Annotated in this window: 57 protein-coding genes and 1 riboswitch (2 of these 58 cut by a window edge); of the genes, 43 read left to right on the top strand and 14 right to left on the bottom strand. The window is 42.2% G+C overall.

What is annotated here, in order from left to right:
• The 7 genes from recG to ABS301_RS21880 all read left to right on the top strand — a co-directional run.
• Window positions 1–1,676, top strand: partial view of an ATP-dependent DNA helicase RecG gene (recG, locus tag ABS301_RS21910; protein WP_349674229.1) — the 3' portion only. The gene continues 376 nt to the left of window position 1, outside the view; the window shows 1,676 of its 2,052 coding nt (coding positions 377–2,052); its start codon lies off the left edge, out of view; it ends in the stop codon at window positions 1,674–1,676.
• A gap of 35 nt (window positions 1,677–1,711) precedes the next feature.
• Window positions 1,712–2,365 carry a DUF975 family protein gene (locus ABS301_RS21905; protein ID WP_349674228.1) on the top strand — a complete coding sequence of 218 codons (654 nt, stop codon included), beginning with the start codon at window positions 1,712–1,714 and terminating at the stop codon, window positions 2,363–2,365.
• A gap of 97 nt (window positions 2,366–2,462) precedes the next feature.
• A complete protein-coding gene (gene udk / locus ABS301_RS21900) occupies window positions 2,463–3,077 on the top strand; it encodes a uridine kinase (protein WP_349674227.1) in 615 nt (204 codons plus the stop codon).
• A gap of 180 nt (window positions 3,078–3,257) precedes the next feature.
• Entirely contained in the window at window positions 3,258–3,461 is a 204-nt protein-coding gene (locus tag ABS301_RS21895) for an alpha/beta-type small acid-soluble spore protein (RefSeq protein ID WP_104436182.1), read from the top strand.
• Between the two features lie 142 nt (window positions 3,462–3,603).
• The gene (rsmD, locus tag ABS301_RS21890; RefSeq protein WP_349674226.1) at window positions 3,604–4,167 is read left to right on the top strand and encodes a 16S rRNA (guanine(966)-N(2))-methyltransferase RsmD; all 564 of its coding nucleotides are present in this window, start codon (window positions 3,604–3,606) and stop codon (window positions 4,165–4,167) included.
• Window positions 4,168–4,185: 18 nt separating this feature from the next.
• The gene (coaD, locus tag ABS301_RS21885) at window positions 4,186–4,674 is read left to right on the top strand and encodes a pantetheine-phosphate adenylyltransferase (RefSeq protein ID WP_349667817.1); all 489 of its coding nucleotides are present in this window, start codon (window positions 4,186–4,188) and stop codon (window positions 4,672–4,674) included.
• Between the two features lie 19 nt (window positions 4,675–4,693).
• Window positions 4,694–5,275, top strand: a complete 582-nt coding sequence (locus ABS301_RS21880) for an HrpE/YscL family type III secretion apparatus protein (RefSeq protein WP_349674225.1) — start codon at window positions 4,694–4,696, stop codon at window positions 5,273–5,275.
• Here the strand turns inward: ABS301_RS21880 and ABS301_RS21875 are convergent.
• Window positions 5,232–6,158, bottom strand: coding sequence for a nucleoside recognition protein (locus ABS301_RS21875; RefSeq protein ID WP_349674224.1), 927 nt, complete (start codon window positions 6,156–6,158; stop codon window positions 5,232–5,234). The two genes, ABS301_RS21880 and ABS301_RS21875, sit on opposite strands and share 44 nt — an antisense overlap.
• A gap of 52 nt (window positions 6,159–6,210) precedes the next feature.
• Here ABS301_RS21875 and ABS301_RS21870 point away from each other — a divergent pair, with 52 nt between their 5' ends.
• The 15 genes from ABS301_RS21870 (at window position 6,211) to hisIE (ending at window position 20,681) form a co-directional block, all read left to right on the top strand.
• Window positions 6,211–7,020, top strand: coding sequence for a M23 family metallopeptidase (locus ABS301_RS21870; protein ID WP_502877995.1), 810 nt, complete (start codon window positions 6,211–6,213; stop codon window positions 7,018–7,020).
• A gap of 43 nt (window positions 7,021–7,063) precedes the next feature.
• The gene (locus ABS301_RS21865) at window positions 7,064–8,428 is read left to right on the top strand and encodes an RsmB/NOP family class I SAM-dependent RNA methyltransferase (RefSeq protein WP_349674223.1); all 1,365 of its coding nucleotides are present in this window, start codon (window positions 7,064–7,066) and stop codon (window positions 8,426–8,428) included.
• Window positions 8,428–9,174: a pseudouridine synthase gene (locus ABS301_RS21860; RefSeq protein ID WP_349674222.1), complete on the top strand. Its 747-nt coding sequence runs from the start codon at window positions 8,428–8,430 to the stop codon at window positions 9,172–9,174. Before ABS301_RS21865 ends, ABS301_RS21860 begins: the two co-directional genes overlap by 1 nt.
• Entirely contained in the window at window positions 9,164–9,829 is a 666-nt protein-coding gene (locus tag ABS301_RS21855; protein ID WP_349674221.1) for an HAD family hydrolase, read from the top strand. The genes ABS301_RS21860 and ABS301_RS21855 overlap by 11 nt, the downstream gene beginning before the upstream one ends.
• The gene (locus ABS301_RS21850) at window positions 9,826–11,763 is read left to right on the top strand and encodes a YgiQ family radical SAM protein (protein ID WP_349674220.1); all 1,938 of its coding nucleotides are present in this window, start codon (window positions 9,826–9,828) and stop codon (window positions 11,761–11,763) included. The genes ABS301_RS21855 and ABS301_RS21850 overlap by 4 nt, the downstream gene beginning before the upstream one ends.
• A 31-nt stretch (window positions 11,764–11,794) precedes the next feature.
• Window positions 11,795–12,577 carry an SDR family NAD(P)-dependent oxidoreductase gene (locus ABS301_RS21845; RefSeq protein WP_349674240.1) on the top strand — a complete coding sequence of 261 codons (783 nt, stop codon included), beginning with the start codon at window positions 11,795–11,797 and terminating at the stop codon, window positions 12,575–12,577.
• An 18-nt stretch (window positions 12,578–12,595) separates the two neighbouring features.
• Window positions 12,596–13,165, top strand: a complete 570-nt coding sequence (locus ABS301_RS21840; RefSeq protein WP_349674219.1) for an O-linked GlcNAc transferase-like protein — start codon at window positions 12,596–12,598, stop codon at window positions 13,163–13,165.
• Window positions 13,166–13,189: 24 nt separating this feature from the next.
• Window positions 13,190–14,158 (top strand): RluA family pseudouridine synthase, encoded by a 969-nt coding sequence (locus ABS301_RS21835; protein ID WP_349674218.1) that lies wholly within the window; start codon window positions 13,190–13,192, stop codon window positions 14,156–14,158.
• Between the two features lie 2 nt (window positions 14,159–14,160).
• On the top strand, window positions 14,161–14,694 hold the full coding sequence (locus ABS301_RS21830) for a Holliday junction resolvase RecU (RefSeq protein ID WP_104436195.1): 534 nt from the start codon (window positions 14,161–14,163) through the stop codon (window positions 14,692–14,694).
• Window positions 14,695–14,813: 119 nt separating this feature from the next.
• Window positions 14,814–16,076 (top strand): ATP phosphoribosyltransferase regulatory subunit, encoded by a 1,263-nt coding sequence (hisZ, locus tag ABS301_RS21825; RefSeq protein ID WP_349674217.1) that lies wholly within the window; start codon window positions 14,814–14,816, stop codon window positions 16,074–16,076.
• A gap of 11 nt (window positions 16,077–16,087) precedes the next feature.
• Window positions 16,088–16,738, top strand: coding sequence for an ATP phosphoribosyltransferase (hisG, locus tag ABS301_RS21820; protein ID WP_314461044.1), 651 nt, complete (start codon window positions 16,088–16,090; stop codon window positions 16,736–16,738).
• A complete protein-coding gene (gene hisD, locus ABS301_RS21815; protein ID WP_349674216.1) occupies window positions 16,735–18,042 on the top strand; it encodes a histidinol dehydrogenase in 1,308 nt (435 codons plus the stop codon). Before hisG ends, hisD begins: the two co-directional genes overlap by 4 nt.
• Before the next feature lie 10 nt (window positions 18,043–18,052).
• Window positions 18,053–18,640 (top strand): imidazoleglycerol-phosphate dehydratase HisB, encoded by a 588-nt coding sequence (hisB, locus tag ABS301_RS21810; RefSeq protein WP_349674215.1) that lies wholly within the window; start codon window positions 18,053–18,055, stop codon window positions 18,638–18,640.
• Between the two features lie 11 nt (window positions 18,641–18,651).
• Window positions 18,652–19,371, top strand: a complete 720-nt coding sequence (gene hisA / locus ABS301_RS21805) for a 1-(5-phosphoribosyl)-5-[(5-phosphoribosylamino)methylideneamino]imidazole-4-carboxamide isomerase (protein ID WP_349674214.1) — start codon at window positions 18,652–18,654, stop codon at window positions 19,369–19,371.
• A gap of 20 nt (window positions 19,372–19,391) precedes the next feature.
• Window positions 19,392–20,681: a bifunctional phosphoribosyl-AMP cyclohydrolase/phosphoribosyl-ATP diphosphatase HisIE gene (gene hisIE, locus ABS301_RS21800; RefSeq protein WP_349674213.1), complete on the top strand. Its 1,290-nt coding sequence runs from the start codon at window positions 19,392–19,394 to the stop codon at window positions 20,679–20,681.
• A gap of 64 nt (window positions 20,682–20,745) precedes the next feature.
• On the opposite strand, the gene ABS301_RS21795 is transcribed toward hisIE, so the two are convergent.
• Window positions 20,746–21,651 (bottom strand): AraC family transcriptional regulator, encoded by a 906-nt coding sequence (locus ABS301_RS21795; RefSeq protein WP_349674212.1) that lies wholly within the window; start codon window positions 21,649–21,651, stop codon window positions 20,746–20,748.
• Window positions 21,652–21,988: 337 nt separating this feature from the next.
• On the opposite strand from ABS301_RS21795, the gene ABS301_RS21790 reads away from it, so the two are divergent.
• The 6 genes from ABS301_RS21790 to pepT all read left to right on the top strand — a co-directional run bounded on the left by ABS301_RS21790 (window position 21,989) and on the right by pepT (window position 28,885).
• On the top strand, window positions 21,989–23,500 hold the full coding sequence (locus ABS301_RS21790) for a S8 family peptidase (protein ID WP_349674211.1): 1,512 nt from the start codon (window positions 21,989–21,991) through the stop codon (window positions 23,498–23,500).
• A 360-nt stretch (window positions 23,501–23,860) separates the two neighbouring features.
• Window positions 23,861–24,178, top strand: a complete 318-nt coding sequence (locus ABS301_RS21785) for a hypothetical protein (protein ID WP_349674210.1) — start codon at window positions 23,861–23,863, stop codon at window positions 24,176–24,178.
• A gap of 8 nt (window positions 24,179–24,186) precedes the next feature.
• Entirely contained in the window at window positions 24,187–25,269 is a 1,083-nt protein-coding gene (locus tag ABS301_RS21780; RefSeq protein WP_349674209.1) for a hypothetical protein, read from the top strand.
• Between the two features lie 91 nt (window positions 25,270–25,360).
• Window positions 25,361–26,572, top strand: a complete 1,212-nt coding sequence (locus tag ABS301_RS21775; RefSeq protein WP_349674208.1) for a tetratricopeptide repeat protein — start codon at window positions 25,361–25,363, stop codon at window positions 26,570–26,572.
• 265 nt (window positions 26,573–26,837) lie between these two features.
• The gene (locus tag ABS301_RS21770) at window positions 26,838–27,440 is read left to right on the top strand and encodes a hypothetical protein (protein ID WP_349674207.1); all 603 of its coding nucleotides are present in this window, start codon (window positions 26,838–26,840) and stop codon (window positions 27,438–27,440) included.
• A 218-nt stretch (window positions 27,441–27,658) separates the two neighbouring features.
• Window positions 27,659–28,885: a peptidase T gene (gene pepT, locus ABS301_RS21765; RefSeq protein ID WP_349674206.1), complete on the top strand. Its 1,227-nt coding sequence runs from the start codon at window positions 27,659–27,661 to the stop codon at window positions 28,883–28,885.
• A gap of 128 nt (window positions 28,886–29,013) precedes the next feature.
• Here the strand turns inward: pepT and sufU are convergent, their stop codons facing one another.
• The 5 genes from sufU to sufC are packed head-to-tail and all read right to left on the bottom strand — an operon-like array spanning window position 29,014 to window position 33,922.
• Complete coding sequence (gene sufU, locus ABS301_RS21760) at window positions 29,014–29,457, bottom strand: Fe-S cluster assembly sulfur transfer protein SufU (protein WP_349674205.1); 444 nt, start codon at window positions 29,455–29,457, stop codon at window positions 29,014–29,016.
• Window positions 29,447–30,673, bottom strand: a complete 1,227-nt coding sequence (locus tag ABS301_RS21755) for a cysteine desulfurase (protein ID WP_502877994.1) — start codon at window positions 30,671–30,673, stop codon at window positions 29,447–29,449. Before ABS301_RS21755 ends, sufU begins: the two co-directional genes overlap by 11 nt.
• Window positions 30,651–31,736, bottom strand: a complete 1,086-nt coding sequence (locus tag ABS301_RS21750; protein ID WP_349674203.1) for a SufB/SufD family protein — start codon at window positions 31,734–31,736, stop codon at window positions 30,651–30,653. Before ABS301_RS21750 ends, ABS301_RS21755 begins: the two co-directional genes overlap by 23 nt.
• 16 nt (window positions 31,737–31,752) lie before the next feature.
• Entirely contained in the window at window positions 31,753–33,171 is a 1,419-nt protein-coding gene (gene sufB / locus ABS301_RS21745) for a Fe-S cluster assembly protein SufB (protein ID WP_349674202.1), read from the bottom strand.
• Window positions 33,158–33,922: a Fe-S cluster assembly ATPase SufC gene (sufC, locus tag ABS301_RS21740; RefSeq protein ID WP_349674201.1), complete on the bottom strand. Its 765-nt coding sequence runs from the start codon at window positions 33,920–33,922 to the stop codon at window positions 33,158–33,160. The genes sufB and sufC overlap by 14 nt, the downstream gene beginning before the upstream one ends.
• Window positions 33,923–34,170: 248 nt before the next feature.
• Window positions 34,171–34,285: riboswitch (FMN riboswitch) on the top strand.
• 165 nt (window positions 34,286–34,450) lie between these two features.
• Here sufC and ribD point away from each other — a divergent pair.
• Genes ribD through ribH form a run of 4 tightly spaced genes read left to right on the top strand, consistent with a single transcriptional unit; the run spans window position 34,451 to window position 37,882 of the window.
• Window positions 34,451–35,557, top strand: a complete 1,107-nt coding sequence (ribD, locus tag ABS301_RS21735) for a bifunctional diaminohydroxyphosphoribosylaminopyrimidine deaminase/5-amino-6-(5-phosphoribosylamino)uracil reductase RibD (RefSeq protein ID WP_349674200.1) — start codon at window positions 34,451–34,453, stop codon at window positions 35,555–35,557.
• On the top strand, window positions 35,538–36,185 hold the full coding sequence (ribE, locus tag ABS301_RS21730) for a riboflavin synthase (protein ID WP_349674199.1): 648 nt from the start codon (window positions 35,538–35,540) through the stop codon (window positions 36,183–36,185). Before ribD ends, ribE begins: the two co-directional genes overlap by 20 nt.
• A 10-nt stretch (window positions 36,186–36,195) precedes the next feature.
• Entirely contained in the window at window positions 36,196–37,395 is a 1,200-nt protein-coding gene (locus ABS301_RS21725) for a bifunctional 3,4-dihydroxy-2-butanone-4-phosphate synthase/GTP cyclohydrolase II (RefSeq protein WP_349674198.1), read from the top strand.
• A 19-nt stretch (window positions 37,396–37,414) separates the two neighbouring features.
• Complete coding sequence (ribH, locus tag ABS301_RS21720) at window positions 37,415–37,882, top strand: 6,7-dimethyl-8-ribityllumazine synthase (protein WP_349674197.1); 468 nt, start codon at window positions 37,415–37,417, stop codon at window positions 37,880–37,882.
• A 61-nt stretch (window positions 37,883–37,943) separates the two neighbouring features.
• Here ribH and ABS301_RS21715 read toward each other — a convergent pair whose 3' ends face one another.
• The 3 genes from ABS301_RS21715 to ABS301_RS21705 are packed head-to-tail and all read right to left on the bottom strand — an operon-like array spanning window position 37,944 to window position 40,899.
• Entirely contained in the window at window positions 37,944–38,951 is a 1,008-nt protein-coding gene (locus ABS301_RS21715) for an ATP-binding cassette domain-containing protein (protein ID WP_349674196.1), read from the bottom strand.
• Window positions 38,948–39,649: a GTP-binding protein gene (locus ABS301_RS21710; protein WP_349674195.1), complete on the bottom strand. Its 702-nt coding sequence runs from the start codon at window positions 39,647–39,649 to the stop codon at window positions 38,948–38,950. The genes ABS301_RS21715 and ABS301_RS21710 overlap by 4 nt, the downstream gene beginning before the upstream one ends.
• Window positions 39,646–40,899, bottom strand: a complete 1,254-nt coding sequence (locus ABS301_RS21705; RefSeq protein WP_349674194.1) for an ABC transporter substrate-binding protein — start codon at window positions 40,897–40,899, stop codon at window positions 39,646–39,648. The genes ABS301_RS21710 and ABS301_RS21705 overlap by 4 nt, the downstream gene beginning before the upstream one ends.
• 200 nt (window positions 40,900–41,099) lie before the next feature.
• Here ABS301_RS21705 and ABS301_RS21700 point away from each other — a divergent pair, with 200 nt between their 5' ends.
• Window positions 41,100–41,966, top strand: coding sequence for an EFR1 family ferrodoxin (locus tag ABS301_RS21700; RefSeq protein WP_349674193.1), 867 nt, complete (start codon window positions 41,100–41,102; stop codon window positions 41,964–41,966).
• A 61-nt stretch (window positions 41,967–42,027) separates the two neighbouring features.
• Here ABS301_RS21700 and eutC read toward each other — a convergent pair whose 3' ends face one another.
• The 4 genes from eutC to ABS301_RS21680 are packed head-to-tail and all read right to left on the bottom strand — an operon-like array spanning window position 42,028 to window position 46,927.
• Entirely contained in the window at window positions 42,028–42,798 is a 771-nt protein-coding gene (gene eutC / locus ABS301_RS21695) for an ethanolamine ammonia-lyase subunit EutC (protein WP_349674192.1), read from the bottom strand.
• Window positions 42,799–44,166: an ethanolamine ammonia-lyase subunit EutB gene (locus ABS301_RS21690; protein ID WP_349674191.1), complete on the bottom strand. Its 1,368-nt coding sequence runs from the start codon at window positions 44,164–44,166 to the stop codon at window positions 42,799–42,801.
• Between the two features lie 12 nt (window positions 44,167–44,178).
• Complete coding sequence (eat, locus tag ABS301_RS21685; RefSeq protein WP_349674190.1) at window positions 44,179–45,507, bottom strand: ethanolamine permease; 1,329 nt, start codon at window positions 45,505–45,507, stop codon at window positions 44,179–44,181.
• A gap of 28 nt (window positions 45,508–45,535) precedes the next feature.
• The gene (locus ABS301_RS21680; RefSeq protein ID WP_349674189.1) at window positions 45,536–46,927 is read right to left on the bottom strand and encodes an ethanolamine ammonia-lyase reactivating factor EutA; all 1,392 of its coding nucleotides are present in this window, start codon (window positions 46,925–46,927) and stop codon (window positions 45,536–45,538) included.
• 325 nt (window positions 46,928–47,252) lie between these two features.
• Between ABS301_RS21680 and ABS301_RS21675 the strand changes: the two genes are divergently transcribed.
• The 10 genes from ABS301_RS21675 to ABS301_RS21630 form a co-directional block, all read left to right on the top strand.
• Window positions 47,253–48,389 (top strand): carbohydrate kinase family protein, encoded by a 1,137-nt coding sequence (locus ABS301_RS21675; RefSeq protein WP_349674188.1) that lies wholly within the window; start codon window positions 47,253–47,255, stop codon window positions 48,387–48,389.
• Window positions 48,390–48,409: 20 nt separating this feature from the next.
• Complete coding sequence (locus ABS301_RS21670; RefSeq protein ID WP_349674187.1) at window positions 48,410–49,282, top strand: class II fructose-bisphosphate aldolase; 873 nt, start codon at window positions 48,410–48,412, stop codon at window positions 49,280–49,282.
• Window positions 49,283–49,287: 5 nt separating this feature from the next.
• Window positions 49,288–49,968 (top strand): D-lyxose/D-mannose family sugar isomerase, encoded by a 681-nt coding sequence (locus tag ABS301_RS21665; protein ID WP_349674186.1) that lies wholly within the window; start codon window positions 49,288–49,290, stop codon window positions 49,966–49,968.
• Between the two features lie 179 nt (window positions 49,969–50,147).
• A complete protein-coding gene (locus ABS301_RS21660; RefSeq protein WP_349674185.1) occupies window positions 50,148–51,254 on the top strand; it encodes a sugar ABC transporter substrate-binding protein in 1,107 nt (368 codons plus the stop codon).
• A 114-nt stretch (window positions 51,255–51,368) separates the two neighbouring features.
• Window positions 51,369–52,856 (top strand): sugar ABC transporter ATP-binding protein, encoded by a 1,488-nt coding sequence (locus ABS301_RS21655; RefSeq protein ID WP_349674239.1) that lies wholly within the window; start codon window positions 51,369–51,371, stop codon window positions 52,854–52,856.
• A gap of 18 nt (window positions 52,857–52,874) precedes the next feature.
• Window positions 52,875–53,843 carry an ABC transporter permease gene (locus ABS301_RS21650; RefSeq protein WP_349674184.1) on the top strand — a complete coding sequence of 323 codons (969 nt, stop codon included), beginning with the start codon at window positions 52,875–52,877 and terminating at the stop codon, window positions 53,841–53,843.
• A gap of 86 nt (window positions 53,844–53,929) precedes the next feature.
• Window positions 53,930–54,877, top strand: a complete 948-nt coding sequence (locus tag ABS301_RS21645; protein WP_349674183.1) for a sugar ABC transporter substrate-binding protein — start codon at window positions 53,930–53,932, stop codon at window positions 54,875–54,877.
• A gap of 7 nt (window positions 54,878–54,884) precedes the next feature.
• Window positions 54,885–56,198, top strand: a complete 1,314-nt coding sequence (locus ABS301_RS21640) for a sensor histidine kinase (protein ID WP_349674182.1) — start codon at window positions 54,885–54,887, stop codon at window positions 56,196–56,198.
• Window positions 56,191–56,886, top strand: a complete 696-nt coding sequence (locus ABS301_RS21635) for a response regulator transcription factor (RefSeq protein WP_349674181.1) — start codon at window positions 56,191–56,193, stop codon at window positions 56,884–56,886. The genes ABS301_RS21640 and ABS301_RS21635 overlap by 8 nt, the downstream gene beginning before the upstream one ends.
• Window positions 56,883–57,671: the 5' portion of an ABC transporter substrate-binding protein gene (locus ABS301_RS21630; RefSeq protein ID WP_349674180.1), read on the top strand. Its footprint extends 528 nt past the window's final position; 789 of the gene's 1,317 nt are visible here — the first part of the coding sequence; its start codon is at window positions 56,883–56,885; its stop codon lies off the right edge, out of view. Before ABS301_RS21635 ends, ABS301_RS21630 begins: the two co-directional genes overlap by 4 nt.

Genomic DNA, 57,671 nt, shown 5'->3' with positions numbered 1-57,671 from the left:
AGCCTGAAGTTTATACGGCAGAGGCTTATGGAGAGATTATTCATTCCATGCAGCCTGTTTACGGTCAGACAAAGGGCTTAAGTAATAAGACCATTGTCCGGGCTCAAAAGCAGGCACTCAGTGCCCGTCTTATAATCAGGGATTATCTGCCTGCCGATCTGCGAAGGAAGCACGAACTGGCAGAATATAATTTTGCAATTGAACATATTCATTTTCCGTCAGACAGGAAGGAACTTTTGTTTGCCAGAAAAAGACTGGTCTTTGATGAATTTTTCCTTTTCTTAATGGCTGTCAGACGTTTAAAGGACAAAAGAGAGAATAAAACCAGCCCCTTTGCGATCCAGTTATCAGAGGAAGTAAAAACATTTCAGAGCAGACTGCCGTATTCTTTAACATCTGCCCAGCAAAAAGTTCTTGATGAGGTTTATGCTGACATGACAGGCGGTCTGGTTATGAACCGGCTGGTACAGGGAGATGTTGGATCGGGAAAAACAATTATAGCCATACTGGCATTGCTTCAGGCAGCCTGTAACGGTTATCAGGGAGCTCTCATGGTGCCCACGGAGGTTCTCGCCAGGCAGCATTATGAATCCATGAATGAGCTGTTCTTAAAATACCAGATTAATAAGGTGCCGGTTCTTGTCACCGGATCCATGACTGCTAAGGAAAAAAGAATTGCTTATGAGAAAATAGCAAACCACGAGGCTGACATTATAATAGGAACTCATGCATTGATCCAGGATAAAGTCATCTATGATAAGCTTGCTCTGGTAATTACAGATGAGCAGCATCGCTTCGGCGTAGGGCAAAGAGAACTGTTAGGGAAAAAAGGAGAAGAACCCCATGTTATGGTGATGAGTGCAACTCCCATTCCAAGAACCCTGGCAATCATTATTTACGGAGATCTGGATATTTCCGTGATCGATGAACTTCCTGCCAACCGACTCCCCATTAAAAACTGCGTGGTGGATACCGGATACCGGAAGAAGGCTTATGATTTCATTAAAAAAGAAGTTGCAGACGGGCGTCAGGCTTACGTGATCTGTCCTATGGTGGAAGCAAGTGAGATGATTGAAGCAGAAAATGTGGTGGATTATACTGCCGCGTTAAAACAAGCACTTCCAGGAATGAGTATTGAATATCTTCATGGCAAGATGAAGGGAAAAGAAAAGAACAGCATTATGGAACGGTTTGCTTCCGGGGAAATTTCTGTTCTTGTTTCCACCACTGTCGTCGAGGTTGGAGTTAACGTACCAAATGCTACAGTTATGATGATAGAAAATGCGGAGCGATTCGGTCTTGCACAGCTTCATCAGTTAAGAGGCCGGGTGGGGCGCGGCAAATATCAGTCCTACTGCATTTTAGTAAATGGCTCGGATCAGGATGGAACAAAGGAGCGGCTGGATATCTTAAACAGGTCAAATGATGGCTTCTTTATTGCTTCCGAAGATTTAAAGTTAAGAGGACCTGGTGATATTTTCGGCATCCGTCAAAGCGGAGAGATGGAATTTAAATTAGGCGATATTTTTACCGATGCCAATCTATTAAAGACGGTATCAGAGGAAGTAAAACACATTTTTTCAGAAGATCCTGATCTGGAAAAAGAAGAGAATACAGAACTGGGCAGAAAGCTTGGTGAATATCTGGAAAAAAGTTACGACAGGCTGAATTTGTAATTGATAAAATAAATTATTAATCAGGAGGCAGCAGTATGAACAGAGAAGCGTTAAAGGCAGATGCTAAAAATGCCATGAAACAGGCATTAATAAGCCCATATCTGGTTACTGTAATTATGGGTATCATTCTTACGGTATTATCAGTGATTCAGATGTTTCTGGATAAATGGCAGAAAATACTGGAAAGCAGTCACGCAGGAGCCGATCAGTGGCGGTCGTATATCCTATTTAGTATTGTTTTCTTAATCGTATATTTAATTATTAATACGCTGTTGGAATTCGGTTATCAGTCTTACTGTTTAAAAGTGTCAAAACGTGACGAATCCATGTCTTATGGTGATTTATTTTCCAGTGCTTCCTACTTTTTAAAAGCATTTGGTCTTTATTTTATGATAGGAGTGTTTGTCACTCTTTGGTCACTATTGCTCCTCATTCCAGGTATAATAGCTGCACTAAGGTATTCTCAGGCAATCTTTATTATGGTTGAAAATCCGGAAAAAGGTATTTTCCAGTGCATTGAAGAGAGCAAAGATATGATGGACGGGCGATTATGGGAATATTTTGTTTTGGAATTGTCCTTTATCCTGTGGCATTTACTGGCGCTTGTCACATGCTCACTCGCTTATATTTATGTATATCCCTATATGACTGTGACCCTGGCAAATTACTATAATGAAATAAAAGAATAAGAACAGATACAGAGAGAAAAACCATTGAATTCATCCGGTCTTTCTGATAAAATAATTTTTGTGTGTACAGAACCAGATTAGTGGAGGATTGCAGAAGATGAATTGTATTATAATAGGAATTGCCGGAGGTACCGGTTCAGGAAAGTCAACATTTACCAACCGGTTGAAAGATGCATTTTGTGATAATATAGCAGTTCTTTACCATGATAATTATTATAAGCGGCAGGATGGGGTTCCTTTTGAAGAAAGAAAAAAGATGAATTACGATCATCCGGAAGCATTTGAGACAGAACTTTTGCTCAATCAGCTGGCTGCACTGCGAAACGGAGAGTCAGTGGAGTGTCCGATTTATGATTATTCCAAACACAATCGTTCTGACAAGTTCGTTAAAGTAGAGCCTAAAAAGGTTATTTTAGTTGAAGGAATATTAGTTTTTGCTGATGAGCGCTTAAGAGATATGTTTGATATTAAGATTTTTGTTGAGGCGGATGCAGACGAGAGAATTTTACGCAGGGTAATCCGTGACGTAAAAGACCGGGGCAGAGATATTGAAGGAGTTGTGGAACAGTATTTAACCACGGTAAAGCCCATGCATTATCTTTATGTGGAACCAACAAAGCCTCTGGCTGACGTAATTATTAACAGCGGCATGAATGAAGTGGCCTTCCAGCTGGTCAAAACAAATATAGAAAAGATACTAAACGAGGGCTGATTTGCTTTGCAGCATCATAAATAACATGAAGTGGTTCATTTTTTTCCTGAAAATAACATTTTACGAAAAACCTTCTAGTGTATTTCACCTTATTAAAGCCATAATAGGAGTGTAGCACAAAACACACCATGAAAAAAGATTTACGAACATGGTGAATAGATGAAAAGGAGGCATTTTATTATGTCAGGAAAATCTAACACTACAAATGTACCAGAGGCAAAAGAAGCAATGGATCGTTTCAAAATGGAAGTAGCAAACGAATTAGGTGTACCGTTAACCAATGGATACAACGGTAACTTAACTTCCGCACAGAATGGTTCCGTAGGCGGATATATGGTTAAGAAAATGATCGAAGCCTATGAAAGACAGATTGCAGGTAAATAATCTGTAACAATTCAAAAGGAGCTACAGCCAGTAATCATTCATTTGATTACAAAGGGGCTGCAGCTCCTTTCTTTTTTTTGTTGTATAATTTCCGTATTCATACTATAATAGTTTGGAAAAATAATGTGAGGAACGTAATATAATGAGAGTAATTGCTGGAAAAGCCAGAAGGCTTATTTTAAAGACAATAGAAGGTCTGGATACAAGACCGACAACCGACCGGATAAAAGAAACACTTTTTAATATGATACATGACAGTATTTACGACTGCTGCTTTCTCGATTTATTCTCTGGAAGCGGAGCGATTGGAATAGAAGCACTAAGCAGGGGAGCAAAGCTGGCAGTTTTTGTGGAACAAAACCCCAAAGCGGCAGAATGCATCCGGGAAAATTTAAAAACCACCAGGCTGGAAACCGATGCCATGGTGATGAACTGCGATGTACTGACTGCAACGAAGCGGCTGGAAGGCAAAGACTATCAGTTTGATGTAGTCTTTATGGATCCCCCATACCGTATGGAATGGGAAAAGAAAGTTCTGGAATATTTCACGGATTCATCTCTGATTGGAGAAGAAACTACCATCATTATTGAAGCGTCCCTGGATACCGATTTTGATTATCTTAACTCTATGGGCTACGAGATTATGAAGGAGAAGAACTACAAAACAAATAAGCATGTGTTTGTTAAAAGAACAGGAAAAGAATAAATAAAAGGAAGTAACCATATGAAAAAAGCAGTTTATCCGGGAAGCTTTGATCCGGTGACCTTTGGCCATCTTGATATCATTGAGCGCTCGGCAAGAATGTGTGACCATTTAATTATCGGGGTTTTAAATAATTATTCAAAAACTCCGTTGTTTTCTGTAGAAGAACGTGTTAATATGTTAAAGAGCCTGACTAGTAATTTTGCTAATGTTGAAGTAAAATCCTTTGGCGGGCTGATGATAGATTTTGTACGAGCCAATCAGGCGGATGCGGTAGTCCGCGGACTTCGCGCTGTAACAGATTTTGAATACGAATTACAGATTGCACAGACAAACCGGGTGATTGCACCTGAGGTGGATACTGTGTTTTTAACAACGAATTTAAAGTATTCCTATCTAAGTTCCAGTATTGTGAAGGAGATTGCCTCTTATGGCGGTGAGATAAACGCGTTTGTGCCGGAAGAAATTGCAGAACGTGTAAGGAAAAAAATAGAAGATAGAACGAAATAAAGCAAGGAGTGTCCGTATTATGATGAGCAGAATTGAACAGTTAATCGGTGAAATCGAAGAATATATTGACAGTTGTAAGTACCAGCCCCTTTCTAACAGTAAGATTGTGGTAAACAAAGATGAACTGGAAGAACTGCTGGTGGAACTTCGCCTTCGAATTCCGGATGAGATCAAGCAGTACCAGAAGATTATCAGCAACAGGGATGCCATCATGGGCGAAGCACGTCAGCAGGCAGATTCCATTTTAGCCCAGGCCAATGCCCAGACCAATGAACTGGTAAATGAACACGAGATTATGCAAAAAGCTTATGCCCAGGCCAATGAGATTATTGAACAGGCCCAGGTTCAGGCTCAGCAGATTGTTGAACAGGCTGTTGCCGATGCAAACGGCATTCGTCAAAGCTCTGTTCAATATACAGATGATATGTTAAAGAGTCTGCAGACGATCATCAGTCACTCCATGGAGGGCGCACAGGGGCGTTTTGACGCTTTTATGACTTCCATGCAGTCAAGCTACGATATTGTTTCTTCTAACCGTCAGGAACTGACAGGAGCTGTCATGCAGACGGAAGAAGGATTGGAAAACAGGTCAGCAGAATAAACAGTAGAATTGTCAGGAGAGTGTGTATTGCTTTCCATGCTACATAGTGCCGGATGGATAATCCGGCATTTTTTATGACACTCTTTGTCTGAAACACACCGGATAAACCTCCGAATGCAGTAGCCCCGCTGATCCATAAACCTCCCATAGTATCGGAGAATACATGGGAAACAGCCTGGATTCCTGTGGTGATTTCCACAAAACCAAGAAGTACGGCTTTATATTCGGGAGAAAGAACAGGAAGCTTTGTAATATAGAAAGCCAGGATGGAAAAAAGCATAATATATCCGCCGATTTTTACCATTACCTCACAGGAACCCATAAGGCTTTCATCGAAGGACTTTACAGATTCTTTTGAAACCGGCATGGAGCGGAACGGACGATCCACCTTGTAACAGAACCGGGCTGCCAGTGCTACTGGTATGACTGGGGCATAAATGCAAAGCAGAAGCATCCAGACCGGAACACTCTTTGGCAGACCAGAGGCTGCATATCCCAAAAGAAACATGGGACTGGGGTGATTGCAGATTGCTAATAAGTATTTTCCTTCCTTTTGTGTAATCCGGTTGGCATCCATAAATTCACTGCAGGTTTTAGCACCCATGGGATAGCCGCAGAGCAGTCCGGAGACAAAGGTATAGCACCCGGCATCAGACAGACAGAAGAAACGTTGCAGAAGCTGTCTGACCGGAAAAATCAGAATATGTATGGCATTTAGGGAAACAATTACATTGGAACAGACCATAAACGGCAGGAGTGTGGGCACTACCACGCTGCCCCAGAGAATCAGTCCGCTTTTGGCTCCTTCAAATGCGGTATCATGAAAAAGAAGCAGAGCAAAGAGTGCGGCTACAGAAAGAAAACGGAAAAAGGATTTTTTCATACGCACCTGAATAGATTGTTTTATACAATTATATTGAGAAGGCAAGATTGATATGATGGTGATTGTTTTTTTAATCCTGATCCTTTCTGTATTTCATGTGACCATGATTGATTATCTGTATAATAATCCGACGTTTTATCAGCTGAATGCCTATACCTGGGAAAGTGATGATTTCAGAAGTATGCAGCTTGGAAATATAGTTGCCGACTTAAATGAGATCGACTACGATACTCTTACTTCCCTGATGGTAGAGCATCAGTACGATTTAACAAAGGTGAAGGATTTAACCGTACATACCGACAGACTTTTAAAAATAAAGCCTGCAGAGTACCGGAAATTAAAAAAGGCATATGAAATCATACTGGGTGATTTAAAGTATTTTCCGATACCTGAAAATGCCAATCCTGATTTTCCTGATGTGAAATTTCAAAACGGCTGGATGGAAAGCCGCAGCTATGGCGGAGAGCGGGGACATGAAGGCTGTGATGTGATGGGGAACACAAAACCAAGAGGAACGTATCCCGTTATCAGTATCAGCGATGGAGTGGTGGAAAAGGTGGGCTGGCTGGAAAAAGGCGGCTGGCGGCTGGGGATACGGGCTCCTGGAGGGGCATATTTATACTATGCCCATCTCTACAGTTACAGCAAGGAGTGGAAAAAAGGTGATAAGGTTACTGCAGGAGAACTGCTGGGATTTATGGGTGATACCGGATACAGTAAAGTTGAAGGAACTACTGGCAATTTTGATGTACATCTTCATCTGGGAATCTATATCCGGACGGACAACAACGAAGAGATGAGTGTAAACCCATACTGGGTATTAAAATATCTGGAGAAATACCGGTTGAAATATTCATATTAGTATATTAAGATTGCTTACATAGAGATGAAATGGGAGTAAAAAAGTGAAAGAAATCAAGATTTCGGAAGAATTTTTAAACAGAATGAAGGACTTGCTGGGAGAAGAGGACCACAAGGCCTATCTAAAAAGCTTTGAGGAAGAACGGCTGTACGGACTGCGGGTCAATACATGGAAGGTTTCCCCCCAAGCGTTTGTGGAAATGACATCGTTAAAGCTTAACCCTGTTCCCTGGATCAGCAACGGATTTTATTATAAAGGAGAACAGCGTCCTGCAAAGGATCCTTATTATTACGCCGGACTTTATTATCTGCAGGAGCCCAGCGCCATGACACCGGCACATATGCTTCCAATCGTGCCGGGTGATAAGGTTCTGGATCTTTGCGCAGCTCCGGGAGGCAAAAGCACGGAACTTGGGGCAAAGTTAAAAGGTAAGGGGCTCCTGGTCTCTAATGATATCAGTAATTCCAGGGCACGTGCACTGTTGAAAAATCTGGAGCTGTGGGGAATCGAAAATATCTGCGTTACCAGCGAGGAACCTCAAAAGTTAAAAACCACATTTACTGGTTTCTTTGATAAAATTCTTGTGGATGCACCCTGTTCCGGAGAAGGGATGTTTCGAAAAGATGCAGACATGGTAAAAAGCTATGAAGAGCATGGGCCGGAATACTACTGCGCAATTCAGAAAGAAATCGTTGGACATGCAGTGGATATGCTGGCTCCCGGCGGACTTATGATGTACTCCACCTGTACCTTCTCCATTTGTGAAAATGAAGATATCATCCGTCTGATCCTGGATAACCATACTGATATGGAACTGGTAAAGCTGCCGCTGTTTGAAGGAGCTTGCGACGGAATCGGTCTGTCAGGCTGCCTGCGTCTGTTTCCCCATAAAATTAAGGGAGAGGGCCATTTTATGGCACTTTTAAGGAAAAAGGGCGGATCTGTTGGGACAGAAGAAACAAAGACCGGTAGGAAAAAGGAAAAAGAGCTTCCAAAAGAGCTTTCCCAGTTTCTTTCCCTGATATCAAAACCCCTCATCAGCTCCCGCATTGAGATAAAGAATGACTGCGTGTATTATCTTCCGGAATATTTTCCGGAAAACGGAGGAAAACTCCGTTATCTGCGAACAGGCCTTTTCCTTGGAGAGATGAAAAAAGAACGGTTTGAACCTTCTCAGGCGCTGGCTCAGTCTTTAAAAATGAAGGAATTTAAACAAACTCTATCATTTCAAAAAGAAGATGAGAGAGTGATCCGGTATCTAAAAGGAGAAACTGTTTTTTTAACAGAAACAGATGAACGAATAAAGGGCTGGTGCTTAATCTGCGTAGACGGATTTCCGCTGGGATTTGCAAAAGGCAATGGCGATACCCTTAAAAATAAATACTATCCAGGATGGCGGTGGCAGTGATGAAAGAGATTCGATTAGATAAATATTTAACTGAAATGGGAGAAGGAACAAGAAGTCAGATCAAAGAGATGGCAAGAAAAGGCAGAATTACCGTTGACGGAATTCCAGAGAAAAAATCGGAGCGTAAAATTATACCGGACCAGAATGTGATTGCTGTTGACGGAAGAACGATTTCCTATGCAGAAGTTGAATATTATATGCTGTGCAAGCCCCAAGGAGTTGTATCGGCTACGGAAGATAAACGGTATCAGACAGTGATTGACTTAATTACCGATCGAAAACGGGGAGATTTGTTCCCGGTAGGAAGACTGGATATTGATACAGAGGGCCTGCTTCTTATAACCAATGACGGAGATCTGGCTCATCAGCTTTTATCTCCAAAAAAGCATGTGGATAAGGTGTACTATGCTAAAATAGACGGAGAGATTCCTGCAGATGCAGCGAAGCGTATGGAAGAGGGAGTGGAACTGGAAGATGGAACTATAACCATGCCTGCCAGTCTTGAAATATTGGAATATGGAAACCCATCCACCATACTTCTTACCATCAGGGAAGGAAAATTCCATCAGGTAAAACGAATGTTTGAAGCGCTGGGGTGCAGTGTGGTATACTTAAAGAGACTCTCTATGGGAAGTTTAAAGCTGGATGAGAATTTACAGCCTGGAGATTACCGCCCACTTACAAGAGAAGAGATTGACTTATTAAAGCGCCATGGAAAGGAAGAAAAAACAAAAGATGTTAAATGAGAAAAAAGCCGTGATTTTTGATCTGGATGGAACCCTGGTGGATTCCATGTGGATGTGGAAATCCATTGATATAGAATTTTTAGGAAGCAGGGGAATTCCCTGTCCGGAAGATTTAGAAAAAGAGATTGAAGGAATGAGCTTTACAGAAACTGCCTTTTATTTTAAAGAGCGTTTTAAGCTTACAGAATCTCTGGAAGAGATCAAAGGGATATGGACAGATATGTCTCTGGATAAATATAAGAATGAAGTCCCTTTAAAAGCGGGAGCAGGAGAATTTCTGGCTTATCTGGCATCCCAGGGTCTTTCCATGGGAATTGCTACCAGCAACGGCAGAGAGATGGTGGATGCGGTGATTGATTCCTTAAAAATCGGGAAGTATTTTAATGTGGTAGCTACTTCCTGTGAGGTAGCGGCAGGGAAGCCTGCACCGGATATTTATTTAAAGGTGGCAAAGGAGCTTAATGTCATACCGTCACAGTGTCTGGTGTTTGAAGATGTACCGGCAGGAATACTGGCAGGGAAACGTGCCGGAATGACAGTCTGTGCCATAGATGACGGATTTTCCAAAGCAATGGAAGCAGAAAAGCGGGAACTTGCCGATTATTTTATTTACGATTATTATCAGCTATTAGAAAGAAATGGAGTTCAATCATGATGCACGACTATCTACCGATCACCAGGGCGGACATGAATATCCGGGGGTGGAAACAATGTGAATTTGTCTATGTAACAGGGGATGCCTATGTAGACCACCCGTCCTTTGGACACGCCATAATCAGCCGTCTGTTAGAGGCACATGGATATAAGGTGGGAATCATAGCGCAGCCTGACTGGAAAGATCCATCAAGCATTTCTGTTCTTGGTGAGCCAAGGCTTGGATTTCTGGTTTCCGGGGGAAATATGGATTCTATGGTGAATCATTATTCTGTTTCCAAGAAAAAGCGTCAGCAGGATTCCTACACTCCCGGAGGAGTCATGGGAAAGCGTCCGGACTATGCCACTACGGTTTACTGCAATCTCATTCGCTCTGTTTATAAGAAAGCGCCTGTTATAATCGGAGGAATTGAAGCCAGTTTAAGGCGTCTCGCTCATTATGATTACTGGTCAGACCGACTGAAGCACTCCATTTTGATTGATTCTCAGGCAGATTTAATCTCCTATGGAATGGGGGAAAAATCCATTGTTGAAATCGCAGATGCCTTAAACAGCGGCATTGACATCCGGGATATTACCTTTGTAGAGGGAACGGTTTACAAAACAGACAGCTTGGAATCGGTGTATGATGCACAGGTTCTTCCATCATATGACAGCATGAAAAAAGATAAGCTGGAGTATGCAAAGAGCTATTATATTCAGTATGGCAATACAGATCCTTTTATCGGAAAGCGTCTTGTGGAACCCTACAAGGACAATTTATACGTGGTTCAGAATCCACCGGCAAAACCGCTGTCGACAGAGGAGATGGACCGGGTTTATTCCCTGCCTTATATGAGGAATTATCACCCTTCCTATGAAGAACTGGGCGGAGTACCGGCGATCAGAGAAATTAAGTTCAGTCTTATCAGCAACCGCGGCTGTTTCGGAGCATGCAGCTTCTGTGCCCTTACGTTCCATCAGGGACGGATTATACAGGCCAGAAGTCATGATTCCCTGATTGAGGAAGCGAAATGGCTGACCGACGAACCAGATTTTAAAGGCTATATCCATGATGTGGGCGGTCCCACCGCGGATTTCCGTTATCCAGCCTGTGAAAAGCAGATCGGGAAAGGAGCCTGTCCCAATAAGCAGTGTCTGTTCCCGGAACCCTGTAAGAATTTAAGGGCAGATCATTCCGATTATATAGAGCTTTTGAGAAAGTTAAGAAATTTACCCAGGGTAAAGAAAGTATTTATCCGTTCAGGAATCCGTTTTGATTATGTGCTTGCAGATCCGGGCAAGAAATTCTTAAAAGAGCTTTGTGAATATCATGTCAGCGGTCAGTTAAAGGTAGCACCGGAGCATGTAGCGGACAATGTTCTCAGCAAAATGGGAAAACCAAGAAATGATGTTTATCGTAAGTTCGTAAAGGAATACAACGATATGAACGGACGTCTTGGGTTAAAACAGTATCTGGTTCCCTATTTAATGTCCTCCCATCCGGGATCGGGATTAAAGGAAGCCATTGAGCTTGCCGAGTATTTAAGGGATCTTGGATACATGCCGGAGCAGGTTCAGGATTTTTATCCTACGCCTTCTACCATTTCCACCTGTATGTATTACACAGGCTATGACCCCAGAACCATGGAACCGGTTTATGTTCCCACCAATCCCCATGAAAAAGCAATGCAGAGGGCATTAATCCAATACCGGAATCCAAAGAACTATGAGCTGGTGGAAGAGGCATTAACGAAAGCTGGCAGAACTGATTTAATTGGTTTTGATAAGAAATGCCTGATTCGCCCCAAATATGGTTTTAAACCTGGTTTTTCCCAGGGGAAAACGGGAAAAGATAATGGAAATGGGAAAAGGACGGAAAGCCCGGCGGGAGGTCAGAAGGACCGAAAGAAAAAGACCATCCGCAATGTTCATAGGAAATCAACTAAAAAATAATAAGGATATCTGATTGAAAGAAGGGATCATGATGAAGGTAGCTATCGTAACAGGAGCGTCTTCCGGTATGGGAAGAGAGTTTATCATGCAGATCGCCGACCGCTTTGGCGGCATCGGAGAGATCTGGGCAATCGCCAGAAGGCAGGAGCGGATTGAAGAATTATCTCCTCTTGTTCCGGTGAAGGTAAGATCATTTGCCATTGATTTAACAGATGACAGCAGACTTGGGTGTCTGCAGGATGTTTTATTTGAAGAAAAACCAGAGGTAAAATGGCTGATCAATGCTGCTGGTTATGGAAAGATCGGTGCGGCAGGTTCCATTAATTTAAATGATGAACTGGGAATGGTGGATTTAAACTGCAGAGCACTTTGTGCAGTGACCCATATGGTACTTCCCTATATGTCGGAAAACAGCAGGATCATACAGTTTGCATCTGCGGCCGCGTTTCTGCCCCAGCCTGGCTTTGCCATCTATGCTGCAACGAAAGCCTTTGTTTTAAGCTACAGCAGAGCCTTAAATGAGGAACTTAAACCAAGAAAAATTCTTGTAACAGCCGTTTGCCCTGGTCCTGTCAGAACGGAATTTTTTGATGTCGCCGAGGCGACTGACAGAATTCCTTTCTATAAAAAGATAGTAATGGCTGATCCTAAAAAGGTAGTGCGGCTGGCCTTACGTGACAGTATGATGGGAAGGCCGGTCTCTGTTTACGGAACCACCATGAAGTTTTTCCGGCTTTTATGTAAGACAGTTCCCCATTCCATCATACTCCGTTTTATGAAAGGATTTATGCGGGTAGTGGACAACCGAAGATAAAGAAAGAGGGGTACGAAAGTGAAACGATGCTTAAAAGGGCAGTCAGGTTACCGGGATTACCACAAAAAGAAAGAACTGTTAAAGGTATTGATCGGGGCAGTTCTCATCATCATTCAGTTAATATTCAGAGAATTTGCTGACAGTACTGCTTCTAAGAATACGTTAACTGTGATGGCAATCCTTTCTGTCCTGCCAGTGGCTAATATAGCAGCACCTCTGTTTGCCTCTTTCAAGTACCGGTCTTTATCCCCAATGCTTGAAAAAAAGGCTTCTGCCTATGAAGAAAAGGGAGTCCTTTTGTATGATCTTATTATTTCATCCAAGGAACGGCTCCTGCCAATGGATGTGATACTGGTCACGCCGGGGGAAGTCTATGCTTACTGCACTGCAGACAAGACGGATTCGGGCAAAGCGGAACAATATATAAAACAGATGCTGAACCAGCATAAGCTGGATTATAATGTAAAAGTGATTTTTGATGAAAATTCCTTTTTTAAGCGTTTAAGCAGTCTGAAACCAAAAGAAAAAAGTGAAGAAAACGACAGATCTGATCAGGCAGTTACCCTGTTAAAGAGCCTGTCCATGTAAAATTCAGTAAAAGAGGGAACCATTATGCAGTCTGTGATTGTATCAACGAATGAAGCAGGGCAGCGGCTTGATAAGCTGCTGTCCAAATATTTAAATCTTGCAGGGAAAAGCTTTCTTTATAAGATGATGCGGAAAAAGAACATCACTTTAAATGGAAAAAAATGCGACGGTTCTGAAAAGCTCTCCCAGGGAGATGAGATCAAACTGTTTCTTTCCGATGAGACCATTGAAAAATTTTCCCAGGTAAAGGTTCCCAAGGTAAGTAAGATTAAATTAAATATCATATATGAAGATGGAAATATTATTCTGATTAATAAACCTGCAGGAATGCTGTCACAAAAAGCTAAGGATTCCGATGAATCACTTGTGGAATATCTGATTGATTACCTACTTACAAAAGGCGAGTTATCCACAGAACAGTTAAAAAGTTTCCGTCCTTCTGTCTGTAACCGGCTGGACCGGAATACCAGCGGTCTTGTAGTGGGAGGAAAATCCCTGGCTGGTCTCCAGATCATGTCAGAGGTGTTTAAGGACAGATCCATTCACAAGTATTACCAGTGTGTGGTGAAAGGGCACGTGGCTGGGAAACAGATGATTACCGGGTTTCTATCAAAGGATGAAAAGACCAATCAGGTTACTGTCCGTACCAGCGAATTTAAAGACAGCGTGCCAATCTCGACAGAATATGTGCCATTAGATTATTACGGAGACTATACGCTGTTAAGGGTGACGCTGATCACTGGGCGTACCCATCAGATCCGGGCTCATCTGGCGTCCATTGGGCATCCGATCGTAGGAGATTATAAATACGGAGATAAAAGGGTAAATGAAGAAGCGAAGAGGCTTTACAGAGTACAGTCACAGCTTCTTCATTCCTATCAGCTGGTATTACCCCAGCTTCCGGAGCCACTTTCTTATCTGTCAGGAAAAGAATTTACCGCACCTCTTCCACCTGTTTATTCTGCCATATGCAGGGAATGGAGGCAGGAATAAAGATGGGAACCTGGAAAACAAGAGGGTTGAGAGGTTCGACGTTAGAGGAACTGATTAACCGGAGCAATGACAGCTATCGGGAAAAAGGACTGGCTCTGATTCAGAAAATCCCCACTCCCATTACACCTATTTCCATTGATAAAGAAAGCAGACATATTACCCTGGCTTATTTTGACCAGAAAAGTACGGTGGATTATATTGGTGCAGTTCAGGGGATTCCTGTCTGCTTTGATGCAAAGGAATGTGCTTCTGAAACATTTCCGCTGCAGAATATTCACCCGCATCAGGTTACTTTTATGGAGGAATTTGAGAAACAGGGCGGAATCGCATTTATTATCGTATCCTATACTCATAAAAATGAAGTTTATTACCTTCCCTTTGACCAGATTCAATGTTATTTTCAAAGAATGGAGGCAGGGGGAAGAAAAAGCTTTACCTATGAGGAACTGGATAAGACCTGGAAAATATCCAGCTGCAGAGATATTCTGATTCATTATCTGGAACTGATACAAAAAGATTTGGATAGAAGAGATTGACAAGAATACAGTTCTCGCCTATAATAAACTACACGTTATTAAATTATCACTTTACTATATGAAAGTAGATTAAAACAGATTTACATGAAATATAATTTCTTGAACGGTTGGAGGTTGTTATGGCTAATAAACTGTTACATACACCGGATGGTGTCCGGGATATTTATGGAATAGAGTGTACGAGAAAAGCAGTCATTCAGGAAAAGATGTTGAAAGAGTTTCACCTTTGCGGTTATCAGGATATAGAAACCCCTACCTTTGAATTTTTTGATATCTTTAATGAGTCAAGAGGAAGTGTAAAAGCAAAGGAAATGTTCAAGTTTTTTGACCGGGATAACCACACTCTGGTACTTCGGCCCGATGAAACGCCAGCCATCGCCAGATGTGCAGCCAAGTATTTTCTGGATGAGGATATGCCAATCAGGCTTTGTTATGTGGAACGTACCTTTATCAACAATTCCAGCTATCAGGGAAGACTGAAGGAAGCCAGCCAGACTGGTGTTGAGTTAATTGGTGATGATTCAGCGGATGCAGATGGAGAAATTCTGGCAATGGTAATTCAGGCACTGAAATCAACAGGACTGACTGAGTTTCAGGTGGAACTGGGAGAGGTAGATTTCTTTAAAGGGCTTTTGGAAGAAGCAGGTATGGATGAGGAGATGGAAGAAACTCTTCGGGAACTGATTGAAAATAAGAATTATTTTGGTGTGGAAGAATTAGTCATGACCCAGCCTATTTCCCAGGAGTTAAAACAGGTGTTTTTAAAGCTGCCTGAGCTTTTTGGTTCTTTGGAGCAGATACAGGCTGCCAGGGAGCTGACTTCCAATGAGCGGGCGTTAAGGGCCATCAGCCGTCTGGAAGAAGTGAACCGGATTCTAGATCATTACGGACTTTCTGATTACGTTTCCTATGATCTTGGAATGCTCAGCCAGTATCAGTACTATACCGGAATTATATTTAAGGCATATACGTATGGGACCGGGGATTATATTGTAAACGGAGGCCGGTATGACAGCCTTTTAAAACAATTTGGGAAAGATTCCCCAGCTGTGGGATTTGGTATTTCTGTGGATGAACTTTTGCTGGCTTTAAGCAGACAGAAGATTGAGACAGAGGTTTCCATGACGAACACCATGATTCTTTATGAGCAGGAATCAAGAAAAAATGCCATTTCTCTTGCCGGACATTTTCGCAATTTAAAGGTTCCGGTTCAGCTGCAGTGTAAGAAGCCGGAACGTTCCATAGAAGCTTATAAAGAATATGCCATGCGGCGGGACTTAAAGAATTTATTGTATCTGGATCAGGAAGGAATATCGGTAACTGTAATCAATCTTGACTTAAAGCGTATGGATGTGGTTCCGCTTTCAGAATACTTAAAATAATGGGGGTACGTATGAGATATCTGACATTTGCCCTGGCAAAAGGGCGTCTGGCCAAGCAGTCACTTGAAATGTTCGAACGGATCGGAATCACCTGTGAAGAGATGAAAGATAAGGACTCCCGTAAGCTGATCTTTACCAATGAAGAGCTTAAAATTCGTTTTTTCCTGGCAAAAGCCAGTGATGTTCCCACCTATGTAGAATATGGTGCTGCGGACATCGGCATCGTCGGAAAGGATACGATTTTAGAAGAGGGACGAAAGCTTTATGAGGTGATGAATCTGGGAATCGGAAACTGCCGTATGTGCGTTTGCGGCCCCCAGTCAGCCAGTGAACTTCTAAAGCACCATGAGCGAATCCGTGTAGCAACCAAATATCCGGCTATTGCCAAGGATTATTTTTATAATAAAAAACATCAGACTGTGGAGATCATTAAGCTGAACGGTTCCATTGAGCTGGCTCCCATCGTTGGTCTTTCTGAGGTTATCGTTGACATTGTGGAAACAGGAACGACCTTAAAGGAGAACGGCCTTACGGTACTGGAAGAGATCTGCCCCCTCTCTGCCCGGATGGTGGTGAACCAGGTGAGCATGAAGCGGGAAAATGACAGGATCACAAAGCTGATTCGTGATTTGAGACTTTTGCTGCAGGAGGAAAACCAATGAAGATTGTAAAATTAGATGAGACATCCAAACAGAATATTCTTTCCGGATTGTTAAAGAGAGATCCCAACCAATACGATTCCTATGCCAAAACCGTTCAGGAGATTGTAGAACGGGTAAAGGAAGAGGGAGACAAAGCAGTTTTTGCCTATACCAGAGAATTTGACAAAGCAGAAGTGAACGAAACCAATATCCGGGTAACGAAAGAGGAAATCCAGGAAGCGGTAAAATCCGTAGATCCCAGGCTTTTGAAAGTCATGGAAAAATCCATGAATAATATCCGGTTGTTCCACGAAAAACAGAGACAGTACAGCTGGTTTGACAGCAAACCGGACGGAACCATTCTCGGCCAGAAGATAACTGCGCTTGAGAGCGCGGGTGTGTATGTTCCAGGTGGGAAGGCAGCTTATCCGTCGTCTGTTCTGATGAATATTATACCAGCCATGGTGGCGGGCGTGGGACGGATCGTTATGGTAACGCCTCCCGGTAAGGATGGAAAGGTAAATCCGGTTACGCTGACGGCTGCTTATCTTGCAGGGGCTACTGAAGTATATAAGGTAGGCGGAGCCCAGGCAATTGCTGCTCTGGCTTTTGGTACGGAGTCCATTCCAAGGGTTAATAAAATCGTAGGTCCCGGTAATATATTTGTGGCACTGGCTAAAAAAGCAGTTTACGGCCATGCCAGCATTGACAGCATTGCCGGACCCAGCGAGATTTTAGTGCTTGCAGATGAAAGTGCGAATCCAAGGTTCGTGGCAGCGGACCTGTTGTCCCAGGCAGAGCATGATGAGCTTGCTTCTGCAATTCTTGTAACTACCAGCATGGAGCTGGCTGAAAAGGTTTCAAAAGAGGCGAGACTGCAGGCTTCAAAACTTTCCAGATCTGAGATTATTAATAAATCACTGGACAATTACGGCTGCATTCTTGTGGCGGATAATATGAAGGATGCGGTTTCCGCAGTCAATGAGATTGCGCCGGAGCATCTTGAGATTGTAACGAAAAACCCGTTTGAGGACATGACCAGGATTCATAATGCAGGCGCCATTTTTATCGGTGAATACAGTTCTGAGCCTTTGGGAGATTATTTTGCAGGACCAAATCATGTTCTTCCGACTAATGGTACCGCGAGATTCTTCTCAGCTCTCAGTGTAGACGACTTTATCAAAAAATCAAGTATTATTTACTATTCCAAAGAGGCACTGGCAGATGTATACAAGGAGATTGACTTCTTCGCTCAGGCAGAGCAGCTGACAGCCCATGCCAATTCGGTGAAAATACGGTTTGAAGAGGATGAAAACCAGGAATAGAGGGGAAAATATGGGACGAAGTGCAGTGATATCTCGAATAACCAAAGAAACCGATATTCAGATGAAGTTTAATATTGACGGGAGCGGAATTGCTAATATTCATACCGGCATCGGTTTTTTTGATCACATGTTAAACAGCTTTGCCCGTCATGGATTTTTTGATCTGGAGCTGATGGTTAAGGGAGATCTGGAAGTGGATACCCACCATACCATTGAAGATACGGGAATTGTCCTGGGAGCAGCCATTCAGGAAGCACTGGGAGATAAAAAGTCTATAAAACGTTACGGGAGTATGATACTGCCTATGGATGAGACTTTAATTTTGTGCGCTGTGGATTTATCCGGCCGGCCTTATCTGGGGTTTGATGTTCCTTTAACTGCAGAGCGGGTAGGAGATTTTGAAACAGAAATGGTGAAGGAGTTCTTTTATGCCGTATCCTATTCTGCCGAAATGAATCTTCATATCAGAAAGCTTTCAGGGGATAACAATCATCATATTATTGAAGGAGTATTTAAGGCATTTGCCAAGGCGCTTGATGATGCCACTTTACCGGATCCACGGATTACCGGCGTTTTGTCTACAAAAGGTACATTATAAGGAGAACCCATATGCAGCTTTATCCAGCAATCGATTTAAAGAATGGACAATGTGTTCGTTTAAAGCAAGGTGAATTTAAAGAGATTACCGTATATTCTGACAAACCGGAAGAAATAGCAGCACTGTGGCAGGAACAGGGCGCTACCTATCTTCATCTGGTTGATTTAGACGGCGCGCTGGCCGGACATTCGGTTAATGAGGAAGTAATACGCAAAATTGTGAATACGGTTACAATTCCTGTAGAGATCGGCGGCGGGATTCGCAGTGAAAAGGCCATTGCTTCCATGCTTTCCTTAGGGGTTGCCCGGGTAATTATCGGAACAAAGGCGGTAAAGCAGCCGGAGTTTATACGTGATATGATTGAAACGTTTGGTGCTGACCGGATCGTGTTAGGGGTGGATGCGAAGGATGGAATGGTGGCGGTTGATGGGTGGGAAACAGTAAGCGAAATCACAGCCTCAAATCTCTGCTCTCAGATGAAGGAATACGGCATCCGCCACATTGTGTATACTGACATTTCAAGAGACGGAATGCTTTCCGGACCGAACGTGGCATACACAAAGAAGCTGACTGATGAAACAGGTCTTGATGTAATCGCATCCGGCGGTATGTCTTCCATGGAAGATTTAAGACAATTATACGAAGCAGGCGTTCAGGGTGCAATTATCGGAAAAGCCCTGTATGAAAAGCGGATTGATCTTGCGGAGGCGGTTAAGACCTTTGAACTGTAAAGACCATCAAGGGAGGAAATATGATGGAATGTAAAAAATTAATTGCAGGTTTCGGAATACGGGAAGGGAAAGCATGGAGACTTGATGATTTGTCCGTCTGTTATGAGGAACGTCCTCTTTCTCTGGCTTGCTTTTTTGGAGATAATGGAGCAGATGAACTTTTTCTTTATGACATTTCAGAAACGGAAGCAGATCATGAACGCACCATCGGACTGATGAAAGAGATTGGAAGGGTTTCAGATATTCCTATCCTTGCAGGCGGAAAGGTAAAACGTCTGGAAGATGTAAAAAAATATTTGTATGCTGGTGCCAAAGCGGCTTTTCTTGATGTGAGTCTGGAAGAAAATGTAGATATGATGAAGGAAGCATCCGACCGTTTTGGAGACGATAAGATTTATGCATATTTACCCCACATATCCTATCTGTCTCATACGGAAGAATACGCACAGCTGGGAGCCTCTGTTATGATCTTAGGAGATGGGGTCCTTTCAGAAGAGGGGCTTGATGAAGTATCTGCACGGGAAGAGGTATTTATTATTACCGGACTTAGTGACGATTCTTTTTTCCTGGCAGATGCTTTAAAAAGAGAGAACATTGCAGGAATCATTGGCATTTCTGATGGAAAAACCGGCTGTATGGAGATGAAACAGGAATTGAAAATACAGGGAATTGCAGTGGAAACATTTGAAAGTTCCATAGAATTCTCTGAATTTAAATTAAATGGAGACGGACTGATTCCTGTTATTACCCAGGATTACCGAACCGGTGAAGTTCTCATGCTGGCATATATGAATGAAGAAGCTTTTAAAGCAACAATAAAAACCGGACTGATGACTTATTACAGCAGAAGCCGTCAAAATCTCTGGCTGAAAGGCGAAACTTCCGGTCATTATCAGTATGTAAAATCACTGTCTCTTGATTGCGACAACGATACCCTTCTTGCCAAGGTAAATCAGATTGGAGCTGCCTGTCATACAGGTTCCAGAAGCTGTTTTTATCAGGAACTGGTAAAGAAAGAATACCAGGACTCCAATCCGCTTAAAGTGTTTGAGGAAGTTTTTGAAGTCATTCTTGACCGAAAGGAAAATCCAAAGGAAGGCTCTTATACCAATTACCTTTTTGACAAAGGCATTGATAAGATCTTAAAAAAACTGGGTGAAGAAGCGACGGAAATTATTATTGCTGCGAAAAATCCTAATTCTGAAGAAGTGAAGTATGAGATTTCTGATTTTCTTTATCATATGATGGTTCTGATGGCGCAAAAGGGAGTGACCTGGGAGGATATTACCAGAGAGCTGGCCAATCGTTAATAAGGGATCACTAAGGGTAAATGGTACCTTAACAGGTTAACCTGTTAAGGTACCATTTATCTGTTTATATAACTGGAAGTATATAATCAATAATAACCTTTTCCCCCCGGTTTAAAGGCTCACAATAACGTTCGTTTGTGTATACTTCACACCAGTAGAAATGTTCCTGATCAATTTGTTTACCGGTTTTCTCAATGGCTTCCGTGATTAGTAAATATGCCGAATCGATTATTTCTGCAACATTGCTTCCTTCAATCTGAATGTGGGCAGTTAAACCTGCGGGAACATGTTTCGCGGTCAGACCTTCTGGAATTTCGGTGTTTATATTTATGAAATCTCCAATAATGAATTCAAAATTATTCATATCTTTAAAATTATACATCATACCGATGCCCACATTGGGGTCAATATCTTCGCAACAGGTTGAATCGGAAATAGAACCCAGTTTTTGGATTGCATCCCCTTCAAAAAATTCTTTCCATACGTTCCCTGCTTCAAAAAATGATGTCTCTCGACCCAGACCTACCATCAGGCGTTCTTTTGTTTCCTTGTAAATAATCTTTTTCATATCTGCCATAATCCGTTTCCCTCCTATAAATCTCATTTCCAGGTAATTAATCGGAAGATAATTACTCAGTTTAGCAGTATCAGACTTGGCTTCTGATGGTGTAATTCCATGGTGCTCTTTAAATGCCCGTGAAAAGGCAGAATGGGAGTGAAAGCCATATTTAATTGCTACATCCAAAACGGTAATATCACTGTTTTTTAAATCATATCCGGCTAATGTTAATCTGCGTTTTCTTACATAATCGGCAATGCTGATACCCGAAACGAAAATAAAAATGCGCTGGAACAGAGCTGCCGGACTCATAGCTATATTGGAAATCTCGTTATAATCGATTTCAGAACCGTCGGTAATGCTTTTCTCAAGGTATTGTATTACATCATCAAAAGTTTTACTGCTATTCATGTTTCGTTCCTCCGTAATTCCTATCATAAGGGATTAAATCGTGGTTTGCTATGCAATGTATATACAGATTTTGTATAATTATTATAAATGTATATTAATGGGATTACAATGAGAAATAGTTTGGGTGATGAGAGTCACATATCTATTTTTTTAGTCTTAGAATTTTATCAATTGAAATAGTAAAAAATACAATGAATTCAAAATGATTCATATCTCTAAAATTCTACATTATATCAATACTTACAATTTAAAGATGTTTCTAGTTTACAAATATAACATAATTTTTCTTTCTTACTATTGAATTTGCAAATTCAAAAATAATAGAAGGAGAATTATTATGGAATTTAATTATTGGAGCAATGGAAAAAAAATAACCTTAAAAAAATCTGAATCATATCGGGCATCTAAAGAGAATGGTTATATGGAAAGTAAATACAAATCTTTAACCTCTAACCTAAAACCTAAAATGACTGATTTGAAAAATGGTATTATATTAGAGACAATTAGTCAAGTTTCAAAAACCACTTCATTTACAAGCAAAACACAGCGAGAAGATGATGATATTCTGGTATTAGAAGCAGAAGATAAAACACCAATGATTCTTACAAATCAGTTTATTATCCAGTTTAAACCAGATGTGACAAGAGAAGAAATTAATAATATTAATGATTCTAATAATGTTAAAATTATCGAAAATATTAATTGGGAGGAGAATTCATATCTTGTTGAGACTACAGAAGGTAAAGCAGTAAGTGCATTGGAGATGGCAAATACTTATCATGAAAACGATAAGGTAATATATGCACAGCCTAATTTTGTTCGGTTGCTAAAGCCTATGGCAGCAATAAGTAATGATACATATGTAAACAAGCAGTGGGCTCTTAACAATACTGGGCAAACTGGAGGAATTCCAGGTGAAGACATCCATATTTCAAAAGCATGGGAAATTACGAAAGGAAATAAAGATATTATTATTGCTATCATTGATGAAGGTGTGGATTACAAACATGAAGATTTAAATGTATCTGATAAATTGGTAACCGGGTATGATGCCTGTTACAAGCGTAATGATCCAACTCCTAAAAGTGCTGATGCCCATGGAACTGCTTGTGCAGGCATAGCGGCCGCAAAAAGTAATAATAATAAAGGAATTGCCGGCGTGGCTCCGGAATGTAAAATAATGGGGATAAGAATTGCATATGGAGTTATGGAAGGAGGCGAAAGATTATGGGTTACTGATGATGCAAAAATTGCAGATGGAATTGTTAAATCTGTGGACAGAGGAGCGGATGTCCTTAGTAACAGCTGGGGAGGCGGAGAAGACAGCCAAACAATTACAAATGCAATAAATTATGCCAAACGAAATGGCCGAAACGGAAAAGGCTGCGTTGTTTGTTTTGCAGCTGGCAATGATGATAGCAGCGTTTCTTATCCTGGTAGATTAGATAATGTTATAACTGTTGCAGCATGTAATGAGTACGGTGAAAGAAAAAGTAAGACAAGTAGAGACGGCGAATATTTCTGGGGTAGTAATTATGGTCCGGAAGTTGATGTAGCAGCCCCGGGTGTTCATATTTTCACAACTGATATTATGAATAAGGACGGCTATAGTTCTAATAATTACGTAGAAGATTTTAACGGTACGTCTGCTGCGACCCCCCATGTTGCAGGAGTTGCAGCACTTGTGCTTTCCGTTGCTCCAGAACTAAAAGCAAGTGAAGTCGAAGAAATAATCCGAAATACTGCAGATGACATTGGCGCCAAAGGTTTTGATAATTATACCGGTCATGGGAGAGTCAATGCATTTAAAGCTGTTTCAAAAGCATATGAAATGCGTGTAAATAATTAGGCAAAAGCTGATGACGGTCTATCATTTTGAGGACATCAGAGCTGTAGGAGTGCAGCAGATGTACTGTATGGGTATCAATGCCAATATGGAACTTAGACCGGAATAATATGCCCTGAGATCTACAGATTCAGAAACTATATCGAAAGAGTCAACCTCTCATAATAATGGAAGGTTGGCTCTTTCGACTGTGCAAAGTACAATTTTGGAAGCTAACGTGTACAATTTTGGCACTTGGGTTGAAATTAATGTCGTAAAATGGTAAATATTAGTAGATACATACCAACTAAAAGTGATTAATTAGGTGTGATTTTAGTAACGGGATTATTTATGCAAAGGGGCATCATATTGGTTGGGATAAGTATGGATAAGATATTTGTGACAGGTGCAGTAGAATTAAATCAAGTATTGAATTTTGAGATGAACGCAGAAATGAACGAACATGCCTTTCTCAAATTAGAAGGATTGATGGATAATATAACCGATGAAAGTCACAGTGATTTAATTGGGAAGAAAATGTCCCTTATCTGTGAAGAAGAAGGAGTAAAAATCCCTGTATTTACAGGAATCATACAAGAATCAAGATTTATATTTAAAGGAGAAGAATGTCGTATAAAGCTTAAATGTATATCTTCTAGCTACGAGTTAATAATTCAGATTTTGTATATATTGATGATATAGATGCTGTATTGTCTGAAATCAGTAAATTAAAAAATAAGGCCTCTGTTGCCTTAACAAGTATAAAGGGTTTTGAAACTATTGCTAGAAGACATGGAATTGAAGATAAAAGAAGTAAGTTGGAGCAGGAACTACAGAGAAATTGTATTGATTTTAATACACTAAGTACAGAAATAGAAAAGTTAAGAAGTAATATTTATGAGCGAGCGGTTGTTACTGAGGATTCTTTTTTGGTCTGTAGATGTGGCGGTATTATTAAAGTAGTACAGAATGGAAGTTGGGTAGAAGTCAGCAGAGGCAGGATTGAGGCTAATATTATAGATTTACTTAGTGAGGCGGAAGATTATATATATGAAAAATATAATTCATATTCGGAAAAAAAGTACAAATTTTCCGCTATTAAAGCATTTAATATTGTTCATGGTATTTTAATAAGTGTATCAGGTACAGAGAAGCAAAGATACACGTATATTATAAATGAAGAATGTGAAAAAGCACGAAAGCCATCGCCTCATGTAGAAATTACAATACGTCCCGCCAAAGAGGTGCTAAAACAGGCTAAATATAGAGATATAGCTACAAATGTAGTAACATCAGTTGGGGGACCATATAAATTTGTTGCAATGGGATTAACTATTGTTATATCATCCGCAGAGATAATTGAATCTGAAGAATTCTTGACTTGGGATAATTTTGATTCTTTTGAAGGAATTGTTAGTACTTTATATGATGATATTCCATTAATAAAAAATATTATGGGCGAAGTTATCCACAAATCAGTTGGTAATTTAATCGCTCAATACTCTAATATAGCAACAATATTCAATATAATTCAGGATCTTCTCTATGAATCTTATGCAAATTTTGTGGGGGAAATTAAAGTTACAGTAAGCACATATTGCGAGGAATATCAATTCAAGGGCACATATAATATCATGGGAGAGAGAGAGGGAGAAAATACATTAAGTTATAGACCTATACAAAAATCTAATTTTTTATTACAAGTTCCAGAAGATAATAAAACTACAATAAAATATAAAATTTATAAAGATGGTATGTTTCAAGCAGGAGAATACACTGATTTGATGTACTAATTTATTAAAAAAAAGAAAGAGAAAGAATTAAGATGAAAAGTTACTTGATAAATTATAGTGAGTATATTTTAAAGTGGTGTGAGGTTCGATTATGAATAAATATTTGAAATACTTTATTTTTGTTTTAATTATTAGTGTTATACTTATAGGCTGTCATAAAAAAGCAGTCATACTACCAGATGATACCTGGTATATCGTTGATAATAATACAATTTTAATGATTTGCGAGGATGTTGAACAAGAACCTTATAAAACTTTGGTTACCCAGCTGAAGGGAAATGGGGATACTTTAAAATCTACTATAGAAGAATTGAAGGGGATGAAGAGTGATGTAAAAATAGAAAATGCGTTGGGGGTTGCTTATTTACGTCTCAGAAAATTTAATGATGCTGAACGTTATTTAGAGACTGCCTTAAACTTATCTGTAACAGAAGAACAGAAAGCTTGTGTGTTCACCAATTTATCAGCGTGCTACCTTTTACAAGATAAAAGTAATGAGGCTTATAACTATTCAGAGCAAGCATATGAAACAAATATTTCAGATTCAGAGAAGCGTCTGATTTTAAATTCAAACATGTTAATGGAAAAATACATAAACAATGAAACTAACTATAAAAAAATTATCAAGGAAGGGAAAAAACTAATAAAAGAAGAGAAAAAAATATTTGGATCTAATGAACAAATAGGTATATTTAATTATAATCTTTTAGCTAAGGCAAATTATAATTCTGGAAATAATAATATAGGTGATTTTTATATGAAAAAAGCACTAGAATTAAATAACATAGCAAATCAGTATAATTATGTGAATGCAAACCTATATCAAGAGATGTCATATAATTATTTTTATTATCGGAATAATTTTGATAAAGCAATAGAATGTGCAAATAAGTCAATAGAATTTCTAGAAAACTGGCAGGCAAAAGATCATTATGATATACTAAAGGCATATTATAGAAGAGGTAAACTTTATTATTTACATCATAATTATGATAAGGCAATGGATGATTATGAAATAGCTTTAGAACAATGCTCTTCATATCCTGCATTAGCAAGTTCTCTATACTTTGAACTTGGTAATACATATGAACAATTAAAACAATCTGAGAAATCAGCCAAATGTTTTATTAGATCCTATTTCATTTGGCAAAGAGAAAAATTCGAAGCGCCGCCTGGTTGGAATAAAGACATATTAGAATACGTGTACGATAATCTTGTACAAACAGATTTAGATTATGAAAATTGGTATCAGGAACAGCTTAAACAGGCAGAGAGCAACTTAAAAGAAAAATGGAAAAATTAGAAGAGTGATGAAAACGGATTAAGATGAAAATGGAACAAATAGGTAGAAAGAAAAATTTAATAGAGCCGCTGCATTTTTTGGTCCATAATGGTTTGCTTATCGATTGATGTGGGTCGAAGGATTTTTATTGTGGTTCATTTCTTCTGTAATAACACTATTTGCTTTGGATTGTAGAATCTTTAATAATAGGTAAGCTGGCTGATTACATCTATTGGTGGAAAATAAAAAACAGAATTGAAGTTTCTCAAAGGGAGGAATTTGATAATTGATTAATGAAGTAAATTTAAAAAATAAAGTTATAAATGAGGTGCAGATTATTGTAAATGACCGTTATCTTTGGTATTCACAGAAGATAAATAAAGAAATTGATTATTATATTACTGAAAATGCTGATGAACTGAAAATAGTACTTAATAATATTTACAGTCAATACATAAAATTACAGGATTCTGGCAAGGTAGGGATTCTGAAATGGATATATATATCGTTTTTACATACAAGCTTTATAGACCATTCTCCATGTTTTAAAATAGATTTCTATGATGCAAGAGACTGTATTTCAGAAATTGAATGCACAGGACTATGGGAATTTAAATATATATTTGATTGCTATTATAGCATTGAAAATGAGATTATTGAAAGATTGAATAAACAGACCCGCGTATTGAGGCATGAAATAAATGATATGTTAATACAGTTACAGCAAAAGTTTCACTATTTAGCGGATACGTGGAACATTACTATTATAAAAAAAATTTTAAAAGAGAATGATATGTTTAGCTTAAAAGAGCCTAATGTGAAATTTATGTTGGGTGAATATTTAGATAATTCCAAATTGATTGCGTTATACGGCAATGAAACAGAATAGTAATCTGCGTGAATCATATTCAAGAGTGGATTATGAAGCTGCATAGACATTAAAAGCCCCTTATGGTATAATAAGGAAATCCAAATGGTCCTTTCTGGTAATTTTTCCGATTGATCTGGAGAATACTACCGGAGAATACAGAACCTTCAGGAGAACTGGATCCGGCTGAATTCATATACGCCGTTACCAGAAATATATTGAAAAAGAGGCGATTAACAATGTCAGAAGTGATCAATCATTTTTTAAAATATGTATCTTATGATACCCAGTCAAAGGATGAGGTTGAGTCTGTGCCAAGTACTTCCAAGCAGCGCATACTTGCGGAAGAACTGGTAAAAGAATTGCAGGCTATGAAGGCCGCAGATGTAAGAATTGACGAGCACAGCTATGTGTATGCAACCATTCCGGCTACCATGGACAAAGCAGTCCCGGTGTTGGGATTTATCGCTCACATGGATACCTCACCGGCCTACTCAGGCGCCGGTGTAAAGCCCCAGATCGTAAAGAATTACGACGGTAAGGATATCCTGATGAATGCGGATACAGGACTTACCATGAGCCCGGAAGATTTTCCGGATTTATTAAAATATATCGGACAGGATATTATCACTACAGATGGGACTACTCTGTTAGGAGCAGATGATAAGGCTGGTGTGGCTGAGATCATGACTATGGCGGAATACTTACTTGCCCATCCGGAGATTCCTCATGGAACCATCCGAATCGGATTTACACCGGATGAAGAAGTGGGCAGAGGGGCAGATTTCTTTGATGTGAAAGGGTTTGCTGCTGATGTTGCTTATACCGTGGATGGCGGTGGGTTAGGAGAGCTGGAGTACGAAAACTTCAATGCTGCTTCTGCCAGAGTTTTAATTCATGGATCCAGCATCCATCCCGGTTCTTCCAAAGGAAGAATGAGAAATGCACTTTTAATGGGAATGGAATTTCACAACATGCTTCCGTCAGCTGAAAATCCAATGTATACCGAAGGATACGAAGGATTCTTCCACTTGGATTCTATGAGCGGATCTGTGGAGGAAGCCAGACTGGATTATATTATCCGTGATCACAGTAAGAAGAAGTTTGAAGATAAGAAAGAATTTATGACCCGTGTGGCAGATTATTTAAATCACAGATATCAAAGCGGGACAGTAGAGCTGATTTTAAAAGACAGCTATTTTAACATGAAGGAAAAGATTGAGCCTCATATGTACCTGATCGACATTGCAAGAACTGCAATGGAAGATCTGGGAATTGAGCCGCTGGTTACTCCCATCAGAGGCGGTACGGATGGAGCACGTTTATCCTATGAAGGACTTCCCTGTCCAAACCTTTGCACCGGCGGATACAATTATCATGGAAAATTTGAATTTGTTCCGGTTCAGTCTATGGAAAAGGTAGTAAAGCTGCTTCTTAAAATTGTTGAAAAGTTTGCTGAAAAGTAATTGATAGAAAAAGTATTGATAGAAAAAGTTATTGTCAGTATAAGTTATTGTTAGAATAAAAATAAAAACGTCCGGAATCGGTTTCAGGATACATTTCTAAAACCAGCTCCGGACGTTTTTTGCTGTCATTATTTATTTTCTGTTTCTTTTTCATCAAGGATTCCCATTAATGTGTGCCAGGGAAGGACAGCACATTTCACTCTGCCCGGCATATGGGAGATTCCCTGGAGAGCAATTGCATCCTCCAGGAATTCCAACTGCTCCTCATCTGATATTTCTCCTTTTATCATTCCGAGGAAGGTCTGAAGCAGTTTCTGGGCCTCCTCTACCGGCTTTCCAAGAATGAGATCAATCATGAGAGACGCAGAAGCCTGGGAAATGGCACAGCCTTCTCCGGTAAAACCGGCATCTTCAATGATTCCTTCCTTCACCCGAAGCTCCAGAACGATGTCATCGCCGCAGCTGGGATTGACTCCTTCCAGGCTGGCTGTCGCATCCGATACTTTATGACGGTTTTGATTGGAACGGCTGTTTTCCACAATAATCTGATTGTATAAAGCGTTAAGCTCCATAACCCATCCACCTCCTTACCTGTCCCAGGCTATTTAAAAATACCGAAATATCTTCCTCTGTATTGTAGATGGCAATGCTTGCCCGAACGCAGGAGCCAATTCCCAGGTATTCCATTAATGGCTGTGCACAGTGATGGCCGGCACGGACTGCAATTCCTTCTGAATCCAGAATTGTTGCTGTATCATGGGGATGAACTCCATCTACATTAAATGAGATGACCCCATGCCGGTCACGGCTGTCGGTACTGCCGTATACGGTAATATAGGGCAGAGCATTAAGACCTTTCAGGGCCTGATCCATCAGGGCGTGTTCATGGGTACGAATTGTTTCCCAGCCTATGGAGTTCATATATTCTATGGCTGCCGCAAGACCCGCTTCTCCGCCTACATTTCTCGTTCCCGCCTCGAAACGGCGGGGGACTTCTGCATAGGTAGATGTCTGTTCGTGGACACTTGCAATCATATCACCTCCGCTTAAAAACGGGGGCATTTTATCAAGTAGTTCTTTTTTGCCGTATAGAACCCCGATGCCCATGGGGGCGTACATTTTATGACCGGAAAATGCTGCAAAATCCACGCCCAGTTCTTTGACATCAACCGGCATATGAGCCACACTCTGGGCACAGTCTAAAACGACTGCAGCTCCATGTAAACGGGCACGTTCCACAATGGATTTTACCGGCGCTTCCGTACCAAGTACATTTGATACGTGGGCAATGGCAATCAGCCTTGTACGTGGGTTTATTTTCCGATCCAGTTCTTCTTCTGTAATCCGCCCGTCTGGCCCGGGATATAGATAAACAAGCCTGGAACCTGTGTGCTTTGCAACTCTCTGCCAGGGAACCAGGTTACTGTGATGTTCCGCTACGGAGATAAGAATTTCATCACCTTCTTTTAAGAGCTCCATGCCGTAGCTGTAAGCAACCAGATTGAGGGCTTCTGTAGCATTCTGGGTAAAAATAATTTCCTCCGGGCTGGCGTTTACAAAGCGGGCTGCGGTCAGTCTGGCGTTCTCATGAATATCTGTAGAGCGGACACCCAGAGTGTAAACGCCCCTGTGTGGATTGGCATTATCCATGCGGTAATAATCATCCACTGCCTTTAAAACGGAAAGAGGCTTGAAGGAAGTTGCTGCATTATCTAAGTATATCAGTCTCTTTTCATTTTCCGGGACGGAAAGTATGGGAAACTGATCACGAACTGATTTCATGTTCATCAAGCCTCCTTTCAATGATAGTCAGAATCTCCTGGCGCAGATCGTCCTGAGTGATTTTGTTAAGCACCGGCATAAAACGGGCTTCTACCAGCATACGCTTTGCCTCCATCAGACTAAGTCCTCTGGAACAGAGATAGTAGAGCTGTTTCTCATCAAACCGGCCCAGAGTGGCTGCATGCTGTCCTTCCACAGCCTCTTCTCCGCAAAGGATTAAGGGAACCGTTCTGTTTCTGGCACTGGGGCTTAACAGAAGTACGGTTTCATTTTCGTGTCCCACGGAGTGTGCAGATCCTGCTTTAAAGTCAATGGTTCCTCTTAAAATCTTGCTGCTGTGGCCTGAGAGAACTCCGGCGGTATGCATTTCACTAACTGTTTCCCGGCCAATGTGGCTGGCAATGTCATTAAAGTCAAAAATCTGATCCTCATCAGTGAAGTATGCAGTGTCCTGCTGATAGCCTCCTCCCTGACCTTCCAGATGAGCCATTGATCCGCAGGCAGCTGTCTTTCCGCCAAATACGGCACGGATCAGTTCTACTTTTGCGCCTTTTCCAATGCGCGCGCCAACGGCATCAAAGCTCTGGCTGTTCTTTCCCAGCAACTGGACAGAAATAAGACGGACAAAGGAATCTGCCTGGGCATCTATCTGAGTTAAATTTTCAATAACACCGTCTTTTGCATCCCCTCGATTAATCTGAACGACAGTAAGGTTACTTCCCGGCTTTGCTTTTATGGCATAATGAGTTCTGATAACCGGATGGGTAAGATCCAGATTCTGTATGATGATAACAGGTTCACTGGCAATGCCATTCCCCAATAAGTAACAGGTTTTATCTGCGCCATTTCTGATAAATTCATCCAGCCATTCCCCCATACCACTTTTAATTTCAGCAACGTCCGCCGGGAGATGATCCATCAGAGTGATTCCATCAGGAAGAATGCCGTCATAAGGAAGGTGTCTGCCTTGTAAATATTCTCTGTCAGGAGGCAGTGCTTTTTGATCCAGCCAGTTTACTCCCGTCCGGTTCCAGGTAGGAACGGGGAGTCGATTAATTTGTGTGTTCATAGTTCTGTTCCTCCTTTCAGCCAATGCTTCCTTTCATTTCAAGATGAATTAAATTGTTCATTTCCACCGCATATTCTAACGGCAGCTCTTTTGCAATGGGTTCTGCAAAACCGCCTACGATTAAAGCTCTTGCATCATCCTCGGACAGACCGCGGCTCATCAGATAGAAAATTGCGGATTCACTGATTCTTCCGATTTTTGCCTCATGACCAATATCTGCCTGATTACAGGAGATATCCATAACCGGTATGGTATCGGAACGGGAAATACTGTCAAGCATCAGTGATTCACAGGAAACCGCTGATTTGCTTCCTTCTGCTTTTTCCGTTACAGTTACCACGCTTCGGAATGTGGAATTGCCTCCATCCCTGGATATGGATTTGGTTGAGATGTGAGAGGTGGTATCCGGCGCAGCGTGGAGAACCTTCGCACCTGTATCCAGGTTCTGGCCTTCTCCAGCAAATGTGATGCCTGTAAACTCCATACGTGCCTTTTTCCCTTTTAAAATGCTCATGGGGTATAGGTAGGAGATATGGGAGCCAAAGGATCCTGAGATCCACTCAACAGTTCCGCCTTCCTCCACTGAGGCGCGTTTTGTGTTTAAATTGTACATATTCTTGGACCAGTTTTCGATGGTGGAGTAGCGGAGTCTTGCATTTTTACCAACATACAGTTCCACACAGCCTGCATGCAGATTGGCAACGTAGTATCTGGGAGCGGAACAGCCTTCTATGAAATGAAGATAGGCTCCTTCCTCTACAATAATCAGGGTATGCTCAAACTGACCCGCACCCGGCGCGTTAAGCCTGAAATAGGACTGGAGCGGGATTTCAACCGTAACTCCTGCAGGGACATAAACAAAAGAACCTCCGGACCAGACCGCTCCGTGAAGAGCCGCAAACTTGTGGTCAGACGGAGGTACCAGTTTCATAAAATGCTTTCGTATCATTTCACTGTAAGGGCCGGTAAGAGCGCTCTCAATATCGGTATAGACCACGCCTTGGGAAGCAACCTCTGCACGGACATTGTGGTAAACCACTTCAGAGTCGTACTGTGCCCCCACACCTGCCAGAGATTTCCGCTCCGCTTTAGGAATTCCAAGACGTTCAAATGTCTCCTTGATATCGTCTGGTACATCGGACCACTTGGCTTTCATGGTTGATTTGGGACGGACATAAGTGACAATCTGATCCATATTCAGTTCGTCAAGAGATGGCCCCCAGGTGGGAAGCGGTATTTCATTATATAATTTCAATGATTTAAGGCGGAACAGACGCATCCATTCCGGTTCATTTTTTTCCTTTGAAATCTGATTCACAATCTCCGGAGTAATACCGGAGTCCATAAGGAAAGCCGGATCCAGCCTGTCTTTTACATCATAAATGGTCCGGTCAGCCTGGTCGACTCTTGTTTTTTCCTGCTTAAAGTCCTTCATGGAGTCCACCCCCCTTTCCCAGTACGCCAAATCCATCCTGTGTAATTTTTGAAATCAGTTCCTGACCGCCGGTATAGGCTATTTTGCCTCCTTCCAGTACATGTACCACATCCACGTCAAGACCTTCTAAAATTCTGGCATTATGTGTAATGATGAAAAGTCCGTTTTTCCGGTTTTTAAAGGCCCGGATCCCTTTTGTAACGGTACGGACCGCATCCACATCAAGACCGGAATCCGTTTCGTCTAAAAGAGCCAGCTTTGGCTGAAGCATAAGAAGCTGGAGAATTTCCGTTTTCTTTTTTTCACCGCCGGAAAAGCCAACATTTAAGTACCGTTCCGCATAACTGGGATCCATATCCAACGCTTTCATCTGTTCTTTCAGTTCCTTTTTAAATTGCAGGATTTTTGGGGGACGTTTTTCAAGGGAGCCTTTCGCTGTGCGGAGAAAATCTTCCAAAGTGACACCCGGAATCTCTTCCGGTACCTGGAATGAAAGAAAGACACCGGCTTTTGCTCTTTCGTCTGCTTTCATTTCTGTGATATCCTTCCCATCTAAAAGAATCTGACCGCTTTCAATCTGAAACCGGGGATCCCCCATAATGGCAGATACAAGAGTGGATTTTCCTGTTCCGTTTGGTCCCATAAGGACATGAAGTTCTCCTGTGCCTATGGTAAGATTAATGCCGTTTAGTATTATTTTATCTTCCACAGAAACAATTAAATCTTTAATTTCAAGTAATGAATGACTCATATATTAATCAACCTCCTTTATTCCCCGAATGGGAATTTAATGGTTAGTATTTACTAACATATCTTTGTGTTTTCATACTATACCAAAACAGTATGAATTGCAAGCATGATTTAAATTTTTTTATTATAATAGTGAGGATTTTAACGTTTCAGAACAGTTTGCAGAAATAAAATGAAGCAGAGGAGGTGGGATTCATACATTTTACTTGACATTTATCTCATGGGGGAGTATTATAACCCCAATTGAACAACAATCTTCAGGGCAGGGTGAGATTCCCTACCGGTGGTATAGCCCACGAGCCGCAAGGCATGATTCGGTGTAACTCCGAAGCCGACAGTAAAGTCTGGATGAAAGAAGATGATGCAGCTTTTTCATATTTATGATATATCTGCTGATTAACACGCTCTGGAATGATCCTTTCATTTCAGAGCTTTTTGTGTTGATGGTCATAAACAATGGATGGATTGCCGGAAAAATGCCCTGAACCCTGTGTTCAAGGCATTTTTTTTGAATGAAAGGTGGTGTGATATGGACGACATGGAATGTATGGGTATGGCCCTGGAGCTTGCAAAAAAGGGGTGCGGCTTTGTAAATCCCAATCCAATGGTTGGAGCTGTCCTTGTAAAAGAAGGCAGGGTGATTGGCACAGGATACCATGCCAAGTTTGGGGCTCCTCACGCAGAAATAAATGCCCTTGCCAGCTGTGAAGAATCTCCGGAAGGAGCCACTCTTTATGTGACACTGGAACCCTGCTGCCACTATGGAAAGACCCCTCCCTGTACAGAAGCTATTCTAAATGCAGGAATCCGCAGAGTTGTGGTGGGAAGTTTGGATCCTAACCCTTTGGTCAAAGGAAAGGGGATCAAACAACTGCTGGAAAAAGGAATTGAAGTCACAGAGGGAATCCGAAAATCGGAGTGTGACAGGCTCAATGAAGTATTTTTCCATTTTATCCAGTCGGGAAAGCCATATGTTGTCATGAAATATGCCATGACCATGGACGGAAAAACCGCGGCATATACAGGTGACTCCAAATGGATAACTGGGAAAGCTGCAAGGGAAAACGTACAAAAAGACAGGCTTCGTTACAGTGCCATAATGGTGGGAATTGGAACCGTTCTGGCAGATGATCCCCTTCTTACCTGCCGGACAGAGGGAGGACGCAATCCCCTTCGCATTATCTGCGATACAAATCTGCGGCTTCCGCTTACATCAAACATTGTGAAGACTGCAAATGAGGTTCCGACTTTAATCGCAACATCCTGCAGCGATCTGCAGGCACAGCAGGCCTATGGAGACGCTGGATGCCGGATTCTCCCGGTAAAACAGTCCCATGGACATTTGGATTTATCAGAGCTCATGACAAAGCTTGGTGAAGAAAAAATTGACAGCATATTGTTGGAAGGCGGCGGTACGCTTAACTGGTCAGCATTGCAGGCAGGAATCGTAAACAAAGTGCAGACTTACATTGCTCCAAAGCTTTTTGGAGGATCAAACGGGAAATCACCAGTTGCAGGACTTGGTGTACCCAGTCCAAAAGATTGCTTTCTTCTCACAAACACTGCAGTATCCTATTGGGGCGAAGATATTTTAATTGAAAGCGAGGTAATGCCTAATGTTCACAGGAATTATTGAAGAAACAGGCGTACTGAAGGAATTAAAAAAGGGTGCTCAGTCCGCTACGCTGACCATACAGGGCAGGGTGATTTTCGATGATCTGGCAATTGGGGACAGTGTCGCAGTAAACGGCGTATGCTTAACGGCAGCCGGTCTTTCTTCCCATACCTTCCAGGCAGATGTGATGCATGAGACCTTAAACCGTTCCTGTCTTGGTAAGCTGAATCCTGGCGATTCTGTTAATCTGGAACGGGCAATGGCGGCTGACGGACGATTTGGCGGACACATTGTTTCTGGTCATATCGATGGAACAGGTAAGATAATGTCCGTTCGTAAGGATGACAATGCCATCTGGTACACCATTGCCGCTGACAGCAGGATCCTCCGTTATATCGTAGAGAAAGGCTCCATTGCAGTGGATGGCATCAGTCTGACAGTGGCAACCGTAAATAATACGGAGTTTTGTATCTCTGCTATCCCCCATACCGTAAAATCCACCACCCTGTCATATAAAAAAGCTGGTGATCTGGTTAATCTGGAAAATGACCTTGTGGGGAAATACATGGAAAAATTTTTATTATCGGCAACGGATAAACCGCAGCCAAGCGGTATCACAAGAGAATTCTTAACAAAATCTGGCTATTAGGAGGAGTAAAATGTTTAAGTATAATACCATAGAAGAGGCGCTTGAATGGCTTCAGCAGGGAAAAATCATCCTTGTAACAGACGATGAGGGACGGGAAAATGAAGGCGATTTCATCTGCGCCGCCCAGTTTGCCACCACCGAAAATATTAACTTTATGGCTACACATGGGAAAGGGCTGATCTGCATGCCCATGAATGAAGAGTTGTGCCGCCGTCTGGATTTGCCCCAGATGATTTCTGAAAACACTGACAATCATTCCACTGCCTTTACTGTATCTATGGATCATGGGGATACCACTACGGGGATCTCCGCAGCAGAGCGATCACTGACTGCAATAAAATGTGTGGAGGATACAGCAAAAGCAGAAGATTTCCGTCGTCCCGGGCATATGTTTCCACTGCTTGCAAAACGAAACGGAGTGTTGGAGCGGGGAGGACACACAGAAGCCACCGTGGATCTCATGCATCTGGCAGGGCTGAAGGAATGTGGGCTTTGCTGTGAGATTATGGGAGAGGATGGTACCATGATGCGGACTCCTGAACTGATAAAGCTGGCTGAAACGTGGAAGATTCCCTTTATTACCATTGCTGCATTGCAGGAATACCGCAAAAAACACGACAGGCTGGTGGAGCAGACATCAATCAGCGACATGCCTACAAAATATGGAGATTTTAAAGCTTACTGCTTTATCAATAAATTAAACGGAGAGCATCATGTCGCTCTTGTAAAAGGCGAAATCGGTGATGGAGAAAACATTTTGTGCCGTGTTCATTCTGAGTGCCTGACTGGAGATGCGTTCGGCTCCATGCGCTGTGACTGCGGACAGCAGCTTGCTGCCGCCATGACCCAGATTGAACAGGAAGGCAGAGGCATACTCCTTTATATGCGTCAGGAAGGCAGAGGCATCGGACTGGTTAACAAACTGCGTGCTTACGCCCTGCAGGACAAAGGCATGGATACTCTGGAAGCCAACCTTGCTTTAGGCTTTGAAGGCGATCCCAGAGAATATTACATCGGGGCTCAGATTCTGAGGGAATTGGGAGTTAAAACCCTGCGCCTGCTTACCAATAATCCGGATAAGGTGTATGGACTGTCTGGCTTTGGTATGGAAATTACAGAGCGGGTTCCGATACAGATTCCGGCAAATGATCATGATCTGTTTTATTTAAAAACCAAGCAGAACAAAATGGGACACATTTTACACTATTAATCATAAAGGAGAATTTAAAATGAAAGTTTTTGAAGGAACACTGGTATCAGAGAAAATCCGCATCGGCATTGTAGCCGCACGTTTCAATGAATTTATAACATCAAAGCTTCTTGGTGGCGCTGTGGATTGTTTAAAACGGCATGGGATCAGTGAGGAGGATATAGAAGTAGCATGGGTACCCGGAGCTTTTGAGATCCCGCTGATCGCTTCCAAGATGGCAGGCTGCGGCAAATATGATGCTGTCATATGTCTGGGTGCGGTCATTCGCGGCAGCACCACTCACTACGATTACGTTTGCAGTGAGGTCTCCAAGGGCATTGCCCAGGTATCCTTAAGCAGTGGAATTCCGGTCATGTTTGGAGTCCTGACGACAGAAAATATTGAACAGGCAATTGAGCGGGCTGGAACGAAAGCAGGCAACAAAGGGTTCGACTGCGCAGCGGGAGCCATTGAGATGGTTAATTTAATCCGCGGGATAGAGAGTTAAATCAAAAAAGATCCTCCAATTCAGGCTGTTTAAACCTGATTGGAGGATCAACAATATTTTTTTAATTTGCCAGCAGGTCAGGAGAAAGTGTATTTCCTGACCGAAGTTCCTGGCGTGCGGTCTGGATAAGGGAATCTATTTTCTCCAACTTATCAAGCAGCTGTTTTTCTTCTTCACTGGTATAAATCACATGATTGATACCACCATTTTTAATGACAATCCGCTTGTCTGCCATTAATGCAAGAAGGGGATCGTGGGTTGCCATCAATACGATCTTATCTGATGTCACAAGAAGTTTTAATGCCTTTTTCCGGTCAATTCCGGCATTTTCTATTTCATCAATTAAGACAATGGGAGAGGAGCTTAATATGGCAGTATCTGCAATCATTAGTGCTCTGGACTGTCCGCCGCTTAAGCTGGTAACCGGTGTGGAAAGTTCAAATTTTTCTCCTGCCAGATCATTGGCTGCGGCAATAATTCGGTCTATTACAGACTGAGGGTCCTGAACCATACGGCTTTCCGCATGCATCCGCAAAAAGTCAACTACTGTTAAGTCCATAACAAAGTTCATGTTCTGGGAAAGCTGGGCTACCAGCTTGTTATTTGAGGAGTAACGCCACTTCATATCAGGGACTTCGCCGTTGATTAAAATACTGCGTCCGGTAGGAGTGTCATTTTGAGCCGTCCACTCAATATCTGCTAAGAGCCGGCTTTTTCCTGAACCGGTAGGACCCACTATGGATATAATCTGGGATGTTTCTACGGTCAGTTCCTCAAATCCTTCCACTGTTCCCGATTTGTCATGACCTGGTAAAATTGTCAGGGAATGCACCAGCCGGTCATTTTCCATTCCCAAAAACTGACGCATCTGATCCAGATACAGAGGCAGGTCTGACAAAAGCTTTGCTTTATCAATCGCCTGATCTTCCAGTTCATCCTCTGAAAAATGATTTAAAAATTCTTCAAATGTCTGATCTTCAAATCCAGCGATGGTAAGCTTATTCTGTTCAAAATATGAAACAGCAAACGGATATTCCTCCAGCAGTTTTTTTATGCTTATATTTGTCATTTTTTATCACCGCCTAAATCAATTTTCTTTACATTACCCATCTGATAGGCTTCTCCGATTCTTGTTTCGCCAAGACAATAGGAGCACAGGGCGGAAGGCATGGGAAAACGAAGCTGCATTCCCTGGACGGTCTGTATGTTCTGGTTTTCATCATAAAGAAGGCTTGCCAGTTCGTAAGCTCCCTGTCCGGTCAGTCCGTTTACATGCATCGTAATGGCTCTTGGGTTTACAGAGCTGACACAGGAAGCAAATACCTCCCGTTCTGCCTGGGAAACGATATCACCTTTGGTAATCACAACGAAATCAGCGGATTTTAACATGGGACCGATTTTTTTAGGGGTATTGATACCGGATAAGTTGTCGATCACACAAACTCCCTTTACTTCTTTTAAATAAGGGGAACAGCGGTTGCACAGACCTGCCGATTCTGTGATAAGCAGATCAAGCTTTTCTTTATTTCCCCAGTTAACCACCTCTTCAATATTGGAAGCAAAGAAGTGATCCGGGCATAAAGCACCGGATAAGCCCTTTTTCACAGGGATTCCTGCTTTTTCATAAGCAACGTCATCGTCTGTATAAAGACAGTCAAATTTCACCACGCCCACTTTAATGTTCTTATTATGAAAGGAAGAAATCGTTTTTAAAATGACCGAGGTCTTACCGGAAGAGGGCGGGCCTGAAAATACAATCAGATTCATAAGAACTCCTTCTGAGCAGCCGCAAAGAACAGCTTTTCTATTTTCTTGATTAATTCTCCAATATCATTGTTGTGTATAAAATCCCAGCCTATCCACATGAAATTCTGGTAGGGTTTCAGCTGATTGTCCACCAGGGGATTGGTAGACGGAAATTTTCCGTTAGAAGAAAGAATATCTCCAATATCTTTTGAATATAAAAGATCAACGAAAGGTTTTACCTTATCCTTATTCTTTGATTTTGCCAGCAGGAAAATCGGACTGATTATGGCTCCATCCTTTGGCCATACCGGACGCATAGGGCTTTTCTCATCTGTCATGCTTGCAAAGAAATAAGGTGCAACTGTAATGGCGGGAATCTTATTTCCATCCTTTAACTTGTGGGATTTGATCATCTGAGCCGGATGCATGCTCTGTAAGAGGGCTTTCCCCATCTTTTCGATTCCTTCTTCCCCATAAAAGCGGTAGATGTGAAGCAAAAATGCATTAAACATATCCAGATCCTTCATGGGAAGGCTGATGCTGTTTTCAAACTCCGGCTTCATTAAATCTGCCCAGCTCTCAGGAAATGGGCGGTCTCCTAATACATTGGTGTTAACCATGAAAACTGCAGGAACAATTCCGATAATGGCATACTGGTTTTTTGGGTCCTTCAGTGATAAGTTCTCATTATCAAGATCAGTGTTTAAATGTTCCATACCGGAAAGATCTTCAAATACGCCTAAATCCTGATAACCGCCAATCATCTTTTTGTCAAAGAATAAATCAAAACCGGCTGAAAGATAAAGGTCTGACAGACCGTCAGGATTTCCATCTGCTAAAATAACCCGATCCTTTACATCATCAAGTCCCAGGTTTGCAGATTTTAAATGATACTCCACCTCATATCCAAGGGAGTCTTTATTTTCCTCAAGCCAGGATTCAAATTTTTCTAAAAGAGGAATGCGGATGGGGCAGGGCAGTACGCCCTCGATACGGATATCCCCTTTATTCTCTGATTGTGCAGGAGTAAGACCGTCCGTCAGGCTGGGCGCCTTCTGACCGATTACTTCCTCCAGTTTCTTTATAAAAAGTTCCTGGTTTACCTTTCTCATTGCCAATGCTGTTTCTAAAGAAATGGTTTTTCCAAGAGTTCTGCGCATAACGGGATTGCTTAAATTCTCAAAACCATTGGCAATAAACACTTCAATGGTTTCCGGATAGGTTTCCGTGATATGAAAGATCGTATCAGAAGCTTTAAAATAATTTGACATAATAGTTCCTTTCTCTATGTTAATTGTAAGTTGGTTTCTGAAATTACGTTTATCATATCATAGATTCTCTGTTTTGTTTGTTGTAAAAACAACTTAATTCAAATAGTTTTGATATTATTTCTTGTTAAGGCACTATCTTTTTCATCACTGAGATAGTATGATGAATTCATAAAAATTTGATTCGCAGAGGGGGAATACCATTGTTAAAACCAAAAAAAATCACCCTGGCTTATTTTTCAGGGACTGGTTGTACAAAAGAAGTCTGTCTGTGTTTCGCACAACAATTGGCAAAGAAGGGGTTGGAAAGCAAAACCGTCAGTCTGGAAAATCATGATCCGGGAAATTTAAAACCGCCGGATCTCCTGGTGATATTTTCACCTGTATATGCCTTCCGCCTGGCCTCCATTACTGAGAAATGGGTCAAAGGTCTTCCACGATCCAGCAGAGCCATGGTTGTGATCGTACCTGTGTCCGGAGGAGGGGATATCTCACCCAATACAGCCTGCACCATGGCCTGCAGACGGATGTTAAAGAAAAAAGGATATCATCTGATCTATGAAAAAATGATCGTGATGCCATCTAATTTCGGTATCGATGCAGGAGATGAAATTAATCAGCAATTATTACGTATATTACCGGTAAAAACAAAAGAAATGATTGAAGATATCCTCAACGGAGAGCATCGTTTTCTGATGGCAAAGCCCCAGGATCGTTTTCTTGCAATACTTGGAAAGGGAGAACATCTGGGCGCGAGATTTTTCGGCGCCTCCATCCGCCCCTCCTCACAATGCACTCACTGCGGGAAATGCTCGCAAAAATGCCCGACCCGGAACATTAAAATGGATCGGGGAATTCCCAAATTCGGCTTTCGTTGTATTTTGTGCTTAAGATGCATCTATTCCTGTCCGGTTCATGTACTGAAACCAGGAATCTTAACCTCTGCAGTTTTAAAAGACGGTTTTCATATACAGAAGTATAAAAAACAGGAGTCAGAAGATATGAGTCCCAAACAGACTGAGTTTTATTTAAAAGGTGCCTGGAAGGGCGTCAGTGACTATTTACAATAAGCCGAAAGTCAGGCGGGGTATGAGTTCCTTTATAGGAATCCGTACCCCGCCTGACTTGTAGTTATAATTTCAAACCAATCCCACTGGTTTTTGCCTCCATCATTGCATCTACAATAGATATAATCTGCGCCCCGGCCTCTACCGGCGGCATTCCGTTCTTATGGATATTGGAAACCACCGTTCTCTGGGATTCCGGCTTCGCCGTACTTGATTCATATGCCATATAGGCACTTAAGCTTTCTCCAGTTGCAAGACCAGGTCTTTCTCCTATGAGAATAATGGTGATTTTAGCATGTAATGCTTCACTGATCCGGTCCATAGTCCCAACCCTTGCAAATTTAACAAAGATTGGATCACCTGTCGTATAGCCTTTTTCTTTCAGGCCATCCATAAGCATGGGATAAATATCTGGAAGATTACTGGTAATTGCAGGAGAACTAAGACCGTCACCTGCGATAATCTGCACATCTGCATCGTGTCTGCAGTTTTCCCTGATTATTTTCAGGGTTTCATCGGAAAAACGTCTTCCAAGATCTGGCCTTGTTATATATTCATCTTTATTTTTGCATAAACTCTGAACCTTTAAAAATCCCAGCTGATCCACCACTTTTTCATCCACTTCTGACCAGACTGCATCCATGGCGACAGCATGATCAGCACGAAAGCGGAGATAGGTTTCCGTTTTCAGTCTGGTCCCCGCCTTGCCCACACAGATTCTTGCAGCCGTAGTCTTCTTTAAATTGACACAGGACTGTAGGTCAGCCGGCTGATTAATTGTTACCCGTTCTGTTAAATCAAGGGAAGAGATATCCCTTACAAGATCCTGATCCATTTACTTCACCTCCTGTGTGAAAATAGAGGGATCACCGGCGCGCTCCGTCAGTTGTCCGTCTTCCATAATACCCAGTTCCTCCATGCGTTTTTCAAATTCTCTCATGGGGCGTTTTCCGCTTGTTTCCCGAAAGGCTGCTGCGTCATGATAACTGGATGACTGATACATCAGCATAATATCATCCCCTGCCGGTATTCCCATTACATAATTGACACCGGCACTGGCAAGGAGGACACCTAAGTTTTCCAGGTCATTCTGACTGGCTTTCATGTGATTGGTATAACAGACATCGCAGCCCATGGGGATACCGGTCAGTTTTCCCATAAAATGATCTTCCAGTCCGGCACGGATTACCTGAGCTCCGTCATATAAATATTCTGGTCCAATAAAACCTACTACTGTATTGACACAGTAAGGGTGGTAACGTTTGGCAAATCCGTAGCACCGTGCTTCCATTACCAGCTGATCCGCATCATGATGGCCTTCTGAGGAAAGTTCAGATCCCTGACCTGTTTCAAAATACATGAAGTTGGGACCTTTGGAGCTTTTCTTTTCCTTCATCAGTTCATAAGCCTCATCCATTAAGGCAGTGCTGATTCCAAATGCCGTATTAGAGATCTGTGATCCGGCTATGGATTGAAACATTAAATCCATAGGACTGCCTTTTTTCAAAGCCTCCATCTGGGTGGTAACGTGGGAAAGGACACAGTTCTGGGTGGGAATCTGCCATTTATCCATAAAATCACGGAACGCCCGCAAAATTTTATCCGTTTGCTCCACAGTATCTATGGCAGGGTTTAAACCGATTAATGCATCGCCGTTTGCATAGGAAATTCCTTCAAACACAGATGCCATAACCCCTTCAAAGCTGTCTGTGGGATGATTGGGCTGCAGCCTGGATGCCAGGGTTCCCGGAAGTCCGATTGTTGTATTGCAGGTGGCCGGAACAATCAGCTTTTTAGAAGCCACAATGATATCAAGATTGCTCATCAGTTTTGTCACACCTGCTATCACTTCGGCAGTGAGACCATCACGAATCTCTTCAATGGCAGCAGCGGGAGAGGCCAGAATAAATTCCCGCAGTTCTCCAAGGGTTATGGATTTGATTTTTTTATAGGCATCCTCATCCACTCCATCCTGAATGACTCTTGTGACTTCATCGGTTTCATAATCAACTACCGGATGGTTCCGTAAATCAGAAACGGATAAATCGGCAAGTACAATTTTGGCAGCAATGCGTTCTGCTGCATCTTCTGCGGCAATTCCAGCCAGTGTATCACCGGATTTTTCTTCATTCGCTTTTGCCAGGACTTCCCTGACGGAACGAAATTCGTAGGTTTTACCGAATAATCTTGTCTTTAATTTCACCGTACCGGCCTCCTATGCTTCCATTTCATTTTCTGTGGATACAAATCCATTTGCAAAAACCTTATCTTTTACAAGGTAATAAAGAACAGCAGCTGCATAAACAATGGCAGCCAGGAACAAAAGAGAGGCCTGGGAAACCACGAGGGCAACTACGACTACTGCACAGGTAATTGCTGCAATGGTTGGAATCAGCGCGGATTTTAACCGGTATGGACGTGCCAGTTCCGGCTCTTTTTTCCTTAGAACAAACCAGGAGGCAATGGATAAAACTGCCATAACTGACGAGCCGATGCAGGAGAAAACAACCAGGCTGCCAACATTTCCGGTGATTACAAAAAAGAGACCAATCAGGCTGGTGCTCACAAGAGCAAAGACCGGAGTACCATTTTTGTCAAGATTTGAAAGTGCTTTTGGAAGATAACCGCTTCTGGACATGGCGTATGCCTGCCTGGAATATCCGATCATAATTCCATGAAGACTTGCCGCCAGGCCGAATAATCCAAAAAATCCTACTAATTTTACAAGGAATGAATTTTCACCATAGACTTTTGATAAAATTGCTGGAAGTGGATTATCGGAGGAAGCAACTGCAGATAAATCCGTGGCAGAGTTTCCGGCAGTAACAATAAGGACAGCAACTGCCATTACAACCAGTGCGCCGATTCCCGATATAAATGCTTTTGGTATGTCTTTTTGTGGATTTTTACATTCTTCCGCCCCCATTGCTCCTGACTCCACAGCCAGATAAAACCAGACTACAAATGGAATGGCAGCAAATACGCCATGCATACCGTTCATGGAAGCTCCGGAAGAGAACAGACCGTGTACATCTACAGTTGGAATTCCAAGGATAAAATAAACAGCTACTCCAAGAATCGCCACTGCCGTAACAATCACACTGACGATGGCGGCAGATTCTATTCCCCGGATATTGATGAAGACAAAGATACAGAAGGCTGTAATAGCGGCGATATTTGCCGGGATAACAGGAAACAGTCCATGAACATATGCACCAATGGAAAGTGCAATTCCCGGTGTTGCAAAAATATACTCAAGGAGTATGGAGAAACCGGCTATAAAACCGGCGAACTTACCGAATGATTTTTCTGCATATGCGGTTGGACCAGCTGCAGACGGGATGGCTGTTGCCAGCTCTGAGTAACAAAAGACAAAAGAGACATAGAAAAGTGTGACAATGAATGTTGCAATCAAAGCTCCTGTAAAATTAGTCTTTTCAAACAGGTAATTCCAGCCAAAATACATACCGGATACAACTGCACCTACAATAATCGCCCATAGCTTAACCGGTGTAAGAGCTTTGTTCAAATTTTTTTCTTCCATAATGGAATCCTCCTGATTTTTCTTGTTTTTATTGATACACTAATGTTTTAATCACAACGGGTACCGCGCTTCCAACCGGTGATCCGATATCTATGTAATCACCGTTCTCAACCTGGATCTGATCCAGGCAGATAACCGGTCTGCTGCATGGCGTATGAATCCGGATCATCTGACTCAGTGCTTTTGCAAAGTCTTCTTTTAAAAGCACAATTACAGGACTTTTTAATCCCTCATAAAGTCTGGCAATCTGATTTGCAAGAAGTTTAAGTTCTCCGTATCCGGGACTTTTTTTCCCTTTTATACTCACTGCAAGAACTTCATCCTCATAAAGCTCCATAAGAGGTCTGGTACTTCTATATACATCTTCCCACTGGCTGGCAGCTGCCGGGCATTTAACTATTGGAATATTTCGCATAGGTAAAATAGATGGTTCAACACCTACCGTACTTCCGCTGACGGACAGAGAGTGGCTTCCTGCTCCGATTACGGTTGCCCTTATTTTTTCCTCTGGAATGATAAGCCTGCTCTTATAGGGGGTAAGAGCCTGAGTGATTTTGATTCCAAGCAAAGGACCGATGTCACCATACTGAAACCATTCTGCATGGTCTTCATTATCGTTTAATGATCCCACGTATTCGCCCACTCCGCCGGATATGGATATAAAATCAAGATTCTTTGGAATGGTAAAATCTGTGATGTACAAGGGGATAGTATCCTCATTCATTTCACGTAAACCAAGTGCCTCAAGGCAGCTGTCAGCCAGATAAGAACAGAAACTTTCCAGCATTTTGATATCAGCAGTTTCTCCCTGTCTGATTGTCAGTTTATGACTGGTAATGATATGGAGAATCCGGTCTGAAATATAGGTTACACGGCCAGTGGCATCCAGTTTTATCAGCCTTCCGCCAATATCCATTGCAAAGGAATCCGTACAGATACCGCAGTCGAATACAGCCGCATTTAAAGTTCCCCCTCCGATATCCAGGTTAATGATTCTTCTGCTCCTTCTTTTTGATTCTTTGCTAATTCCGGCTCCCCTCCCGGCTAAAACCGCTTCCAGCCCGGGTCCTGCGGTAGCAACAACAAAATCACCCAGATACTCTGATAACCAGATGTTCACCTGCCGGGCATTTTCCTTTCTGGCTGTTTCCCCCGTAATGATAACGGCTCCGGTTTCTATGTTCTTCTTATCAATTCCACTTTCTTTCATAGCCGCCTTTACCCGTTCCCGGATCTGTTCAAAATCTATGATATCTCTTGAAATCAGTGGTGTGAAGATAACCGGACTACGATAGATAACCTCAGTCTCATCGATTTTAGTGGTGGGAAGAAGGGAAGGCCCCATTCTGGTTGAGATCTTAATATTGCTGATAATAATTTCCGTTGTACTGGTTCCTATATCCACGCCAATACTGTACAACCATATACCTCCTTCCGGCAGCTTCACAAACGAATGAACAAATAAAAAAGACGAAGGGGATTTCCTGGCAGGAAACGTCTTCGTCTTTCATATTTCGTATGAAGTTTTTATATTAACAATTAATATAAGGATTTTGTATTCATTTGTCAACAGTAAAATGAAAAAGTCTTTATATCGTTAGAATCTTAAGTAGGAAAGAAAAAACCATTGTGCAATATTCACATGACAAATGTCATATAGACAAGCCGTGTAGTAATATATGCATAAATATCATTGACTTTCCTCCTGCGGTTGCTATGATGAAGACAGGAAAGGGGGTATTTATATGCCAGATGAGGCGGGAAATAAAAAAATAATTGTCGCCGGTCACATTTCCCTGGATATTACGCCGGTCTTTAAATGCAGTGACGGAAGGAAAATTTTAAGGTCCTTCCAGCCAGGTAAACTTTTAGAAGTGGGAAAAGCCAACATATGCGGAGGCGGAGCGGTTTTTAATACAGGCCTTGGGCTGCATGCGCTGGGAGCAGATGTTCTTTTAATGGCAAACACAGGGGATGATGACTTTGGACAGATCCTAAAAGGAAAGATACAGGAAAGAGGGTGTGAAAGCTGTATTACGGTTATTCCCGGAGAGGATACATCCTACACAATTGTTCTGGCACCAAAGGGGGTTGACCGGTTATTTCTTCATAATCCCGGTTGTAATGACACCTTTGGCTTTGAGCATGTGGATTTTAGTAAAATGGCAAAAGCAGCTCATTTTCATTTTGGTTATCCTACACTGATGAAACGGTTTTACCAGAATGACGGACTGGAATTAAAAGAGCTTTTTTACCGCATTAAAGAGCTTGGACTTACCACTTCGCTGGATTTAGCGGCGGTGGATCCGGAATCGGAAGCTGCATCCTGCCGCTGGGAGCGGATTTTTGATTCCGTGCTTCCCTATGTGGATTTTTTTGTACCCAGTATCGAAGAACTGGGGTTTTTGTTAAACCGTCCCCTCTATGAGAAATGGCAGGAAATTGCTGACGGCGATGATATTACCTCCATTCTCTCTTTAAAAAAAGATGTGGAAACCATTGCAGACCAGGCCCTGCAGCTGGGCGCAAAGGCAGTTCTTTTAAAATGCGGTGCAGCCGGAATGTACTTAAAGACAACTTCAAGACAGGCGTTTGCAGATGGACCGGATTTCTTAAAAGGCTGGGCAGATATTTCTTACTTCCAGAACAGCTTTCTGCCAGACCGGATTCTTTCCGCCACCGGAGCCGGAGATACCAGTATTGCCGCATTTATTAAAGCCATGCTGGAGAAACGTTCTCCAGAAGAATGTGTGAAACTCGCGTCGGCAACAGGTGCTTCCTGTGTGACTGCTTATGATACAGTAAGCGGGCTGTTGCCTTTTAAAACATTAGAGAAAAAAATCAAAAACGGGTGGGAAGAACAGAAACGAATCCTGCCATAAATGAAAAGGAGGAATTACATATGCTTGTTACCATGAAATCAATTCTTAACCTGGCAGAAGCCAGAAATATTGCTGTAGGTGCCTTTAATATTACTTCTCTGGAAGGAATCCAGGCAGTATTAGGCGCTGCGGAGGAAACCGGACAGCCGGTCATTTTACAGTTTGCACCTGTCCATGAAACAATTATTCCCCTTACCATAATGGGACCCATCATGGTTATGATGGCAGAACATGCGGCCGTTCCCGTAGCAGTACACTTAGATCACGGAGACGATTTTAAGAAGTTAAAACAGGCGCTGGACATGGGATTCACCTCCATTATGTACGATGGTTCCGCCCTTTCTTTTGAGGAAAATGCTGCAGGTACTCAAATTGCAGTGGAACTTGCGGCCGCATATGGAGCTTCTGTTGAAGGAGAAATCGGTGCAATGGGCAGAGAAGAATTCAAAAGCGTGGGAGAGGACGAGGGCAATGAAGCGGCCGAAAGCTGCTACACAGATCCCGATCAGGCCGAAGCATTTACTTCACTTACCGGAATCGACGCATTGGCCTGTTCCTTTGGCACGGTACACGGACTCTATTTAAAAAAACCCAATCTGGACCTTGACAGAATCAGCCGGATTCGGGACAAAGTGACTCTCCCCATTGTCATGCACGGAGGTTCCGGGATCAGCGATGAAGATTTTTATCAGTGCATCAAATGTGGGGTCCGTAAGATTAATTATTATACCTATCTGGCAAAGGCCGGAGGCATGTATGTGAAAGAAAAAGCCGCTAATGCAGAGGATGTGGTATTTTACCATGATGTGACCCTTTGGGGAGTGGAGGCAATGAAAAAAGACGTACTCCATACCATTAAAGTATTTTCTGGTATGAAACAGAAAGAGAGCTGAATGGGATGAAACGTTCTGAAGTTAACAAAGCCTTAAAGGATATGGAACAGATGATTCAGACATGTGGATTTTCCCTTCCGCCTTTCTGCAGCTTTACTCCCGGGGAATGGAGGGAAAAAGGACATGACTACGATGAAATACGTGACAATATGCTTGGCTGGGATATTACGGATTTCGGGCTTGGGGATTTTGACCGGACCGGTTTTTCACTGATTACTCTTCGAAATGGGAATGTAAAGCAAAAGAAATATACAAAAAACTATGCAGAAAAGCTGCTCTTCTTAAAAGAAGGACAGTCAGCCGCCATGCATTTCCACTGGACAAAAATGGAGGATATTATAAACAGAGGGGGAGGCAATGTGCAGATCCGTGTTTACGAATCCGACCCAGACGGAGGTTTTTCTGATTCTGACGTAACAGTTAACAGGGATGGAAGAACTTATATGGTTCCTGCCGGAACCGTGGTAACACTGCACCCTGGGGAGAGCATTACCATTTATCCTTATCTCTACCATGATTTTCATGTGGAACCCCATTCCGGTCCAGTGCTGCTTGGTGAAGTATCCATGTGTAACGATGATCAGGAAGATAACCGATTTTACCGGCCAATCGGCCGCTTCCCCAAAATAGAAGAAGACGAGCCCCCTTACCGCCTCCTTTGCAACGAATACCCTAATGTAGAGTAATTGTGCAATGTGATGAAATTTCAGGCATGGCCAATCCGGATTCACTTAATACAGCATATTGAATATGACAAATGTAATGAAAAACTAATTACATTGTGCACATGTTTTAAAAACGACAGAGTGTTATGATATTTATGCAGCATATAACACAATTATATAATGTATAAGGAGGATTTACCATGAAAAAAAGCACAAAAAAGCTTGCCGCAATTCTGATGTGCGCAGCACTTGCCGTAATGTCTGTGGCAGGCTGCAGCAATGGGGAACCAGAAACAAAGGCACCTGAATCAACAAAAGCAGCGGAGACCACAGAAACGGAAACAAAAGGTGAAACAAAAGCAGAGGCAAAAACAGAAACCAAATCTGCAGTAAAATCAGAATCTGCCGTAAACATGGCAGACGCAAATGTAAAAAAGAAAGATCCAAGTAAGCATTATAAATTCGGATATACCTGTATGGACGGTACCAATCCATTCTTTGTAACAATCGAAAAGACCATGAGGGAAATGATTGAAGCTCAGGGAGACGAACTGGTTTCAGTTGATCCGGCCAATGATGTAACTCTTCAGATTACCCAGGTTGAGGATCTGGTCTCACAGAAGATTGATGCCATGTTTATGAATCCGGCAGAAGCAGAAGGAATCCTTCCCGCTCTGGATCAGTTAAAAGAAGCTAAGATTCCGACGGTAGGCTTTGATACAGAAGTAGCTGATATGTCCTATCTGATTTCTTACACCGGCTCTGACAACTATAATGCAGGCTTCGTATGCGGAGAAGATTTAGTAAAGAAATGTCCAAATGGCGGAGATATCATTGTTCTTGATTCCCCAACCATGAATTCCGTCACAGACAGAACAAATGGATTTTTGGATGCCATTAAAAGCCATAACTTCAATATTGTTGCCCAGCAGGATGCAAAGGGAAATTTAGAGGTCTCCATGGGAATTGCAGAAGATTTACTTCAGGCTCATGGTAATGTGGTTGCCATCTTCGGCGGAAATGATCCCACTGCACTGGGCGCACTGGCAGCTGCAAATGCGGCAGGCATTAAGGACTGCAAAATCTATGGTGTAGACGGTTCTCCTGATATTAAGGCGGAAATTGCCACCGGTACTTCCCTCATTGAAGGAAGCGGCGCTCAGTCACCAGTTAAAATCGCTCAGTCTGCCGTTAACATTATGTACTCATACTTAAACGGGGAAGAAGTCGCTGACCGGTATCCCGTGGAAACATTCCTCATTACATCAGAGAATGTAAAGGATTATGGCACAGACGGCTGGCAGTAAATACAGATAAGAGGAGCCATGCCTCCTGGAACAAGCGTGTTACATGCAACGGGAGGCGGTGCCTTTTTTCCAGACTGGACGTCATAAATGGATAACGAACAGGCAGGTGAATATATGAGTGAAAAAATTCTGCTTCAAATGAAAAATATACACAAATCCTTCCCGGGAGTCAATGCATTGCAGGGAGTAGATTTTGAACTGTTCCCTGGGGAAGTTCATGCCCTTCTTGGTGAAAACGGAGCTGGAAAATCCACGTTAATCAAGGTATTAGGCGGAATTTATATTGCAGAAGAGGGAGAAATTTTCATTGAAGGACAGAACGTGGTTATTGACGGAGTAAATGCTTCTCATGCCAACGGAATTTCCATCATCCATCAGGAACTGGTACTGGTCCCTCATATGACCGTTGCAGAAAATATCTTTCTTGGACGGGAACCTGGGAAAGGTGGTTTTATAGACCATGAGACAATGGAGCGGGAAGCAGGAGCGCTTTTAGATGATTATCATATGAGCATCTCTCCGGGAGCCTTTGTCAAGGATTTAACCATTGCCCAGCAGCAGATGGTGGAAATCGTAAAAGCTATTTCCTACCGTTCAAAAATACTGGTCATGGATGAGCCAACCTCCTCCATATCGGATAAAGAGGTGGAATTTCTGTTTCAGACCATGCGTATGCTGACCCAAAAAGGTGTGGGAATTATATATATTTCCCATAAAATGGATGAGTTGGAGCAGATCTGCGACCGGGTGACTGTTTTAAGGGATGGCACCTATGTGGGAACAAAAGTTGTGAAGGACACTTCAAGAGATCAGTTAATCTCCATGATGGTCGGGCGGGAACTGACAAAATATTATACCCGGGATTATAGAGAACCGGGTGATGTTGTATTAAAATGTGAAAACATAACAGATGGCAAGATGGTAAAAGGAGCCAGCTTTGAACTGCGTCAGGGAGAGATCATCGGCTTTGCCGGATTAGTGGGCGCGGGAAGAAGTGAAACCATGAAATGTGTTTTTGGTCTGACTCCGTGTCTGTCCGGGGAAATCTATGTAAATGGAAAACCGGCAAAGATTAAATCTCCGTTAGATGCCATGAACTACAAAATAGCACTGGTGCCGGAGGACCGGAAGCAGGAAGGCCTTTATCCGGTGCAGAGCGTGCGCTTTAACTCCACAATCGAAGTGCTTAAATCTTTTATCAAAGGCATACTGGTCAATCAGAAAAAAGAAGATGAAATAACCGGAAAATATATTGAAATGATGGATACAAAGACTCCATCCCAGGAACAGCTGATTGGAAACTTATCCGGTGGAAACCAGCAGAAGGTCATGATCGGAAGATGGCTGGCCACTTCTCCTGACATCCTGATTCTTGATGAGCCCACCAGAGGTGTAGATGTAGGGGCGAAATCTGAAATATATGCAACCATGAATGAACTGGTCAAAGAGGGAATGTCAATTATCATGATTTCTTCCGAACTGCCGGAAATTCTTAACATGAGCGACCGGGTATATGTCATGTGTGACGGAAGAACCACCGGCTGTTTCCACCATAGCGAAAACATAACCCAGGAACAGATTATGAAGCTGGCAGCCAAGTAGGAAAGAGGGCGAAATCAGATGACAACAAGAATTCAAAAAAATGTAAAACAGTATTTAAAAGATAACATCGGAATTATCGGTGCACTGCTGATTCTGTGTATTTTCCTGTCCATATTTCCAAAAACCAGCGGTGTATTTCTGACACATAAAAATATATTTAATGTACTGAGGCAGATTTCATCCAACTTATTCCTTGCGTGCGGAATGACCATGGTTATTATTTTAGGAGGAATCGACCTTTCCGTAGGTTCCATTATAGCCCTGTCCGGCTGTGTTGCCGCAGGCTGTGTGGCACGTTATAATCTCCCCATATTTGCAGCGATATTAATCGGCGTTCTTATGGGTACGGCAGTTGGTATGGCAAACGGCGTGGTTATCTCCAAAACAACCATACCGCCGTTTATTGTTACACTTGCCACCATGAATGTGGCAAAAGGTCTGGCCTACGTTTATACAGGCGGTTCTCCCGTAAGAGTCGTTACGAAGAAATGGCAGTTTCTTGGTGCCGGCTACATTGGAGGAGTTCCCACACCTGTTATAATCCTGGTATTTGTGTTAATCATTACTGCAGTTATTATGAATAAGACAAAGCTGGGACGCCACATCTATGCGGTGGGAGGTAATTCCCAGGCCGCCAGATTCTCCGGAATCAGTACGGCAAGAGTAAAATTACTGGTACATACCTATTCTGGACTTATGGCAGGTCTTGCGGGTGTTGTTCTGGCTTCCCGTATGTATTCCGGGCAGCCCACTGCAGGAGACGGAGCAGAAATGGACGCCATTGCGGCAGTTGTGGTTGGAGGAACTTCCATGGCAGGAGGTTCCGGTAAAATCGGAGGCACCATTATCGGAGGACTGATTATTGGTGTATTAAACAACGGACTGAATCTTTTGAATGTCAACTCATTCTGGCAGTATGTGGTAAAGGGTATCGTCATTCTTCTGGCGGTATTTGTAGACTACTTGCGGAACAAGAAAAAGGGCTAGAATTCTTAAGAGAGCAGGGAGCGTTTCCTTAACAGTGAAACGCTTTTTGTGATATAATAAATAAAAAAATACGGGGGTGTTTATACATGAAGAGAAAGGCTGGGGTATTTCTCTTAATTGCACTGACTATAGCCTTGTTTACCGGCTGCAGCAGGAGGAAAGACGAAGCACCTCCTCACGAAGCGCTCATATTTGGTGCCACCTATATGACGCGGAATAATCCCTACTTTAATGTTTTGGGACAGGGGATTGAAGAAGTGGTGGAAGCCAATGGAGATATTCTTTTAACCAGAGATCCCTTGCAGGATCAGAAGAAACAGAATGAACAGATTGAAGAACTCATCGACGAAGGAATCAGCATGCTTTTCTTAAATCCGGTGGACTGGGAAGAGGTCCGTCCGGCATTACTTGCCTGTAAAAAAGCAGGTGTGGCAGTGATTAACGTAGATACCGTGGTAAAGGACCGGGATCTGGTTATATCCGTGATTGAAACGGACAACTATCAGGCAGGTCAGCTTTGCGCCCTGGATATGATGAAGCGCAGGAAATCTGCGGATATTGTAATACTGGATAATCCCATTCAGATGTCTATTACCTACCGGGCCCAGGGATTTACCGATGCCATTGCAGGTAATCCGGGTTACCGGGTGGTATACCGGCATGCGGCAGCAGGGGAAATAGAGGTTTCTTCCAAAGTGATGGAAGAGTTTTTAAACCAGAATAAAGGGTTTGATGTGGTTCTTGGGGGCAACGATCCCACGGCCCTTGGTGCGCTGGCAGCACTTCAGCAGGCCAGAAAGGAAGATGGAGTCCTGATCTACGGGATAGACGGTTCTCCTGACTTTAAGGCGATTCTGGACATGGGGTATGTGACCGGAACCAGTGCCCAAAGCCCCAAAGCCATTGGAAGGGTTGCTGCTGAAACCGCCTACCGGTACTTAAACGGAGAACCGGTGGACCCATATATCAGCCTGTCCAGTACTTTCATTACAAAGGACAATCTGGCTGAATACGAAATCGATGGCTGGCAGTAGGTGAGAGATGGAAGATAATAAATTTAACGGCAGGATCAGGATTTTGCAGACCGCAATCCTGGTTATTAATATTATATCCGTAATGGGGATCAGTATTTTTATATACGCTACCATCGAAAAAATCCGAAGAGCTTACGATGCCAGAGAATTTTTAAATGAAATTCAGTCCATCGTCTGGTATCCCTATGCAAAAATCTGGCTCTGTGCCCTGTTGTTAGGTTTTCTAACCTTAAGCATGGTGATCAGAGACCGGTTGTTTCCCAACAACAGCAAGGTTATTTTAACCAGTCTGGTTGCAGATTTTATTGCCTGCTTTGCCATTATCATTGAACTGAATTTTAACTATAACGGAATCCTGCTGCTGGTCTTTTCCAATGTTATTCTGTATGTGAAAAACGGAAAATCCAGATATATACTGGCAGCCGTTGCCATCGGAAGTTTTATTCTCGCCGATTATGAACTGCTGTCAATCTCTTACAGACTGTATTCCATACAGGATTATATCGCTTTTTACAGCGCCTCAAAACAGCAGTATTTTCTAAGTATTTATAACATTTTCATATCCTTGAATGTAATCCTGTTTGTTGCTTACTGTGTCAATATTATCAATGAGCAGCAGGGAAATATCGATGAAATACACGGATTAAACGAAAAACTCCACGATGTGAATGAACAGCTGCAAAAGTATTCTCTCATGGCGGAAAAAATGGCGGAAACCAGAGAACGCAACCGTCTGGCAAGGGAAATTCATGATACGCTGGGGCATACACTCACGGGGATTTCAGCCGGAATCGATGCCTGTATAACAATTATCGGCATTTCACCGGAACAGACGAAAAAGCAGCTGGAGCTGATATCGAAAGTCACCCGAGATGGGATTAAGGACATCCGCCGTTCTGTCAGCGAACTAAGACCCGATGCCCTGGACCGCTTCAGCCTGGAATTTGCCATTAATAAGATGGTAACAGACATCAATGCAGTATCCGAAACAAGAGTCTATTTTGACTGCAGGGTAAGTAATTTAAAATTCGGTGAGGACGAAGAGAATGCCATTTACCGTGTGGTTCAGGAAGGGATCACCAATGCCATACGCCACGGGCAGGCAAAGGAGATCTGGGTAACCATGAAAATGGAAAAAGAAGATATTCTGATACAGATTAAAGATAATGGAATTGGGTGTAAAGAAATGAAAAGCGGTTTCGGAACCAAGCATATGAAAGAGCGGATTCGTATGCTGAACGGAGCTGTTACATTTGATGGAAGTGATGGTTTTATCGTAAATGCAAGAATACCGATCCGGAGGGGAGAGACCTATGATTAAAGTATTGATTGCCGATGATCAGGAACTGATACGCCAGAGTCTGCAGATTGTCTTAAACAGCAGGAAAGATATGACCGTTACCGATGTGGCGTCAGACGGCCAGGAAGTGATGCGGTGCATCCGCAAAAATAAGCCGGACGTGATCTTAATGGATGTACGTATGCCTAAAATGGATGGGGTCCAATGCACAAAACTCATAAAGGAAAGCTGCCCTCAGATTAAAATCATCATTCTGACGACCTTTGACGATGATGAATATGTATACAATGCCCTGAAATACGGTGCCAGCGGGTATTTACTAAAAGGAGTCTCCATGGAAGAACTGGCCAATGCGATAACCACTGTTTACAATGGCTGGGCAATGATTAATCCGGATATAACAGCAAAGGTTTTAAGGCTGTTCTCCCAGATGGCAAAAGCCGATTACTCCATTACAGTCAAAGAAAAGAATATGGATGAGCTGACGAGAGCAGAATGGAAGATCATTGCCCAGGTTGAAAAAGGAGCAAGCAACCGGGAAATCGCCCGGACTTTAAACTTATCAGAGGGAACCGTACGAAATTATTTAAGCACCATTTTAAATAAATTGAATTTAAGAGACCGGACCCAGCTTGCAATCTGGGCAGTTCAGACCAACGTGAGAAATAAGGTGGAAGGGCGGCCCTTGGAAACAGAGGGCGCTTTATGAAAAAAAGGCACTTTATTTTAAGTGGGCTGATTGGTTTGCTTCTGCTTATGGCCTGCTTTTTTCTCTACAATAAAAACAGCCGTCCCGTTATCCTGGAATTTGGTATGTTTACCGGCAGCAACTGGGATGTGGCAAGTGCCAACAGTTTTAAAATATTCGACCGGGCCATCGCAGATTTCGAAAAAAATCATCCCAATGTGAAGATTCATTATTACAGCGGAATTGCAAAAGAGGATTACTCCGAGTGGTGTGCAGGAAAGCTTTTAGAAGGAAAAACGCCGGATGTATTCATGGTACTAGACTCTGATTTTGATAAGTTTACGTCTCTTGGAGTGATGAAGAATCTGGAAGATTTAATGTCCTCTGATGACAGTTTTCACAAAGAAGACTTTTTCGCAACTGCTTTGAATACCGGACGGAATGGGGGGCATCAGTATGCCCTCCCCTATGAAGTGGTTCCTACCCTGATGTTTGTTAATAAGTCTCTTCTTGCCAAAGAAGGAATTGATATGCCAAAGGAAGACTGGACCTGGGAAGATATGGCTGAGATCTGTCAGAGAGTTACAAAAGATACGGATCAGGATGGGCTTTTAGATCAGTTCGGTACTTATAATTACAGCTGGCGGGATGCCTTATATACGTGCGGGGGCAATCTATACGAGAACAATCAGGCTCAGATATCCTTTACTGACAGCCGGGTTTTAAATGCGGTTAAATACATCAAACGCCTGAATGATATTAATCAGGGGCAGAGCGTAACACAGGAAGATTTCAATGCTGGAAGA

The sequence above is a fragment of the Lacrimispora sp. genome (assembly GCF_031982545.1).
GTDB lineage: Bacteria > Bacillota > Clostridia > Lachnospirales > Lachnospiraceae > Lacrimispora.
This window is presented reverse-complemented; position numbering and strand designations above follow the sequence as displayed.

Excerpts from the sequence above, each read along its gene's own strand:
- ABS301_RS21870 (WP_502877995.1), top strand. The coding sequence starts at position 6,211 with ATGATGGTGATTGTTTTTTTAATCCTGATCCTTTCTGTATTTCATGTG.
- ABS301_RS21895 (WP_104436182.1), top strand. The coding sequence starts at position 3,258 with ATGTCAGGAAAATCTAACACTACAAATGTACCAGAGGCAAAAGAAGCA.
- ABS301_RS21660 (WP_349674185.1), top strand. The coding sequence starts at position 50,148 with ATGAAAAAAAGCACAAAAAAGCTTGCCGCAATTCTGATGTGCGCAGCA.
- udk (WP_349674227.1), top strand. The coding sequence starts at position 2,463 with ATGAATTGTATTATAATAGGAATTGCCGGAGGTACCGGTTCAGGAAAG.
- eutC (WP_349674192.1), bottom strand. The coding sequence starts at position 42,798 with ATGGATCAGGATCTTGTAAGGGATATCTCTTCCCTTGATTTAACAGAA.
- pepT (WP_349674206.1), top strand. The coding sequence starts at position 27,659 with ATGTCAGAAGTGATCAATCATTTTTTAAAATATGTATCTTATGATACC.
- hisIE (WP_349674213.1), top strand. The coding sequence starts at position 19,392 with ATGATGGAATGTAAAAAATTAATTGCAGGTTTCGGAATACGGGAAGGG.
- ABS301_RS21665 (WP_349674186.1), top strand. The coding sequence starts at position 49,288 with ATGAAACGTTCTGAAGTTAACAAAGCCTTAAAGGATATGGAACAGATG.
- ABS301_RS21725 (WP_349674198.1), top strand. The coding sequence starts at position 36,196 with ATGTTTAAGTATAATACCATAGAAGAGGCGCTTGAATGGCTTCAGCAG.
- sufU (WP_349674205.1), bottom strand. The coding sequence starts at position 29,457 with ATGGAGCTTAACGCTTTATACAATCAGATTATTGTGGAAAACAGCCGT.
- ABS301_RS21830 (WP_104436195.1), top strand. The coding sequence starts at position 14,161 with ATGGGAACCTGGAAAACAAGAGGGTTGAGAGGTTCGACGTTAGAGGAA.
- ABS301_RS21635 (WP_349674181.1), top strand. The coding sequence starts at position 56,191 with ATGATTAAAGTATTGATTGCCGATGATCAGGAACTGATACGCCAGAGT.
- ABS301_RS21715 (WP_349674196.1), bottom strand. The coding sequence starts at position 38,951 with ATGACAAATATAAGCATAAAAAAACTGCTGGAGGAATATCCGTTTGCT.
- ABS301_RS21705 (WP_349674194.1), bottom strand. The coding sequence starts at position 40,899 with ATGTCAAATTATTTTAAAGCTTCTGATACGATCTTTCATATCACGGAA.
- hisG (WP_314461044.1), top strand. The coding sequence starts at position 16,088 with ATGAGATATCTGACATTTGCCCTGGCAAAAGGGCGTCTGGCCAAGCAG.
- ABS301_RS21875 (WP_349674224.1), bottom strand. The coding sequence starts at position 6,158 with ATGAAAAAATCCTTTTTCCGTTTTCTTTCTGTAGCCGCACTCTTTGCT.
- ABS301_RS21785 (WP_349674210.1), top strand. The coding sequence starts at position 23,861 with ATGGATAAGATATTTGTGACAGGTGCAGTAGAATTAAATCAAGTATTG.
- ABS301_RS21880 (WP_349674225.1), top strand. The coding sequence starts at position 4,694 with ATGATGAGCAGAATTGAACAGTTAATCGGTGAAATCGAAGAATATATT.
- hisA (WP_349674214.1), top strand. The coding sequence starts at position 18,652 with ATGCAGCTTTATCCAGCAATCGATTTAAAGAATGGACAATGTGTTCGT.
- ABS301_RS21755 (WP_502877994.1), bottom strand. The coding sequence starts at position 30,673 with ATGAACATGAAATCAGTTCGTGATCAGTTTCCCATACTTTCCGTCCCG.
- hisB (WP_349674215.1), top strand. The coding sequence starts at position 18,053 with ATGGGACGAAGTGCAGTGATATCTCGAATAACCAAAGAAACCGATATT.
- eat (WP_349674190.1), bottom strand. The coding sequence starts at position 45,507 with ATGGAAGAAAAAAATTTGAACAAAGCTCTTACACCGGTTAAGCTATGG.
- hisD (WP_349674216.1), top strand. The coding sequence starts at position 16,735 with ATGAAGATTGTAAAATTAGATGAGACATCCAAACAGAATATTCTTTCC.
- sufB (WP_349674202.1), bottom strand. The coding sequence starts at position 33,171 with ATGAAGGACTTTAAGCAGGAAAAAACAAGAGTCGACCAGGCTGACCGG.
- ABS301_RS21790 (WP_349674211.1), top strand. The coding sequence starts at position 21,989 with ATGGAATTTAATTATTGGAGCAATGGAAAAAAAATAACCTTAAAAAAA.
- ribD (WP_349674200.1), top strand. The coding sequence starts at position 34,451 with ATGGACGACATGGAATGTATGGGTATGGCCCTGGAGCTTGCAAAAAAG.
- ABS301_RS21860 (WP_349674222.1), top strand. The coding sequence starts at position 8,428 with ATGAAAGAGATTCGATTAGATAAATATTTAACTGAAATGGGAGAAGGA.
- sufC (WP_349674201.1), bottom strand. The coding sequence starts at position 33,922 with ATGAGTCATTCATTACTTGAAATTAAAGATTTAATTGTTTCTGTGGAA.
- ABS301_RS21750 (WP_349674203.1), bottom strand. The coding sequence starts at position 31,736 with ATGAACACACAAATTAATCGACTCCCCGTTCCTACCTGGAACCGGACG.
- ABS301_RS21850 (WP_349674220.1), top strand. The coding sequence starts at position 9,826 with ATGATGCACGACTATCTACCGATCACCAGGGCGGACATGAATATCCGG.
- coaD (WP_349667817.1), top strand. The coding sequence starts at position 4,186 with ATGAAAAAAGCAGTTTATCCGGGAAGCTTTGATCCGGTGACCTTTGGC.
- ABS301_RS21855 (WP_349674221.1), top strand. The coding sequence starts at position 9,164 with ATGTTAAATGAGAAAAAAGCCGTGATTTTTGATCTGGATGGAACCCTG.
- ABS301_RS21835 (WP_349674218.1), top strand. The coding sequence starts at position 13,190 with ATGCAGTCTGTGATTGTATCAACGAATGAAGCAGGGCAGCGGCTTGAT.
- ABS301_RS21670 (WP_349674187.1), top strand. The coding sequence starts at position 48,410 with ATGCTTGTTACCATGAAATCAATTCTTAACCTGGCAGAAGCCAGAAAT.
- ABS301_RS21645 (WP_349674183.1), top strand. The coding sequence starts at position 53,930 with ATGAAGAGAAAGGCTGGGGTATTTCTCTTAATTGCACTGACTATAGCC.
- ribE (WP_349674199.1), top strand. The coding sequence starts at position 35,538 with ATGTTCACAGGAATTATTGAAGAAACAGGCGTACTGAAGGAATTAAAA.
- hisZ (WP_349674217.1), top strand. The coding sequence starts at position 14,814 with ATGGCTAATAAACTGTTACATACACCGGATGGTGTCCGGGATATTTAT.
- ABS301_RS21675 (WP_349674188.1), top strand. The coding sequence starts at position 47,253 with ATGCCAGATGAGGCGGGAAATAAAAAAATAATTGTCGCCGGTCACATT.
- ABS301_RS21905 (WP_349674228.1), top strand. The coding sequence starts at position 1,712 with ATGAACAGAGAAGCGTTAAAGGCAGATGCTAAAAATGCCATGAAACAG.
- ABS301_RS21640 (WP_349674182.1), top strand. The coding sequence starts at position 54,885 with ATGGAAGATAATAAATTTAACGGCAGGATCAGGATTTTGCAGACCGCA.
- ABS301_RS21795 (WP_349674212.1), bottom strand. The coding sequence starts at position 21,651 with ATGAATAGCAGTAAAACTTTTGATGATGTAATACAATACCTTGAGAAA.
- ribH (WP_349674197.1), top strand. The coding sequence starts at position 37,415 with ATGAAAGTTTTTGAAGGAACACTGGTATCAGAGAAAATCCGCATCGGC.
- ABS301_RS21775 (WP_349674208.1), top strand. The coding sequence starts at position 25,361 with ATGAATAAATATTTGAAATACTTTATTTTTGTTTTAATTATTAGTGTT.
- ABS301_RS21650 (WP_349674184.1), top strand. The coding sequence starts at position 52,875 with ATGACAACAAGAATTCAAAAAAATGTAAAACAGTATTTAAAAGATAAC.
- ABS301_RS21710 (WP_349674195.1), bottom strand. The coding sequence starts at position 39,649 with ATGAATCTGATTGTATTTTCAGGCCCGCCCTCTTCCGGTAAGACCTCG.
- ABS301_RS21655 (WP_349674239.1), top strand. The coding sequence starts at position 51,369 with ATGAGTGAAAAAATTCTGCTTCAAATGAAAAATATACACAAATCCTTC.
- ABS301_RS21845 (WP_349674240.1), top strand. The coding sequence starts at position 11,795 with ATGAAGGTAGCTATCGTAACAGGAGCGTCTTCCGGTATGGGAAGAGAG.
- rsmD (WP_349674226.1), top strand. The coding sequence starts at position 3,604 with ATGAGAGTAATTGCTGGAAAAGCCAGAAGGCTTATTTTAAAGACAATA.